Genomic DNA, 55,720 nt, shown 5'->3' with positions numbered 1-55,720 from the left:
CCATTTCTTCATTTGACGCATTTTTTTATCTGACGAACTGTCCGTCAAGTGAGCAAACCTACTTATGGGACAGCCCCACTGTGTCCATCCCTGCAAGACAAACTTATAAAAATATCCGAGTAGACATTACTGCAAGATGCTGGGGTTAGCCAATTAGCAAGGCGAACCCACGCACACCTTTCGACGCCCAATAGATTTTGAGTCAGTCCCTTTCAACCTCATGGCCTAAGTTGCAATCGTCCCCTTATACACAACCTCCGCCGGCCCTGTCATGTACACGTGATTGTCGGTTTCGTCCCACTCGATAATCAAATCTCCGCCTGCCAGGGAAATCGTTGCACAGCGCTCGGTCAAACCATTCAGCACGGAGGATACCAATGTGGCACAGGCTCCGGTACCGCAGGCCAGTGTTGGCCCAGCTCCGCGTTCCCATACCCGCATATCCATATGAATACGCGAATTCACCTTTACAAACTCCACATTGGTCTTGCGAGGGAAGAGGGGATACGCCTCCAGCTTAGGTCCCCATGCCAGGAGATCCAAGCGATCCACGTCATCCACATAAATGACGCAATGCGGATTGCCCATGGACAATGCCGTGATGCGAAATTCCCGTCCATCCACTATAATAGGCTGATTTACAATCGAATCGAGTTCCATCGTCGTAGGCACGCTCAAGCCGTCTAATACAGGCTCCCCCATATCTACCCGCACCTTGCATACATGTCCATCCTGTACCATCAAGTGCAGTTTCTGTACTCCGGCGCCTATCGTTTCTATCGTAATCTCCTCTCGGCCTATATAACCGTTGTCATATACATATTTCGCGATGCAGCGGATGGCGTTGCCGCACTGTTCGGCTTCAGAGCCATCCGAATTGATAATCCGCATCATGAAATCAGCCTTAGCGGAAGGCAAAATATAAACAAGTCCGTCCGCTCCGATACCGAAATATCGGTTGCACAATTTTACAGCAAGCGCGGATGCGTCCGCAGGTATTTCCGGCTCCCCGTATATGACAATAAAGTCGTTGCCAAGGCCATGTACTTTTGTGAATTCCATAGTAAAACCCATCTCCTCTGCAGTTGCTTCGCTTGTGCTTAGCATATCGGAGAGTCGATGGGCCATCCATTCATTTCAGGCTGAAATATTTGCACTATTCGTTATCATTGTGCGACGGTTCCGGTGTCTATTCCTTCTGCCACCCCATACGCTTCCGATTCCCATTAAGAACGTAGGAATGCCTGCAGCAACAAGGACCAACGCCCACTCTTTCAAGCTTAATGGCATAGTTTTGAAGATTGGCTGGAACAACTCAATGTACATGACACCAAGCATTAATACGACCGAGGATAACACAGCCAGGACCAACGCTTTGTTCTGCAGCGGATTGCGGTGGAAAATCGATCGTGAGCTGCGGCAGTCAAACACATGAATCAACTGGGCCATGACAAGCGTCGCAAAGGCAACAGATTGTGCTTTAGTCAGCTGACCCGGATCATTCGGTGCGATGCGCAGCGTAATCCAGAATGCCCCAAGTGTACATAGGCCGATCAGAATACCGCGGCTGATGATTTTCCAGCCAAGCCGTCTGGCAAAAATATTCTCTCTGGCTCCGCGGGGTTTATGCTCCATCAGATCTTTTTCCGGCTGGTCCACTCCAAGCGCCATAGCCGGTAGCCCGTCCGTGACGAGATTTACCCACAGAATCTGGATTGGAACGAGCGGCAGCGGCAGACCCATCATCATCGCAAAAAACATCGTAAGAATTTCACCGACATTGGAAGCAAGTAAGTAACGGATAAATTTGCGGATATTCTCATAGATGCTCCGTCCCTCCTCGATCGCGGAAACGATGGTGGAAAAATTATCATCGCTGAGCACCAGCGACGAGGCTTCTTTGGTCACATCCGTCCCCGTGATGCCCATGGCAATCCCGATATCGGATGCCTTGATTGCTGGCGCATCGTTCACGCCGTCTCCGGTCATGGCAACCACATGCCCTTTTCGCTGAAGCGATTTGACTATCCGGAGTTTATGCTCAGGCGATACACGGGCATAGACATAGGTCTGATCGACCCGAGCATCCAGTTCCTTGTCATCCATCCCGGACAATTCCTGACCCGATAACGACAGACCATTCCTTGGCAGGATCCCAAGCTGGGTGGCAATCGCTTCTGCGGTTGTCCGGTGGTCGCCCGTGATCATAACAGTCTTGATTCCCGCGCGTCGGCATGTTGCAATCGCATCGCGCACTTCGCGTCGCGGCGGATCGATCATTCCGGCCAATCCGACAAAAATAAGCTGGCTCTCGGCTTCTCGTTCCGTATCTGGCTTGTCATAGGGACGCAGATCCCGATAAGCCAAACCAAGTACGCGCAGCGCTTCGGAGGCCATGCCTTCATTGGCGGCAAGCACTTTCTGGCGAAGCGTAGCGGTAAGCGGAACAACGTTTCCGTCCCACATGATGTAGGTACAGGCATCCAGCAGGACATCAGGCGCACCTTTCGTGCAGAGCAAGCGGCCTCCCTGATGGCTGACAATTACAGACATCAGCTTCCGCTCCGAATCAAACGGAAACTCTCTGTCTCTTTGATAGATCGTATTCAAACTGCTCCGGTTAAGTCCCATTTTAGAGGATAATGTCAGTAACGCGCCCTCTGTCGGATCTCCCTTCAACTCCCAAGCAGCAGTCAGCGGTTCTTCCTTGGCCTTACGCTTGTTTCGCTTCTCTTCTTGTACGATCTCATAGATCTCGGCATTATTGCACAGCCCGCTGATTTGGAGTAATCTGCGCAGCCCCTGATCGGAGCGCAGCTCGACAGGTTTACCATGATAGAGAATTTGTCCAGTTGGATCATACCCCTGGCCAGTAACCTCCAGAGAACGCCCTCCTAACCAGACCTTTGTTACCGTCATTTTGTTCTGGGTGAGGGTGCCGGTTTTATCAGAACAGATGACCGAGGCACACCCGAGCGTCTCCACAGATGGCAGTTTGCGTACGATCGCCTTCCGTTTAATCATACGCTGCACGCCAAGCGCGAGGGCAATCGTAACGATGGCCGGAAGCCCTTCGGGAATTGCTGCAACCGCGAGACTGACACCCGCCAGAAACATACCGGTAGCAGGCTGTCCATGCAGAATGCCTGCAATGACCACCAATATCGTAAGTCCCAGTGAAACGGCGATCAGAATTTTACCAAGCTGTTCCAAGCGATGCTGCAGCGGGGTCTCCTGGGACTCCGTATTCTGGATCAAATCGGCAATCTTGCCCATCTCCGTATCCATTCCGGTGCGGATGATAACTCCCTTCGCCGTGCCGCGAGTCACCATGGTGCCCATAAACCCGATGTTCTTCCTGTCTCCCAGCGGAACATCCGCATCGAGGATAGGCTCGGCATGTTTGTTAACCGGCAGAGATTCACCGGTCAAAGCCGACTCTTCAACACTGCAGCTGTTCACCTCAAACCAGCGAACGTCTGCCGGGATTCGGTCTCCACTCTCAACGAGCACGACATCGCCAGGTACGAGTTCCCTGGCCGCAACCTGTAGCACTTTACCGTCCCGGATGACCCTGGACATCGGCGCGGACAGCTGCTTCAAAGCACGAAGCGACCGTTCCGCCTTGAATTCCTGAACGAAACCAAGGATCCCGTTGATCAGAATGATGGCCACGATGGTGACAGCATCCAGATATTCACCCAGCAATCCAGACACCAAGGTAGCCCCAAGAAGCACTAACACCATGAAGTCCTTAAATTGATTCAAGAACAGTACAAGTGGAGAAATCTTAACGCCCTCGGAGAGCTCATTATAGCCACTTTTTTTCCGCCTCTCCCCGGCTTCCTCTTCCGTGAGGCCCTGCTGCGGATGCGTATGCAGTTCATGCTGCAGTTCATCCGTATTCATCTGATGCCATTGCTTTTGTTCCATGCTCCCTTTCCCTCCCGGTTGTTTTGCAAGTTCCGGCGGATGACAGCTTTTCCACCCTTTCTACGTAAATGTATTCGGACATGTCCTGAATTATCACAGAAGGGGCCTTAAGTTTTTAAGAGAAATATGGCATCATAGAGAAGTACGATTTAGGAAGGGTTACAGACAGATAGGAGAATGAAGGATGGCATTAGACGGCATTGTCACACGTGCAATCGTGCATGAGCTTCAATCATGCCGCGGCGCCCGGATCAATAAAATATATCAACCGAACGACAGAGACATCGTATTTCATCTACGTACCCAGCAAGGAAATGCCAAGCTGCTGTTATCGGCCAATCCCACGTATCCCAGGGTACATCTAACTCAGGAAACGTTTCTGAATCCCGCCGAAGCCCCTATGTTTTGCATGATTCTGCGCAAGCATTGCGAAAGCGGCATTATCGAGGACATACAGCAAGTCGGTATGGAGCGCATTATTCATATTACGATTCGTCAGCGGGATGAACTCGGGGATATTTCCTCTAAAAAAGTTATTGTGGAACTCATGGGCAGGCACAGCAATATCATTCTGCTCGATCCCGCAAACGGAACGATTCTGGACGGCATCCACCATGTGACACCCGCCATTAGCAGCTACCGTGTCATCATGCCGGGGTTCTCTTACACCAATCCCCCGGAACAGCACAAGCGGAGCACGCTCGAAACCGGACAGGAAGACTTCCGGGAAGCTTGCCTGATGAATGAAGAGCAGGCTGTATCTTGGCTGGTAGGCACGTTTAGCGGTCTAAGCCCGCTAGCTGCCCAGGAGATCGCTTACCGTGCAGGCGGAAGTAGAATCGAGGAGCTTGAAGAGGAAAAGGACTGCGGCAGCCTGTGGAATGCGTTCGAAGAAATAACGGAGCTCGTCCGCAATCATCAATACACGCCCGTCTCAGGCATCAATGCCAAGGGAAAGTCGGTGTTCTCCGTCATTCCATTAACCCTGTTGAAGGATGAAGTAAGGACCTACGATTCCGTCAGCCAATGCTTGGAAGATTATTATGGGGATAAAGCACAGCGGGATACCGTCAAGCAGAAGGTCAGCGACCTTCTTCGATTCCTCCAGAATGAACGGACCAAGAACCTCAAGAAGCTGGACAATCTGAATAAGGATTTGGAAGAAGCCGGCGATGCTGATCGGTATCGGATCTTTGGCGAGCTGCTCTTCGCCTCGCTGCATCAGATTCAGAAGGGTGACCGGGAAGCCAAGCTGATCAATTTTTACGATGAAGACCAGGCAAGCGTCACCATTCCCCTGGACCCGCTCCTGACACCATCGGATAATGCGCAGCGATATTTTAAAAAATATAACAAGTACAAGAACAGCCTCGCGGTGATCGATGAGCAGTTGATCAAAACCCATGAAGAGATCAGCTACATCGAGAATCTTCTGCAGCAGCTGTCACATGCCTCCTTGAATGATATCGATGAAATCAGGGATGAACTGATTCAACAGGGGTATTTAAGAGACCGCAGCCGCAAAACGAAGAAAAAGAAGAAAAACGACAAACCGACACTTCACGTCTATACTTCTTCGGAAGGCATCGAGCTCTACGTGGGTAAAAATAATCTTCAAAACGAATACGTGACCAACCGTCTCGCTTCCTCAAACGATACATGGCTGCACACCAAGGATATTCCAGGCTCCCATGTGGTCATCCGCAGCAGTGAATACGGAGACGCAACGCTGCAAGAAGCGGCACAGCTGGCCGCTTATTACAGCCAGGCCAAAGAGTCCAGCAGCGTGCCTGTTGACTACACGCTCATTCGCCATGTACGCAAGCCGAATGGAGCCAAGCCTGGATTTGTCATCTATGACAACCAGAAGACGCTGTTCGTTACGCCAGATGAGCAAATGATCAAGGCTATGCCGAATACGGTGAAAAATAACCGCAATTAGGATAAAAAAAGACATCGATCTATCTTGATCATTCAATAACAAAAACGGGTACCCTGAAAGGTCGCATGACCAGTCGGAGTACCCGTTTTTTTCACATTGCATATGTCTATCTATCTTATGGTCTCACGCGCCTGTTGAAGCTGGTTAAGCACCTCAACAGGTACTTGGCGGCTGCCGATCTCCCCATGAAATACCTGACCCTGCCTCTGGCCGTGATAATCCGATCCGGCAGTTACGATAAGGCCGTACTCCTCGGCCATCGCCGAATAGCGTTCCTCTTCCGGCTTCCCATGGTCCGAGTGGAAGACTTCAATTCCTTTGAAAGCCCCTTCTTCAATGATGGTCCTGACCAGCTTGTCATTGCCATAGAGTCCCGGGTGCGCAAGCACAGCGACGCCGCCTGCTTCCCGTATCCATTCACAGGCTTTCGTGGGATGAATCCGCGGCTGCGGGACATAAGCAGCTGCGCCCTGCGCGAGATACCGGTCGAAGGCATCCCTTAGATCAAGGGCATGTCCTTTAAGGACGAGCACATCAGCAATATGCGGACGCCCGATGCTCTCGTCTGGTCCCAGTGGGCGCCCCAACCCCTCGATAACTTCTTCCATCGTAACCTCGATACCCAGCTCGCGAAGTTTTTGCAGAATCTTCGTATTACGCTGCTCCCTCGTCCGACGCAGCTCAGCCAGACGCTCCAGAAACACGGAATCATGATAGTCCACATAATAACCGAGGACATGAATATCCGTCCCACCTGTCATCGTGCTGATTTCTACGCCCGGAACCACCGTGATATTCAGCCGTTTTCCTGCTTGCAGTGCTTCTTCAACACCGGCTACCGTATCATGATCCGTGATGGCCAGCGCTGCTAATCCCCGTTCGGCAGCCATCTGCACATTTTCCGAGGGTGTATTCATACCGTCCGAAGCCTGGGTGTGGGAATGGAGGTCACAGCCCGTCCGATTCACGAATGTATTCATCTTCTACAGCTCCTTTTTTCGTTGAGTCTCATATTCTCTAGCGTGAGTGCTCCTTTAAATAGTCCAGAAACTTCATCGCCGCCATCGGTAATAAACTTGATCTCAGCTGTATGGAGTAATAATTTCGTTTAAAAGACGCATCTGCAATATCGATCATTTTCACTAACCCAAGCGCAATTTCGTGTTTAACTGTTGAGGTCGAAAGCATCGTAATGCCAAGTCCCTCTTCCACCGCAGATTTCACTGCGCCAGTGCTTCCAAGCTCCATCACTGTCTGGATGGTTTCAGGGTCGTATCCCCGTTCCAAGAGTACATCCTCCATCACCTTCCGGGTTCCCGATCCCTTCTCACGAAGTACGAACGGATACTTCAGCATATCCTCCAGATAAACGGCTCCCTCCCTCGCTGCCAATGGATGGCCTATCGGGACGATCAGCTTTAACTCATCCTCCATTACTGCATTCAGTACCATATCAGGATGCTCAACAGGCGCTTCAATCAGTCCAAAGTTCATTTGATGGTTTGCGATTTCTTCGAGAATCTGCGTTGTATTCATAACTTTTAGCATAATGGATATGTCGGGGTACTCCCGGCCGAACGGTCCGAGCAATCGTGGGAGCACATACTCCCCGATGGTCAGACTTGCCCCCAGCTGCAATCTTCCAAGCAGGTTACGTGAGAAAGACGCCATCGCTGCATCCGTCTCCTGCGATAATTCCAGGCTCCTACGGGCGTAAGGAAGCAGCGTCTTACCGGCCTCGGACAATTCCATCCGTTTCGTGGAACGAATAAGCAGCTTTGTTCCATAGTGTTCCTCAAGCGCCTGAACCTGCATAGTCACGGCCGGCTGACTCATATGAAGCGCCTGAGCGGCAGCAGAGAAACTCCCCCGCTCGGCTACCGTAAAAAAAATATGGAGCTGATGAAAATTCATATTGCCGGTTCCCCCTCCCGCTGCTGCTCTTGATTTATCATTGTAAACAATGATGGCAGAGCATGCAAAAAAAGACATCCGCGCTGACGCTCGCATGCCACATCACAATTCTATATTCTATTTACGCTTGCGGCTGTTCTTGATCAGTGTCATGCGACGTGAATGACGAAGCCATGAGTAATAAGACTTCAGGTCACGAAGTTCAATGGTTTCCGACATGCGTCCCAAAAAAGTCACGATAATCATCCGATGAAGCGGATTACCGATCAGGTCACGTTCGTGCTCCAGCTCCGAAAACTCCGCAACAACTACCAGGTCGTCATCAATCAGATAGACATCCTGTTCATTCCGATAATAAGGCACGATGCGATCCTGCTTCAAGCATTCCCACATCCAGGTCCCAATCACTTCATGGGAAGTGTCACTGTCTTCAACCCGGTCTGTGTAACGACTCTTAGCATGATTGGTTATGACGATATCGGCTACCTTCTTATCATTTAAAGTTATATAAAACGGTTCATAGGTGCTCCACCGCTCAGTCCCTTTATCGCGCATGGAATATCACTCTCCACCAAATGGGTCTTTATATCTATGTATATATACCCAACATATTACATCATTCCACTCCTATTCACAAGATTGAAACAACGTATCTTGTGAACAATTACCGAAAAATTAGAAATATTTCTAATTGCATACCGTGTGGATGGACTTACTTATACTATATTATCAAACAAGTATTCAATTTATGCCAATCCAAACTATAAAGTCATTTTACATTTTACTCTTTATTCAAAGTTCACCATATATTTCTGACCAGTCCGATTACTATACTAAACTATAACCGTAAAAAAAGCAGCCCCGAGAGGCTGCTTTACGATCTTTCATTTGCTGCTACTGTAGCGCCTATCACGCCATCAAACAGCTCAGCATGCTAGGGACCGTAGAACTTTGCTTTATCCGGCCCTTTGCTGTCATACTCCGTCTTAATCTCATTCCGGTAGGAGCGTTCAATCTTCCGAACGTAAGACAATCTCCGGATATTCTTCATTGTCTCTTCGGAACGGTCAGCATTAACATACATCACAACGTAATGCATACGACGTGAAATATAATGCACACTTCCATACTTCTCCAGGTTTCTTGCTGCCTTCACATCGCTGACCCATATTATATAACCGGTCCGTTCAGCTAACATCCTTGGCTCCTCACCTCACTTTCATCTCGAATCTCAAGAGTCTTCCCTTTAGCCGCACTGGCAGGAACCGCCGCTGCCGCAACCCTTAGTTGGTAGAGGGTCATTGCCCGGAACCTTAATGCTCTCCGATACCGAAAAGGCAATCCGCTCCGACATCGTGTGCAGCAGGTCGTCCAGATTCTTCTCGGCCTGCTTGAAGCGAGCCACAGGTTCTATGGCTTCCAGCTCCGCTTCCACCTTGGCTACTTCCTCCATGGCCGAATGGTAATTCGGGTGAAAGTGACCGAACCGCTGAGTCTCTTCGAACAGTTCTTTCTTCGAGTCCAGCTTCTTAATTAAAGACTGGATCAGGAGGTCACGTTCAACCGCCTGCTTCCAATATAAATAATCCGCCACTTCGACGGAAGCATTAATCATGTCGCCTAATTCATAGGCGTAGGTGAGCACCTCGGCCATATCGACCGTGTTTAATTCCGATACGCTCATGAACTCATCCCACTTTTCTATTGGTTTTGTCCACATCTTATTTTCGTGGACTCTTTCATCATAGCATAATGCTCGTGCCATAAGAAGAGGATTTTCACAAGCTTTTACGGAATTACAAGTCGCATTTCCTGCCATTCTCCTTCGCCCAAGGTCACTATGACCTCCGTCTGTTCTGACTTTGGATCGTATAATGCTCCCGAAACTTTCCACGGCTGACGCTCAAGCTGCAAGGGTATAAATTCCATGCGGCTGTCTCCGATTGCCAGCTCTAGCTTGGCTGAACACTCAAATGCCTGCTCCATCATTTGCTTCGCTGTTGAACGGTGATAAACTCGCCATTCTCTTGTCCACATCACCGGGATATGATTCAGAGCAGGAGGAGACAAGAATAGATCAGGAAGTGCGTCATTCACTGCAAACGCAAGCTCGCTGCGCGCTGGGCGGATCAAACCGGATGACAGGGAGGTCATTGAACATGGAATAGCGTAACGATGATTCTCTTTCTGATTGTTGCCAGTCCGGCAGATTTCCAGCTCTTCTCCCGATGCTCCATGACGGCTCATGTCCGATCGTTTAATCTCCTTCCCCCACTGAACCAATGCAGTGAGCACGTTCTCCGGTACTCCTGCAGCTGCATGTTCCTTTAAAAATGCCGCGATCTTCTCAGGGCCCATTCCTGTCTCCGCAGCCTGGGTCACGGATTCCCTTGTCAGCCGGTAAATCGTCATTCGATCATCCGAGACACGCTCCGTGCACCTTGCTGCCGTAAACTTAACCGTATTTGGCACATCAGGCGGAATCAAAATTTCAAAATCCGCCTGGACAAACAGTTTCCCCGCTCTGACATCATCCACGCTGCCATCGCTGTACAACGAGCATGGGGGTCTACGCCACCGGAACATTAAATCACCCTCATCTTCGACACCCAGGTCGGTATACCCGCAGCCTGTCAAAAATTGAAGCCATGGTATAGCAGCTGCTGAAGTGAATTTTTGATGATTAAGCTCCTCTCTTGAGCCCTCACCCACGACATTCGGCAGTTTTTGTTCCACAACATGCCACTGTCCTCCTGTGAGTGATGAATGGCATATCCGGAATACATAATGCTGATACTCGGCCGAAACAGGAACATAGCGTTCCATCATATAGCGTAAAATGATTCGGTCCATTGCCTCGTGCGGCAGCTGGAGCCATTCCCTCAGCACGTCCAAATTCAGCTTCAACTCCCCTTGCTCGGGGCTGACAAGCTCCAGTGCGAGGAGAAGATCCAGTACGATTGCAATATGGGAAGGGTAGACATCAGCGTGAATGTATTGAAGGCCAAGCCCATCCACATCGGATGGGCTTAAGTTTACTATTCGTTCCAGCTTCTGAATGATTTTCTTATGCAGAACCCCTTTTGCTGTTATAGCCATACGATTTTTGGTCATATACACGGCAATATTGAAGATATCAACCGTTATGCCGCTCCTGCCCTCTTGCTGAAGCTTTACATGTCCTTGATGTTTGTAATGGGCCTTCAGGTGTCCAAAGCCCTCCTGCAATATTTGAAGCTTATTAAAAGGAATATAATACAGCCTGTCCCCCCATCCCTGTTTCACCGCTTGCAGCCATCCTTGTTGAAGCAGGGAAACGAAAGCAAGCTGCACTTCCATGCCGCTCAGGCGCTGCACGTACAATGAGCGCAGCTTGCCGTCATCAAAGCATTGCCCGGCATATCGGCTCCAGATGTGCTGAAGAACCGAGCGCTCCTTTGGAAGGAGAGCCATGAGGCTTTGAGTCTGCGTTGTGTCCCGGGGGTTCTGCATCACCGCGCAGCCTCCCTCTCTTCTTCCAGGACAAAGCCGGGTATAGTTGACTTTGACAGAAGATCGAATGATTCCTGGAGCTTTGCTTGTATCACTCGATATTCATATCCCTGCTCAATCAGAAACAACTGCCGCCGATTTGCAAAGCTTTCCTCGCGGCTGTCTTCCGATACCAATGCATAGAAAAATGCACGGTTCGCTCCTTGCTTGGGCCGCAGCAATCGACCAAGACGCTGTGCCTCCTCCTGCCGTGATCCATAACTGCCCGAAACTTCGATGGCAACCGAAGCATCAGGCAAATCCACCGCAAAGTTCGCTACTTTCGATACGACGAGCACGCGTACCTCCCCTTCCCGAAATGCCCTGTACCATTCATTACGGCGATCCTGACTCATTTGGCCTGTGATGAGTGGGGCCTGCAGCTCCTTGGCCATGAGATGAAGCTGATCCAGGTACTGGCCAATGATCAGTGTCTGTGCATCCTTGTGGAGATCTACAAGCTGCCGTACGATTTGCAGCTTGGACGGATTCTCGGCAGCAAGGCGATACTGCTCTCTTTTGCCAGCCGACATGGAGGCTTCTCTTGTCTCCTCCTGCATCGGCACCTTAATCTCTGTGCAGGCCACCGTTGCGATCCAGCCTTGTTCCTCCAGCCTTTTCCAGGGCATATCGTATCGCTTGGGTCCGATCAAGGAGAAAACATCATGCTCTCTGCCATCCTCACGGACCAAAGTCGCCGTCAGTCCCAATCTGCGCGTTGCTTGGATGTCGGCCGTCGCACGGAATACGGGAGCCGGGAGAAGATGAACTTCGTCATAAATGATCAAGCCCCAAGGGCGTTCGTTAAACAGCTTCATATGCTCCTGCTCTTTGCCCTTTCCAGGACGGTGGGTAAGAATTTGATATGTGGCAACCGTCACAGGACGTACCTCTTTTCGCTGACCGGAGTATTCACCGACTTCTTCCAGGGACAGCGTCGTTTTCTGTAACAACTCCTCGATCCACTGCCTTACAGAGGTCGTATTGGATGTAAGAATTAAGGTCTCGCATTGAAGATCACGCATAGCAGCTATACCAATCATCGTTTTGCCGGCTCCACAAGGAAGAACAAGAACACCATTCCCCCCCATACCGCCGGCATCCTGGAAACAATCTGCCGCTTTTTGCTGATAATCACGAAGCTTGATACCTTGATCGCTTGGATGCTTGTCTGTATAAAGCTCGGATTCATTCGATGGCACGCCGTTAGGTTTTTCACTATTCTCTGTTACCGAGGTTTCTCCCCGCCAAAGGATGTTCAAATATTGCCCATCGAGATATCCGGCATGATCCAGCACCGGGTAGCCGAGGCGGGTCAGCTCCTGCTTGATCACACCACGGCGGTCTGCTGGCACCTCCGCTTCCATTTCCGCAACCATGCGAACCCCCATAGAGGAAAGTGTGGGGGCTATCTCCTGCATTAAAGCGGCGTGCTTTAACCGAAGCAGCAGTAGACGTTCCTGCGTCGGATGGGGAAGCAGAGACAACTGCCCGTAACGTTCTACGAGCTGGAGAATTTCTCCCAGCAGAGCCTCCGGCACATCCCAGCGCGACAAAGACTGGAGACTTGAACAAATCTCTGCGGCGCTCATCCCACTGGCAGCAGCATTCCATAGAGACAATGGTGTCAATCGATATGTATGAAAAGACGAAGGGCTTTTAATCAAATCAGCATACTGTGCCAGTTGTTCTCGTGCTGTTTCAAAATCCGCATGGGCGGTCTCAAGAAGTATGGTTCGATCCCGCTGGACGATGCAGGGTTTATTGTTCATCTTTTATCCTCCTCATAGGCTGTCGTTCGCTATTTTCATAGCCCGGGTTAAAAAAAGAAGTTCTTATCCATCGTAATGGATAAGAACTTCCCCTATGATCTATAGGATTTCCAAAATGCGGGAGTTCATGCGCTGACATCTCGATTGCCGTTATTCTTCATTCTGACAGCTCGCCACCATCTCAATTAGGAGCTTCGCTCCGTAACGCATCGCCTCTTCATCAAAATCGAACATCGGGTGATGGTGCGGGTAGATCGCAGCTTTGTCCGGATTGCCGGCTCCAACAAACATGAAGCAGCCTGGAATCTCTTTCAGGTAGTAGGCGAAGTCCTCGGCCGGCATCAGTTTCGGCGATACCTTCACCTGATCCGCTGCGACAACCTTGGGAGCTGTGCGGAAAAACCGTTCCGTTTCAGCTTCGTCGTTCACCACAGGGGGATAACCAACCAGGTAACGGACCGTTGACTTCGTGCCATAGGTATCGGATATGGTCCGGGTCATATGCTCGATTCGCTCCCGGATCAGCGTCCGCGTAGGTTCGTCGAATGTGCGCACCGTGCCCGTGATCCGGCAAGAGGAAGCGATCACGTTCTGCGCATTCCCAGCTTGCATCGTTCCTACCGTGACCACTGCAGGCTGAAGCGGATCCACGCTCCGGCTGACAATCGTCTGAAGCTGCATCACGAGCGCAGCCCCCGCTACCAGAGCATCGGCCGTCACATGCGGCATACCGCCATGGCCTCCGCGCCCGGTAATGTCGATGAAGAACTCATCTGCTGCCGCCATCAACGGGCCCGGAGCACTCGCAACCATTCCTACTGGTAACGGTGTCCACAGATGCAGACCATATACAACATCGGCTCCATCAAGCGCTCCATCCTTGATCATCGCTACCGCTCCGCCTGGGCATACTTCCTCCGCAGGCTGGAACATAAAGCGAATCTCACCCTGAACTTCTTCTGGATACGTACTGTAGTATGCCGCGGCTCCAAGCAGAATGGAGGTATGTCCGTCATGTCCACAAGCGTGCATAACCCCTTGGTTTTGTGATTTATACTCGCAGCTCTTGCCGTCCTCTATCGGCAGCGCATCCATGTCAGAGCGCAGCACAACCGTTTTGCCGGGTTTGTCTCCTTTAAGAATCCCTATCACGCCGTACCCGCCGACATTGGTCTTGACCTCCAGGCCAAGCTCTTGAAGACGGGTTGCAATAAATGCTGAAGTCTCCTTCTCCTGGAACGAAAGTTCCGGGTTCATATGTAAATAACGCCGCCACTTTACCATCTGCGGATACCATTGTTCCCAAAATGCTTGCTTCATCAAGTTCCATCATCCTCCCCCGCTGTTTGCGGCTCAATCCAACGCTAGAAAGCCGTGGAGTTTGCTTAACAGCAGACCATGTCCAACCATGGCATCCATGCGGCCGCCTTCCTTGATCTTGCGATACACATCCCGAAGCGGGACCCACACAGCTGTTACCCCTTCATCATCTTCATCTTGGAGATTCGACTCCTGACTCCCGGACACCTTCAAATCGTCGGTAAAATAATAATAAACATTCCGGTTAGCGAGCGATGCCATCGGGTACGCGCAGCCCATATAGGACATGTCCTTGCACAGCACCCCAGCTTCCTCCTCCAGCTCCCGCCTTACGGCAAGGGCAGGCTCTTCACCGGGTTTCACCGTTCCGCCTGGAAGCTCCCACGTGACCTCATTTACCGCTTCCCGATGCTGAAATACCAGAAGCAGGCACCCTTGGTGAACGGCTACAACCGCTGCGGATTCCGGTATCTGATCGATCACAACAATTTCCTGGTTCTCGTTTTCTTCCACAGCATAATAGTCCGTACGGTAAACGATGCGATTCATCAGCCATGTCCACCCTTCCATCTTTGAATTCATATCCTATGAATATATAACCAACTGGATGGAAAGCGTACATTTTACAGCGTTTTCAGTTTCATTTATTTTAACAGAAAAGAGAATTGCCTGTCGTTATCAAATTCTCAGCCGTAATAATGAGCATGAATGAAGCGTGACGGGCGGTACAGGCTTGCAGAAGTTCTTGAAACATACTATCATATTAAAGAACTTTGCATGGACTATTAAGGGGGTTGCGACCACATGATTTTCGAAAATACAGGCTTGGACGGATTACACAGCGATTTAGCTTATCTTGATGAATGTGCCGAGAAGGTAGGCTTCATTCGTTGGCAGTGGGAATACCATCGCGCTACATATGACTTAAAAATCGAAGATAATAAAAATCAGGCAGAATATTTCCTGCGCATTAACACGCGTGCGGTTGAAGGCAAGCTGGAAAAGCCGGACACCATTCTCAAAATCGAAGCGGTATACCTGGGTAAAGCTACGTTTCCGCACGGACTTGAGTATGAATCCGTAGCTCCTCAACCCGTTATGAACGTAGCCACCAAGAAACTTCAAGAGCTTAAAGCTCTTCTGGAAGCGTAAGGTTGAACACGATGAATACGACCAAACCTCAGCCGAAGAGAGGAACGCCTGATTTTCAACTGCTGATTCTCACCTTGCTCTTGGTGGGATTCGGACTGGTTATGGTGTTCAGTTCCAGCTCCAGCTTGGCCGTTTTCAAATTTAATGATCCTTTGTACTTTACAAAGCGGCAAGTCGCTTTTTCGATTCTCGGCATTTTTGTCATGTTCGTTGCTATGAACATCAACTATAAGAAGTACAAGAAGCTATTTATACCGGTCTTTTTTCTCACGCTGCTTTTACTGATTCTTGTGGTTATTATCGGTTCTGCAACCAATGGCGCCACAAGCTGGTTCAACTTAGGCAAGCTTGGCATACAGCCGACCGAACTGGCCAAAATTGCGACCATTGTTTATCTCGCAGCGCTGATTACCAAGAAAGGGGAACGAATCCGCCAATGGAAGGGTGGTTTCTTCCCCGTCCTTATTATTGTGGGGATCGTAGCCGGGCTTATCATGCTGCAGCCAGACTTCGGCTCCTGCTTCATCCTCGTGGCGACCAGCGGTCTGTTGATCTACGCAGGCGGAGCGAGCCTTAAGCATATCCTCGGCTGTATCTCGCTGGTTGCTTTAGGCTTGGTGCTTACCCTTGGTGTTGGCTCGCTCTTCAGCTCCGGCGGCGGCGATCAGGAGCAGGCTTCCAAGGACTACAAAATGGGCCGCATCGAAGCTTTCATGGACCCTTTCCATGATGAGTCGGACACCGGCTACAATCTGGTTCAATCGCTCATCGCCATTGGGCAGGGCGGTGTCACCGGGGCTGGATACGGGGAGAGTGTACAGAAGCTGCACTATCTGCCAAACCCATATAACGACTTTATCTTTTCCGTTATCGGTGAGGAATTCGGTTTTATCGGAACCGCGATATTCCTTCTGCTCTATTTATACTTTATTCTGCGTGGGATCATCGTGTCGCTTCGCTGCTCGGATCCGTTCGGAACTCTGACCGGCGTCGGCATTATGGGACTGATCGCCATCCAGGCCTTCATCAATATCGGCGGGGTTACCAATACCATCCCGATAACTGGCGTTACCCTCCCGTTCATCAGTTATGGCGGCTCCTCGCTCCTGGTCATGATGTTGAGTATGGGGATCGTGCTTAGCATATCGAGGGACAGCAACCGTCCGATGAAAGAGGAACAGGTTAAATCTGTAATTAAAAAAGACTACCGGGCTACCGTGTAGTCTTTTTTTCTTATTATCTTTTTTCATTGTAAGCCAGGAGGTGTGCCCGGGGCATCCTATTTGGCTCGAAGCTGAACATCGTCGATTTCATCGTCTTTAAACGCTACGCCTTCGACCTTCACGTTGACCTCAACCACACGAAGCCCTGTCATGCTCTCTACCGCTTCGCGGACATTCTGTTGAAGCATGCGGCACACTTCATGTATAGGTGTCTCATAGAGCACGATAATTCGCAGATCCACCGCTGCTTCCAGCTGCCCTACTTCTACTGTTACACCCTTCTGTACATTCTTGCCGCTCAGTCGCTTAGCCCATCCTTCAGACAATCCGCCGGACATTGCTGCAATACCAGGGGTTTCCAAGGCAGCCAATCCGGCAATCTTCGAGACGACATCATCCGATATTCGAATTAAACCGTTATCCAGTTGAAGTTGTTCCGTCATGCCATATCCTCCTTCACCTCATTATCCGTTATTGTAAATGGTAACTGACCCAAAAAGCAAATGCTCCTTTTATAAATGCCGATAATTTTCCGAAAAAATTGGGTATATTGTAAAAAGTGATACGAGAATCGTCGTTTGGACTCGTATGAACTTATCAGTACATAAACCATAAGGCAGGTGCAGGTAATGAAAAAATGGCTAAATCCCTCACTTCTCATCTTTACCTTTTTGCTTAGCGCTCTCGGGCACTTTGCTAACTGGAACTTCACGCTTCAGTTCATTCTGTCCGCCATCTCGGTTATTTTCGTAGCCGGATTTCTCGGCAGGGCTACGGAAAGTGTTGCCCATTATGCCGGCCAACGGCTCGGGGGATTCCTGAATGCCACCTTCGGTAACGCTGCCGAATTGATCATCGCCATCCTTCTGATCAAGGAAGGTCTGTATGATATGGTAAAGGCAAGTATTACCGGCTCGATCATCGGCAACCTGCTGCTCGTGCTCGGTCTCAGCCTGTTCGCCGGTGGACTCAAGTTTAAGATTCAAAAATTCAACATGACGCTGGCGGGTCTGAACGGATCGCTAATGACGCTGGCCATTATCGCCTTGTTCATCCCGGCTGTCTTTCTGAACACCCATTCCATTACGGAAGGGGAGACCAAGACTCTCAGTCTCATTGTGGCAGGAATTCTGATTGTAGCTTACATTGCATGGCTCGGGTTCTCCATGATCACTCACAAGGAATATTTGGCGGATGTCAGCGATGAACGGGATCAGGATGCACTACCGCATGAGCATGGCCCGAATTGGTCCAAGAAACGGTCCATTATATACCTTGTTGTCGCTACGGTGATGGTAGCATTGGTCAGTGAATGGCTTGTTGGGGTGCTAGAGCCTATAAGCCATGAATATGGCCTTAGCGAGCTCTTCATCGGTGCCATCCTTGTGGCTATCATTGGGAACGCGGCAGAACACAGTGCCGCCATTATGCTCGCGATGAAGAACAAAATCGGTGCTGCCGTTGAAATCGCTGTAGGCAGCAGCTTGCAGATCGCCTTGTTTGTCGCTCCTGTGCTTGTGTTCATCAGCTTTTTCCTCGGGGATACGATGGATCTCGTATTTACTACGATCGAGCTGGTTGCGATCGGGGTGTCCGTATTCATTGCCAGATCCATTACACAAGACGGCGCTTCTAACTGGTATGAGGGGCTCCTGCTGCTCGCTGTATACATCATACTAGGCGTCTCCTTCTTCCTTGTATAATCTCTATAGGAAGTGAAAGGTACGGAGATCACCAACTCCAGTTGCAAGCAAGAAAAAAACGCATGACGCTTAAAAAGCGACATGCGTTTTCTCTATGTATGCGCCTGTACAAGTACAGGCTATTTGGATTGATTCATGGCTTCGTACAGGACCGCCAGATTGCGTTCAAGCTTGCTGATTAGCTGCTTTCCCGTACTTTCCGGAAGGAGCCCGGCACGCACCGCGAAATCAACCTCTTTAGAGAACCCGTACATTTGGGTGTCCAGCACTTCCTCATAGAGAGGGCAGTAACGGGTCGCCAGATTCTCCATCTGCACTTCAATAAGCTTCAAGATTTTATCTGCATCTTCATGAAGAAGACTGATCGCTTTTAAATTCAGCTGTTCCTGTAAATCAGATGAAGTCATGATCTTCCCCCCTATGTCAAAAATCACAGCATAAGTTACTACCTTTAATATTAGTCGAAATTGTTTCTCAATACAAGGACCTGGACAAAATAGACTCCCACTCTACGAAAAAACACCCTTCCATTCCATGGAGGGTGTTTTTGGCAACAATTATTCAGCCACGACGGTTACATTCAAGCCGTGCTTGGTGAATACGTCGATCATCGCTTTTTTGGCTTCATCCGCATCGGGTCCATGAACATGCAATTCATAGCTTTGGTTGCTGACAAGCGTAGTGAACAGACCCAAGATGCTTTTAACATCAATGTACTTGTTCTCGGCTTGCAAAACGATAGAGGATGAGAACTGGCTAGCGGTTTGCGAAATTTCTACGATAGCTTGATTGTTATTCGACATACGAATCCCTCCGTAACTTTAGGAACTAGTAATACATATCACTGCACCTTCATGATACATTGAATCCGTTTTCTTATGCAACATCTTTTCCAATCTATTTAAGATTTTCCGGATTTAAAGCTTCCAGCTCGGGTACAACAAAAATACCATCCTTGCGGATCAGACGATCATCAAAGTAGATTTCACCACCACCGTATTCGGGGCGCTGAATCAGAACCAGATCCCAATGGATGGAAGAACGGTTGCCGTTGTCTGTTACATCATATGCTTGACCTGGAGTAAAATGCAGGCTGCCGGCAATTTTCTCGTCAAACAGGATATCTTTCATCGGGGTCAGAATATAAGGGTTGAAGCCAATCGCGAACTCACCGATGTATCTCGCACCTTCATCCGAATCCAAAATCTCGTTCAGCCGGTTGGTGTCGCTGCCAGTGGCCTCGACAATTTTGCCGTTTTCAAAGCGGAATTTAATATTTTCAAAAGTTACGCCATTATAGAGAGTCGGCGTATTATATGCAATGGTCCCGTTAACCGAGTCGCGAACAGGCGCTGTATACACTTCGCCATCGGGAATATTCTTCTGGCCGGAGCATTTCTCGGCACCGATGTTTTTGATCGAGAAGCGAAGATCCGTGCCTGGTCCAACGATGCGAACCTTGTCGGTGTTTCTCATCAGCTCGGCCAGAGGGTCTTGAGCGCGGTCCATTTTGGAGTAATCCAGATTGCAAACATCGAAGTAGAAGTCTTCAAATGCCTCCGTACTTGTGTTGGCAAGCTGCGCCATGCTCGCGTTCGGATAGCGGAGAACGACCCATTTCGTACGTTTAACACGCTCTTCACTATGTACAGGATGCGAGTATAGCGCATTGAACATCTTCATGTTTTCCTCAGGCACATCAGCCATATCGTTGACGTTCTCGCCGGCACGGATCCCAATGTAGCAATCCATTTGCTTCATGCGCTCAAGATCAAGCTCAGCCCATAATTCAAGCTGATCCTTGTTTGCATTCATGAGCATGGCTCGTTGAACTGTGCGATCCGTTAATTGTACGAACGGACGGCCGCCCCCTTTTGCGACTTCTTCTATGATCGCATTCAGCAGATCACGCTCGGAGCCAATCATTTCAATCAGGACGTTTTCGCCTGGCTGCATATCCACTGAATAGTTTACGAGATTTTGAGCCAGCTTTTGAATTCTGGGGTCACGCATATATCTGTATCCTCCTTATGATGACTGTTCTCTTACTGAAATGAATTGAACAGCGGTAAATTTATTCCTTATTGTAGCACGCCAAGGGCTGTTCGTCAGCGTTTTCCCTGGTATATCTTTTCAGGAGTGCCTCTTCAATAGCCTTTAAACGTAACATCAGACAGCAAAGTTTCTGTACGTGCTTGCCCTTGTCCATCCACGAAAGATAAGGTACGCTCCATGCTCACTCTTGTTGGTAGATGGCTTTTTTTGTTAATCGTCATATGAAATACCGAAGCGGCATCCGCTTGATTCAACATTTTTTGCATATCAGTATAGTCCCGCTCCCACAGAGCTTTCAATTGTTTGCGAACCTTCGGACTTTCACTGTATAAGGGGTCACCGGCGCGGTCAATGCGTTCCGCCAATGCTTTCATCTGCTCCTCTAGCGATTCACGGGCCATATCCGCTGCCGCCTCGGGAGACAATTCGATTCGAAGCATCTTGGTTCCTCTTGCCGCTCCCAGTTCCCGAGTTACTGTCTTCTCTGATTTACCCACATACTCCAGTAATTCAAGCGGATTTAACCGGGTCATCCACATCTCTTCTGCATGTTTCGAAGAGAGCGTGCTCCACTTGCCCCCCTTCCGCTTAAGTTCCACGGTAACTCCATCCTGTGTGTTATCCGATTCGGCAGCTACCTTGTTGTTACGTAATTTTTCAAACGTATTCCTGGATGATAACGTTAAATCCGTATGATGCTGCAGCTTCCCTTCAAAAGCCAGACTTTGCAAAAATGGACCGTTCTGTTCGCCCCGTATCGCCGCTTCTCCTTTAAACGAGAAATTGTCCACGCCGGACAGCCCCGCTAGCGCACGATTAAACGTTTCCTCAGCTGACTGCCCATCCTGCCAACCACACCCAGCCAAACAACAACAAACGAAGAGAACCACTCCAAAAACGCTATAGCATTTGCTCGCTCTCATATCCATCAGCCTCTCATTGTTCTTGCTCCTTAGGCTATCCGGGGTCCTTCACATTATGCAGACTACAGAAAAAACCCTGCAGCCTCTCGCAGCTGCAGGGTATCTCAATCCGACCTGATTTCCGTTTTCTCTGCCATAATTCGATTGCGGCCGCCATGCTTCGCTTCGTAGAGGGCCATGTCCGCCCGATAAAAAAGTGACTCTACGCTGATCTTGTCATTCGTCCAATTCCACTCCGAGATTCCGCAGGACACCGTCACTCGCGGGTCGGTTTCCTCTGCTACTCTTAAGCGAATCCGTTCAGCGACCTGCATGGCCTGCCGAACCCCAAGTCCGGGCAAATACACGGCCAGCTCTTCGCCGCCCCAACGTGCAGGAATATCGCTGTGACGAATGGTTGTTTTTACGATATTGCTGACCTGCTTCAGAATTTTGTCTCCTCGCTGATGACCGAACGTATCATTCACTTGTTTGAATTCATCAATATCCACAACAATGAGCGAGCCGCAAAAATCCCGTTTCTGACACTCATGGATCATTTCGTCGAGATAATGACGCGCGTACAACTCAGTCAACATATCCCGGTTCGCCATTCTTCTCACTTCGGCATGCAAAAAGGCATTGCCAATGGCAAGCCCAACATGGCTTGTCAACGCTTGCAGCAGCCGGTAGCTGTTATACGAAAAATAATGCCGCTTCGCATGAGTCAGAAGCACAACGCCGCGTACATCCCCATTCACCGTTAACGGGGTAGCAATCATTGAACTGGACTGCGTGCTCTCCATCAGTTTGGATTCTGCAGGACGCTCCTGCTGATAATCGGACAGGATCATCGGTTCCTTCGAATGATAGACCAGACCGCCCAAGCCGTAATCCTTCTCAAAAATCTCCTTGGCAAGCCCCTCGGCATTGCACGACACGACTTCAAGCCCGCCTAACTCTTCGTTATATATTAAAATGCAGCAATAATCCGCCTTTAGGATCTTCAGCAGCTCCTGGTTTGCAAACTGAAAAATCTCTGCTAAGTGCAGGCTTTTGTTCAAGCGCTGGGTCAATTCGTTAATCATCCGGAGCTCATGAATCATCAGATTGGACTGCTCATACAATTTTGCATTCTCAAATGCATTGCCCGCCGCATCGGCCATCATCCCCAGCAGCTCCAGATCCATCTCAGGCAGCTCCGACTTGTCCACTTCAACATGGATGACGCCATAAACACCCTGCTTGCCTCCCATGGGGATTCCGATCTCTACGGTCGTGTCGGGGTCTTTATGTTCATGAATCGTCAATGAACCTTCCATAAATGTACGAACATAGACCTCTTCCTGCCAGTGGTGAATCAGCAGAGGACGTACCAGTGGATGACCACTCTCATGGTCTTGGGACATAAATAATTCAACCTTGGCTTTCGGATAGAGGGCCAAGACGCTGTCTATAGCTTCAACCAGCACGCAATCCACATTGTTCTGTACATGCATCCGTTTCACATACTGGAACAGAATCGAACGCCTGTGCACTTCAGACTCAGCCTGAGAGTGAACTTTGTCCAAATCCTCAGCAAATATGTCGTCCAGTTTGCGATAAAAGCAGGCACGGTATAATAGAGCATACGTTTCAGTCAACATCAGCGATTGCTCCGCCTCCATCGGATTCAAGGAAACACCGACCCATATCGCAAACACATCGCCATGAACACGGGTGAGCAGCGGAACAGCGCATACCGCTCTTCCCTCAAAAGATCCCTTCCCTACAAATTGGGCAACTTTTTGGGAATTTAAAGTGCGCAATATCTTCTGAACTTCGCTTTCAACGAAATATTCCATTAATTCAGGCGCTCCTGTCAGCCAAGCTCCCTCATGAGAAAGAAGGGCCCAGCTGATTTTCTTCATCGCCTGCGTGCCTGCGCTTTCTCGTAGCCACTCCTGATAGCTGTCTGAGAAGAGGGGCTGAAGATAAGGGAAATCATGAGGTGTAATATCCAAGCTCTGATGCAAAAGACAAGACCCGTTTCCTCGAAAATGCCCGGAATCATTGAGCATAATGGCGGAAGCAGGAGAGCTCTCATACACTTTCCGTTGTTCTTCTGACATATTGGGCGCTCCTTTGCACCGTTATAAAAGGTCTATCTATCATGGGAGTTTGAGTTCATATTGTAAGAGACCGCTTGCTGCCGCTTGAATGGTGTTTACCCTACTGTTCAACATTTGGAGACATGGCAACCACCATAATCTTTACGTTATGTACTAGATAATTACGACTACTTCATATACTATCATATTACTCTTTTCTACCCATCTTTGCATTATAATTTATGCATTTTCTACAATATTCTTAGGTCCTGAGTCCTATCGACAAAATTAGACATGAACCAAGATTTATAAAGTTGAAGGTTGAACTTGACTTTATCTCATTACTTCATATAATATTTATTGTTGAGTAAGAATGCAATGCATTCGATGAATTTGGGCGGGTTGTGTCACCCTCACGTTATTTGTTACTGACAGGACAGCGGCTGAACTTTCCTATCAGATCTTCCGGAAGAATACGTTAGAGCAAACAAATACGGCGCAAATAGAGCCCTGATGAAATTTCAATTAAAAAGGAGTCTATATAATATGGCACGTTACACCGGTCCTAAATTTAAATTAAGCCGTCGTCTGGGAATCTCCCTGAGCGGTACAGGTAAAGAATTGGCTAAGCGCCCTTTCCCTCCAGGTCAGCATGGTTCTAACCAACGGAGAAAAATTAGTAACTATGGTATGCAGCTTCAAGAAAAGCAGAAGCTTCGTCATATGTACGGCTTGGGCGAGAAGCAATTTAAAACCCTGTTTAACAAAGCAACCGGCATGAAAGGGATCGCAGGTGAGAACTTCATGATCCTGCTTGAGAGCCGCTTGGACAACCTGGTTTACCGTCTTGGCTTCAGCAATAGCCGTGCGGGTGCTCGCCAGTTGGTATCTCACGGTCACGTGACTGTGAACGGCAAGAAAGTCGATATCGCTTCTTACGCTGTAAGCACTGGCGATGTCATCGGTCTTCGTGAAAGAAGCCGCAGCCTCTCTTCCATCAAGGAAGCTTTGGCTAACCGCGTTCATCTGCCAGCGTACGTTGAGTTTGAAGAAGCCGCTATGGAAGGAAAGTATATTCGTCTTCCAGAGCGTTCCGAACTTTCCCAAGATATCGATGAGAAGCAAATCGTCGAATTCTACAACCGTTAAGATTAACTCGGAACCCAAAAAACCTGAAGGCCCTGGCCTTCAGGTTTTTTTTTTATTGAGAAGGACTCTTCCCTGATATTAGAATATTGCAGGAAAGGCAACAGCTAAGCGAAATCTGTCCTTATCTAGAATATGCCTTGCTAGACATATCTGTTGCCCTGCCAATCTGTACTGTCCCACGTTTATCATCTTAAGAAAGTGCTAATCTGGCAAATTTACGCTTGCCCACTTGGACGACATCCCCGTTCTCAGGAACGAATTCACCGTAGATATCGCTGCACTTCTCTCCATTCCATTTAACAGCTCCTTGCTGGATACTGCGCCTGGCCTCGCCGTTGGAAGCAGCAAAACCGAGCAGCGTCAACAGTTTGACAAGCGAAATCTTACCATCCTCCAATTCTTCTTCAAGTATCATATATTCCGTAAGGTCTTCAGGAAGGGCCTTCTGCTGGAACACGGTCACAAAATGCTGCTGGGCGGCATCCGCAGCCTCCCTCCCATGATACATACGAACGAGATTGTGCCCCAGGCTCATCTTGGCATCCCGGGGATGAATGCTCCCATCCCGAAGCCCGTCCTCCAATCTGGTAATCTCCTCACTGGCCAAATCCGTAGCCAAGCGGAAGTATTTGAGCATCAGCTCATCCGGCACAGACATCGATTTACCATATATCTCATTTGGTTCTTCATCAATACCGATGTAATTGCCCAAGCTCTTGCTCATCTTCTGTACACCGTCAAGTCCTTCAATCAGCGGCATCGTAATCGCAACCTGAGTCTCTATCACATACTCCTTCTGCAGAGTACGCCCTATCAGCAAGTTAAACTTCTGATCCGTCCCTCCAAGCTCGACATCGGTTTTAAGCGCCACCGAGTCCATCCCCTGCATCAGTGGGTAAAAAAACTCGTGAATGCTGATCGGGAGTCCTCTCTGATAACGTTTTGTAAAATCATCGCGCTCCAGCATCCGCGCCACCGTAACTTTTGCCGATAAACTTACCACTTCGGCAAAAGTCATCGGTGCAAGCCACTCAGAATTGTAATATACCTTCGTTTTCTCCGGGTCGAGCATCTTATATATTTGTTTCTGGTACGTTTCCGCATGCCGTCTCACATCTTCTTCAGACAACTGTTTGCGTGTTTCAGATTTGCCTGTTGGATCTCCGATCCTGCCCGTAAAGTCCCCGATGATAAGCTGTACTTCATGTCCGAGTTCCTGAAACTGACGCAGCTTCTGCAGTACGACGGTATGTCCGAGGTGAAGATCGGGTGCCGACGGGTCCATACCCAGCTTGACGCGTAGCGGCTCGCCGGTTACGACAGATCTCATTACCTTCTGCCTCATCTCCTCCTCCGGAATAATCTCTACCGCTCCACGGGAGATCACCTCCATCTGCCGCTTGACCTCCTGCTGCTGAACATTCGATAAACCATCCCATTCCATGTTTCGTACGCCTCCCTTTTATAGTATGAACGCAAAAAAGCTCCTGCTCATCCCAAGGGACGAGTAGGAGCGCTCGCGTTACCACCCTAATTAAAATCCGTTCTGATGGAAGCGGACTTTCACTTCATTTCCATAACGGGAGTGTCATCCCGGAACCGGACTACTTCAGGCAGCCAAAAGATGCTGCTTTTTCCCCCGGTCAGCTCCAGACGGTAATTCAAAGGGGTTCGTTATCGGTTTGCAGCTGCCACCGACTCTCTGGAAACGAATACTCCACCTTCTACTGATGTCCTTCCATGCTTTTCTCGATATGAACTTTGCATTAATTTGTAACATAAGCTTCCCAAAAAAGTCAATCTTCTTCTAAAAAAGGACACGCTAAAGGGGGTTATGTGATTCAAAACCTTCGATTTATGCTATAATAGGTGCGGTAAAAGGAGGAGTATACATTCATGGTTGAGGAGAAAAAACAAGAGCCTGAAAAACAGAAAAAACCACGTAAACGGTCCTTTCTGCGGGTGCTGGGATCCATAATCGGATGGCTCTTTGTAATAGGTCTGGCGGGGATTTTGTTCGCCGGGGGGGCTGTAGCCGGCTATGTAACCTCTATTGTCGAGAATGAGCCTGTACGTTCACGAGCGCTCATTGAGAACACAATGAACGATAACGCCATCACTGGCTTCGCCTACTTTGCGGATGGCTCACCAATTGGGCAGTTGAGAACCGAAGAAGACAGACGGCCCGTGGAGTTCAAGGATATTCCCCAGCTTGTTAAGGATGCCGTTGTATCCATAGAAGACAACCGATTTTATACACATAAGGGTGTTGACATAAAAGGTACCGCTCGGGCTGTGAAGGAACGTGTGTTGAATGAGCCGGTTCAGACCGGGGGCAGCACACTGACGCAGCAGCTGGCCAGGTTAACCTTTTTAAGTCGCGATAAAACCGATAACCGTAAAGTAAAAGAAATGCTGCTTGCCATGCGTATGGAACGTTTTTTGAGTAAAGATCAAATATTAACAGCTTACTTGAACAAGGTTCCCTACGGCAATGGTTCCAGCGGATATCAACTGTTCGGAATCAAGGCTGCGGCAAGAGGAATTTTTAACATCAACAATTTGAATGATCTGAATGTGGCACAGGCTGCCTATTTGGCTGGTCTTCCGCAGCTTCCATCTTCTTACTCTGCCTTCAACGGCAAGGGCGAATTTGATGAGAAAGCATTCGGTCGAGCCGTAAATCGTCAACAGCGCGTGCTGGCAAGCATGCTGGAAGAAGGGAAAATAACAGAAGCCGAGTATCAAGAGGCCAAGGCATTTGATATCAAGGCATCCCTGGCGCCTCGTACACAGAAAGCTTATGTAACTTATCCTTATCTCATGATGGAAGTTGAACGCCAAGCATCTAATATCCTGTTGGAGCTGAGTCAGAAAGCAGGCGAGAACGTAAAAGGCACGCAAGCAAACTCTGATCTGCTGGATGCTTCACGTGCTCAATTGAGTACCGGCGGATACCGTGTCTATACCACCATCGATCGGACATTATACAAGACCATGCGTTCCATTGCGGAGGATGATAGCAATTTCTTCGCTGACAGTCCGGAAAAAGGGATGGAGCAAACGGCCGCCATGATGATCGATAACAAGACCGGAGCCATATTAGGCATGATCGAAGGCCGTGATTTCAATCACGAGCAAATGAACCACGCTACCCAGATGATCCGGCAGCCTGGTTCTGCCATGAAACCTATTGCAGCCTATTTACCGGCACTTGATTCAGGAGCAATTCAGCCTGCCAGCATTTTGGACGATTCGCCGATCATATTGAAGGACTACAGCAAAGTATTCCACATCCCGAAAAACTCGTACAGCGGGTACAGAGGACTAATGACGGCAAGACAGGCACTTAACGATTCGACCAATACCGTGGCGCTCAAGCTATTTAATAACACTGTCGGCATTGAGCATGCTTGGGATTTCTCGAAAAAGCTGGGCATCACAACCCTCGAGGACAGGGACTATTCCGCTGCCACGGGTGTACTGGGTGGTCTGGGACACGGTGTTACCGTTGAGGAGCTCACCAATGCATACAGTGCTATCGGCAATCACGGTAAATTTAACGATGCGTTTATGATTGATAAAATCGTGGATTCCAAAGGCAATATTGTCTATAGGCATGAAGTTAAGCCGGAGCAGGTATTCTCTGAACAGACCGCGTATCTTATGACAGATATGCTCCGTACCGTAGTGTCAAACGGAACCGGCAGCAAGGTTAGAGATACCTACAAGAAGTTCAACGAGATTCCGATCGTCGGCAAAACAGGTTCTACACAGAACTACGGAGACGTCTGGTTCATGGGATATTCGCCTGATGTGACCCTCGGAGTATGGGTTGGCTACAGAGAGCAAGTCAATACGCTCGTTGGCGACCAACGTAAACATGCACAGAGCATTTGGGCAAGAATCATGAACGAAGTAACGGATGTTAAGCCAGAGCTGTTCCCTACAAAGACGTTCGAAAAGCCTGAAGGTATAACCTCCAAGACAGTTTCCGCGTACAGCGGTAAGCTCCCTACGGCTTTGACGGACAAATTCGTTACAGATATTTTTAATGTAAAATTCGTGCCTACCGAAAGCGATGACGGTATTGCAAAAGCAAAATATATCACCTATCGAGGTGTAAATTACATTCCACAGGAAGCGACGCCTCTGGATATGCTGAGAGAACAAGTCGTATTTAAGCGTGAAAAGCCGCTTGACGAGCTCATTGTAGAATTGCAGAATGCCCTGAAAGTCATGAAGGGAGATAAAAAACCACTAGAAGCATATCTTCCACAAGACGCTAAGAAGGGAATGCCAAGCAAAGTCGATCCGAGAACGGATGACGGCAAAGCTCCTACCCCGCCAAAGAACGTACATTACTCGACGGGCAGTGGCTCCATTAGCTTTAATGCCAGCGGATCGCCGGATGTCGTCGGATACCGACTGTTCAAATCGGTGAACGGCAGTCCTTATACCCATCAAGGGCAAGTCGTGCTTGGTGACGAAAGTCTTGTCTTCTCGGGCCTGGGCGCGGATAGCATGTTTACCACTTATTATGTAGTTGCCGTAGACGTTGCTGGAAAAGTATCGGAGCCAAGCGCCATCGTAGGCGGTACAGCCCTTGGTTTCCCGGTTCCGGGTGAGACGGAAACCAACCCTGATGATGTTATCGATATTCCGGATGATGAAGACCTTACAGAGGAAGAGCCTGATACCGATTTGGAGCTCGGGAATGATGAAGGTGCTGCAACAGTACCTTCATCACCAGGTCAGCCGTCTCTTGTGGCCACTCCAGAGGGGTTCAAAGCCACTTGGAGCGGCAATGCTCCCGAGGAGGAAGTAATGGTCTACAATATCTACATCAGTCCAAATAGTGATGGCAATTACCAGATCCTAGGTTCTAGCAGAAGTACGGATTTCTATTATACCTCCGGGAACCCAATCGGCGGTACCTTCAGAATAACGGCTGTAAACCCGATCGGAGAATCACCTGCCTCCCCGACGGTATATTTTGAGAAGAAATAGATAGAAGCAAAAAACCAGCCCCTCCCTACAGAGATCCTCTGTTGGAGGGGCTGGTTTTAATTATGGGCTCAAGCCGACAGTTTATATGTTCATCATGGGGAAAAAAGGGCTGACAATGAAAATGGCTTATCACCATAATCATTGTCAGCCCCATTGTTAATGCGGTCTAGTCTTCAATCGTGGACAGATCGCCTGTAGGAAGATCCAATTCCCATGCTTTCAGAACACGACGCATAATTTTACCGGACCGTGTCTTCGGAAGCTTATCTTTAAACTCAATTTCCCGCGGAGCGGCATGAGCTGAGAGTCCTTCCTTAACAAAACGGTAGATTTCATCCTTGAGCTCCTGAGAAGGCGTGTATCCCTCGCGTAAGGAGATAAAGGCCTTGATGATCTCACCCCGGGTGACATCCGGCTTGCCGATTACGCCTGCTTCTGCAACGGCTGGGTGTTCAATCAGCTTGCTTTCCACTTCGAACGGTCCGATTCGCTCACCGGAGGAATTGATAACATCATCAATTCTGCCTTGGAACCAGAAGTACCCTTCTTCGTCCATATATGCCGAGTCACCGGAGATATACCATCCTGGAATACGGAAGTATTCCTCATACTTCTCCTGATTATTCCAAATGGCTCTCATCATGGCTGGCCAAGGTGACTTAATTGCCAGGTTCCCCATCGTGTATGGCGCTACTTCTTTGCCTTGATCATCCAAGATCGCGGCTGTAATACCCGGCAGCGGACGTCCCATCGATCCCGGCTTGATCGCCATGCTCGGATAGTTACAGATGAGCTGTGCCCCGGTCTCTGTCATCCACCACGTATCATGGATACGGTGGTTGTAAGCCTTGTGCCCCCAGCGAACGACTTCAGGATTCAGAGGCTCGCCGACAGACAACACATGTCTCAAATTACTCAAGTCATATTGGTCGATGAGTTCCGAACCTGCGCCCATTAACATGCGGAATGCAGTCGGAGCGCTGTACCATACCGTAACCTTGTTTTTTGCTAATGTATTGTACCAATCCTGCGGGCTGAAACGACCACCCCGGATTACATTGGTAACTCCATGGAGCCACGGTGCGAATATTCCGTACGCCGTGCCGGTTACCCAGCCTGGATCCGCGGTACACCAGTATATATCGTCTTCCTTTAAATCCAATACGACTTTCGCTGAGTAATATTGCTGGATCATCGCATTCTGCACATGATATACACCCTTCGGTTTCCCGGTAGAGCCTGATGTATAGTGCATAATCAACCCATCTTCACGTTCAAGCCATTCGATTTCCAGCTCGTTCGACGCCGCTTCCAGCTCTTCAAAATAGTTTACTAACTGCGGATGCTCTTCCTCTACTTCACCAACTACAAAAATATGCTTCAGTTCAGGTAACTCGTCTCGTTTAACACGTGCCAGTAGTGCAGGGGTTGTAATTAGAGCCACAGCCCCGCTGTCCTCCAAGCGGTCTTTTACCGCCGTTTCCATGAAAGCTTCGAACAACGGTCCAACGACGGCCCCTACCTTCAGAATACCCAGCAGGCCTACATAGAGTTCCGGACTGCGCGGCATAAAGATAAATACCCGGTCGCCTTTGCCCACACCATGTTTACGCAATGCATTTCCGAACTTGTCGGATTTCTCTTTCAATTGCGCATAAGTATAAGACTCGTCCCTGCTTGCGTCACTGTACAAGAGAGCAACCTTATCTCCCCGGCCTTCTGCCACGTGACGGTCAATAGCTTCATATGCCATATTCACTTTACCCGTCTCATACCAAGTAAAATGTCTCTCGATTTCGTCCCATGAAAACTCGGAGCGTGCTTGCTCGTAACTCTTCATATTGGAATGTGAAACTTCACTTGGCAGTATTTCGCTATGCGTTTGATTCATGATTACATCCTCCTCATTCTCAAATCGATCTCCTCGTAGTGGACAGCGCTTACAAAATGATTAAAATGATACATAGACATTACACATTGCGGTGGGTCTTCACGTTGTCACAGTCATCGAGTCATTAACCCTTGGAATTCGCAAGGAACCTATCATTAACGCTACATTTGTGAATAATTTATGTCGAAAAGATTATATCATAGCTATTGTTTACCTGTCATTGCTTTTCATTTTTTTATTTTTTTGCTATAAGTAGGGTATGGAATCGAAAGGAGCGTAACGGATGGAACACTGCAAAGTTTACCAGTCTCATGTTTTGTTCCCTGAAGACCGCCGCCTAATCATCGAAGGACCTGTGCCTCCCGAGCAATTATCCGAACTCACCATGCACCCTGATCTCAATGCTTTTCGTCGACCTGTGGAGCAGCATGAGGCTCTGGTGGAAATTGCAGGTCTGCCTGAAGGTAGAATCATCATCACGAGAGACCGGGATATGATCGTAGGATATGTCACTTTTCATTACCCGGATGAACAGGAACGCTGGTCTGAGGGCAATATGGAAGATTTGATTGAGCTTGGTGCCATTGAAGTAGCCAATGACTACCGTTCCCTTGGACTCGGGCAGCATATGATCAAAACCGCATTTGAAGAAGAACAGCTGGAGCGTTACATTGTATTTACGACCGAGTATTACTGGCATTGGGATCTGAAAGGAAGCGGCTTAAACGTATGGGATTATCGCAAAATGATGGAGCGTTTAATGAAAATTGTGGACATGGAGTGGTATGCAACCGATGATCCTGAAATCTGCTCCCATCCTGCCAACTGCCTCATGGTCAAAATCGGACGGTACGTTCCGCTTTCATCGCAAGAGCAATTCGATCGGATCCGTTTCAGACAACGGTTTATGTATTAATTTTAAACAAAAACTCCCCCGAGGTACCTCGGGGGAGTTTTATTTGTATGATGCGCATCAATATGCCCGCTTGGCAGGACTATGACTTGCTGAATTGTCGGTACTAGAGCTTACCTAGCATATAGCTCACAATTTCATGCGATAGCTTTGAAGCTTTTACAGTAAACTCGGGAAAATTAACGTGGGCAGAACCGTCGGCTTTATCCGACATCGATCGGATCACGACATAAGGCACGCTGTTCATATAACATACCTGGGCAACTGCGGAGCCTTCCATCTCTGCACAAGCCCCGCCTAGATCCTCGTGGAGCGTTTGGACGGTCTCACGGCTTGCAATAAACTGATCTCCAGATAATACCTTTCCGATGATAAAATGCCCCGCCGCCTGTTTCTTGCAGGCCTCTTCTGCCAATTCTATCAAATGCTGATCTGCAGGAAAATCGGAAACTTCCTGATACGGAATCATCCCACGCGCAAAGCCTAGCGGTGTCACATCCATATCATGCTGCATGCATGAGGATGAGATAACGATATCGCCAATGTTCAGCTCAGGGTGCAGCGCACCTGCAACGCCGGTAAACAATACCTTTGAAACTCCAAAAGAATCGATCAGAATTTGCGTGGTCACCGCAGCATTAACCTTGCCTACCCCGCTCTTGCATACAACTACCCGCTTGCCATGAATCGTTCCGGCAGCATAAGTTACCCCTGCTTTGACCGTCGTTTCTTTATTTTCCAGCTGAGCCAATAATAGCTCAACTTCTTCGTCCATGGCCCCGATAAGGCCGATAACTTGTGCTGTCATAGCAATGCCCTCCATTTTCACAATCAAAAGATTTCCAAGCAGAAAAAAGCCCCTCACATCTCAGGAGCTTTTTCCAATAACAGGGTGGTAATTAACAAGCTTATCATGGCCTTTTACTCGTTCACATGGCTAACCGACAGCCGAAGAATCGTTTCATGTGGCAGAATCACGCGAGGATTTTCCACATTCTCCTTCTTCATCAGCTTGGTAAGCAGACGCATTGCTACAGCCCCCAGGTCATACATCGGCTGAGCTACCGTCGTCAGCTGTGGACGAACCATCGAAGCCATCCGGATATTATCTACGCTGATTATAGAGAAGTCATCAGGTACTTTATAGCCTTCATCCTGAATACTATGTATGGCCCCAATCGCCATCTCATCCGTAGCAGCAAAAATAGCCGTTGGTTTCTTCTTGAGTCCAAGGAAATATTTCATTGCCTCAACACCGGACTCATAACGATAATTACCGATCCGTACCAAGTCTTCTTGATATTCAATGCCAGCAGCTTCCAGTGCTTTCTTGTAACCTTGGAAACGTGCATAACCATTGGCTGGATCCTGAAGCGTACCGCTGATCATGGCGATCTCGCGATGTCCGTGTCTGATCAATGTATTTACCGCATCAAATGCAGCCTGTTCATGATCAATATCGACGGAAGGATAAGAACATCGCTCATCACTGGTTGCACAGAGAACAATCGGCACAGACGATGTCTGAAATGCTTGAATATGCTCATCCGTCACCGTTCCGCCCATGAACAAGAGCCCGTCCACTTGTTTCTCAAGCAAGGTGTTGATGACACGGATCTCTTTTTCCTTCCGTTTGTCGGCATTACATAGAATTATATTATAATGGTACATGTTAGCAATATCCTCGATACCGCGGGCAATTTCCGCAAAAATCGAGTTCGAAATGTCCGGGATCACAACGCCAACGGTTGTGGTCTTCTTGCTGGCCAGACCTCTGGCTACCGCATTCGGACGATACCCTAAACGTTCAATCGCTTCGTATACTTTTTTCCGGGTCTGAGGCTTAACGTTCGGGTTATTGTTGACAACCCGGGATACCGTCGCCATGGAAACGCCTGCTTCGCGCGCAACATCGTAAATGGTTACCGTCAAATTCCTTCTCTCCATTGCCAATAGATTTTCATTCGTTCAATACCATTTGAATTTATGATACGACAAAATACTGCTTTGTGCAACGACACGGCTTTATATGCCGGCCAGTTGAGTCTTCAGCGCTTCAGCCGTAATATGAGAATGGGATGTATGCCAGACTGGCGCTCCTGCTTTTACAAGAATAACTTGTGGCGATTCGTGCTTTACGCTCAAAGTTTCTGCCGCTTGATTCGACACTTGGCGATCCGCTATGACATCAATCAGTACATAATGAACCTGTTCATTCGGGTCGTTCTGAAGATAAGCTTGCACTTCCCTGTAAGCTCCCGTACTAATTGGGCATCTGGTACTATGTTTGAACAATAGCAATGGCTTCAACTCTGATGATTCAAGCATGCTGTGCAGCTCTTCTATAGTATTCATTTTCGTCAACGTCGCCATAGGATATACATCCCTTCATGTATTGAAGTTCCTATCTTCTATCCTAACAAAAAGTTCGTGAAAAATCCAACAACATCCGCGAAAATTTTCTGAAAATCACCTTGAATAATTGCCGGAGTTTTCAGGGATTAGCGATTTGATGCTGCTTAGCTGCTCAAGTCTTCCCTCAATTTGTCGCATCCAGTCGTCATCGCCCAAGTTCTGAGCATAAGAAAACAGATCAAGCAGCATGTTAACCCGCTCGTCAAAGACTTTCATGCAGCGAGCCTGCAGTTCTGCCACCGAGTCTCCCTCATATGTACGAAATGCTTCCCGAAGAACATAAGCAGACTCATTGATATCGGCAAAAGAAACTCGTGTTCTTCTGGGTTCCTGGCCAGGCGATGATAAATAGCGAAGTAATTCCGATTTAATTAGAGGCAAAAGCTCATACTTCTTGCAAGCCTGACAGGCATAAACGGGAACATGGCATATTCGTGTCTTTCTTTCATGAATCAACTTTCTTAATTCCAACTTCATCATCTGTCCACAGTCGCAGGTTTTGAACAAATTGCCCACCCCAAATCTAATACATAATCTAATTCTCTTGTCACAATTCCGCCATTAAAGTAGTTCTATTCGACTATCATACCAAAGAATCCTCCTTATTTGTGATAATGCTTTATTTACCAAATCTGTATCCAAATGTTGTTTATTTCCCCTTCCATGAAACTCTCTTCCGTATTTGTTACAATGAAGATAGTTTGAATAGGCATATGCATCATGTTATGGATACCCATTACAGGTGATGAAAGGAGAAGATCTATATCATGAGATTGACAGGAAAAAAAGTGATAGCGCTGGTAGATGAAGAATTTGAAGATTTGGAGTTATGGTATCCGGTTTACCGGGTTCGTGAGGAAGGTGCGGAGGTTCATCTGGCCGGACTGGAAAAAGGAAAAACCTATACCGGCAAATATGGTGTTCCAGCTCTGGCCGAGTATGCTTTTGATGAGCTGAACAGCAAGGATTATGATGGCATTCTTGTGCCTGGTGGATGGGCGCCTGACAAGCTCCGCCGTTATAATAAAGTGCTTCAACTGGTTAGGGAAATGAACGAGGACAAAAAGCCGATTGGCCAGATCTGCCATGCCGGTTGGGTGCTAATATCAGCTAAAATTCTGGATGGACGGACCGTAACATCGACGCCAGGGATTCGGGACGATATGGAAAATGCCGGCTCGATATGGAAGGATGAAGCCGTTGTAGTCGACGGTCATATTATATCCGCTCGCCGTCCTCCGGATTTGCCCCCATATGGCAAAGCCTTTTGTGACGCTTTGGCACAGGAGCGCTAGTCAACCTTCAGTTTAATATAAAAGTACAGCCGTCAACTTTTACTGGATCAGATCCAGTAAAAGTTGACGGCTGTTTGATGTTGAGGATAAATATAGCTTGTCCTTTTTAAAAAAACTGCTATCAAAGTCTGCTCCGCCTCTAAGCTTTAAGAGGCCGTACTATCGGTGCCTTTGGTTGCTTTCGCACTGCTGCCCCGTTCGGGAAATGCGCTAAGCCGTTCCTCGATCGCAGACACGGTACTTAACTTGAAGCAAGCCGCAGCCTCTGCTTTCGCTTCAGCTGCGTTCGTGTTCAGAATACGATGCTTCACGCGAAGCAAGGATTGCGGTGACATACTAAGATCCTTAATACCGAGCTCCAGCCAGATTGGAATCGCCCGTTCGTCCCCGGCCAACTCACCGCAAACACTGACCGGAATACCTGCCTTGTGCGCAGCATCTACCGTCATTCGGAGCATGCGTAGGATAGCAGGATGAAACGGACGATACATATGGGCAATCTGCTCATTCATCCGGTCCACCGCCAGAACGTACTGGACGAGATCATTCGTTCCGATGCTGAAAAAATCGGCTTCTTCTGCCAACAGATCCGCGATAGTCACCGCCGCAGGCACCTCAATCATAATGCCAACCTTGATGTCCGGGTTGTAGGCTATGCCGCGTCGGTCCAAATCCTCCATGGCTTGCCGTAATATCGCATTCGCCTGTTTAAGCTCCTCAACGGAGGATATCATCGGATACATGATTTTTACATTACCGTATACGCTTGCTCTAAGAATGGCAGACAGTTGGGTCTGAAACAGCTCCACATTATCCAGACAGATGCGGATCGCCCGGTAACCAAGGAAGGGGTTCTCCTCTTCAGCGAGAGGGAGATAATCCAGCGGTTTATCGCCGCCGATATCGAGAGTGCGAATCACTGCAGAGCCATCACCCACGTTCTCCGCAACCAGCTTATACACCTCAAATTGCTCATCCTCCGTCGGCAAGCTGTGGCGGTCCATATATAAAAATTCAGTGCGGAACAAACCGACTCCGAAGGCGCCATGCTTCAGAGCAATATCCAGCTCTTTAATGGAACTCATATTCGCGGCCAGGTTAAGGGTGACCCCATCCTTGGTAATAGGCTCCACCGTGGCCAGAAGCTGGAGCTGCTCCTTCTTCTTCTGCTGCTGATCACGAATCTCTTCGTAATGTTCCAAGATTATGGCGTCAGGCTCCACATACAGCAAGCCTGTGTCCCCATCCACAACCAAATACTCGCCGGTCTGAATCGGCTCTTCCAGCTTGTTCTCAATACCTGATACAAGAGGTATGCCAATCGCCCGGGCCATGATCGCTGAATGAGAGGTAATGCCGCCTGTCATCGTCACAATGCCAAGAACATGGGAAGGGTTGAGATGCACCAGCTGAGACGGAGAGAGCTCTTTCGCCACCAATATATAGGGCTGGGTATCAGCCGGGAGCTTGACTTCAGGAGCACCTAGAAGATGCTTGAGCAGTCGGTTTCCGACATCTTTGATGTCCAGTGCCCGCTCCTTCATATATTCGTCATCCAGCAGATCAAACATAGAGACAAAATGATCGATCGCCTCCTTGACCGCCACTTCAGCAGCCTTGTATTGACGCTCGATAATCCCCTGTATCTCGTTCATGAACACAGGGTCCTCCAGTATGGCCAGGTGCGCATCAAAGATCTGAGACTCCTCGGGTCCCACCATTTCCTTGAACTCATTCTTGATATATTCAATTTCATTCTTGGAGGTTCGTATGCCTTCATATAAGCGCTCGAACTCTTTGGCTAAATCGACAGCATCCATTTCGGAGTCCGGAAGATCCAGCTCCCAATGCGGCAGTACGAAAGCCTTACCGATTGCTACACCTGTTGCTGCGCCAATGCCTTGTATCATGATCCTCTACCCCCAGCATTACTCTCATTTAATACCACGGACATGACAGATGACTGTCCTCTCTTAACAGACTTGAACGGAGCGTAGCTCCAGGATCTGACTTTGTCAGGATTCGTGATTACCATAGGCGTTGCCAGTGATGCGGCGTGTGTCTTCAGATACGCCAAATCAAACTTAACCAGCAATTGCCCCGGCTCCACAATATCCCCTTCACTAACCACAGCTGTAAACGGTCCTTTCAGCTGTGAAGTATCAATCCCGATATGAATCAAAACCTCAAGTCCATCCGGTGTTGATATTCCGATTGCATGCATCGTCGGATAGACATGCATCACGGTTCCATACACCGGCGAAACGAGTTCTCCCTTTTCCGGTATGAATGCCACACCATTGCCGACAAGCTTGGCGGCAAAAATATCGTCCGGCACTTTATCAATCGGCAGCATGCGTCCCTGGACAGGCGCGCTGAACAGAACTCGCGGTAAATCCTGTTGCATCAACTTGTTGATCTCTTCACGGATGAGCTCGGAATAAGTTCCGAACACTACCTGCATATTGCCTCCGCCCAGCTTGATAATGCCAGCAGAACCGAGCAATTTTAGGGCATCCGAATCAATCTGGCGATCATTATAAACAGTCAATCGCAGACGCGTCATGCAGGACTGCACCTGAACGATGTTGTCTTTGCCTCCAAGCGCCTCCAGAATAAGCGGAGCCTGATAAGGAATATCTCCGGCCCGGCCTTCCAGGGCTGATCCTTCCTCACGTCCCGGTGTCGGAATCTCAAAGGTGCGAATTGCCCATCGGAACAGAAAATAATAGACGAGGGCATACACGACGCCGATCGGGATGATAAGCCAGGCATTTTGTGACAAATGGAAATTCAGCACATAATCAATAAATCCGGCCGAGTATGAAAAGCCGTGATGGATATTCAATGCATAGGTAAGCACCATCGCAAAACCGGCCATCAGCGCATGAATAATGTACAGGTAAGGAGAAGCAAATAAAAATGCAAATTCGATCTGCTCCGATACTCCAGTCAAGAAGCAGACCAGAGCCGAGCGCATGAAAGTTTTTTTCACTTTCGGCTTTAGATCTTCACGTGCTTCTTGAATAATAGCAAACGCAATCGCCGGCAGGGCAAACATCATAATCGGGAACAATCCCGCCATAAAGTCGCCCGCTGTCGGATCCCCCGCAAAAAAGCGCGGCAAGTCCCCTTGGACAATATTTCCATCCTCCGTCTGGTACGACCCCAGCTGAAACCAATAAATATTGTTCAATAAATGGTGCAGTCCGAAAGCCGTCAGGACACGATACAGAATGCCATATAAAAACAAGCCGAAAGCTCCCATATGCACAGTCAGCTCATAGAAGGAATCCAATCCACGCTGCACAAGGGGAGCCGTGCCCAGCATGAGCCATGCAAACAGGGTCGAGAACAATCCCATGAATAACAGCACGAAGCGTGAGCCTCCAAAAAACTGTATGGCTTCGGGCAGTTTAATATGTTTAAACCGATTGTAAACATAACCGGACATGATCCCAAACACAATACCTATCAAAGTCGAGGGCTGTATGCTCCCGTCTCCCAGACGAGAGATCACCTGGTCATAGATGAACATGCCCGCCAGAGCAGCAAGCCCTGCGGGCCCTCCCTGGTTTGAGAGCCCCCATGCCACACCCACGGCGAATAAATAGGGCATGTAATAGAACACGCCATGCCCGGCTGCTTGGGCAATTTCACCCAAGGTTTGAAAACCCCATGCCGACCACGGCAGACTCCCTACACTAAGCAGGAGAGCCGCCGCAGGAAGCGCCATTGTAGGGAGCATGACTGCTCTGCCAAGCTGTTGCAATGATCCCAACCAATTCAAGGCGAGCCCTCCTTTCTATTCTTGATGGTACGCGCTGCATCTGTTTTTGTCAAAAGAAAAAGGGGGATGCGCCACATAGAAAAGCAAGCCTCACCGAAGAACAGTGGGAAAGACCAGACTATTCGTGCCCAGTCTAAAAACCCGCTGCCTTCCATGTAAGACTTGCTTTAACCTTCATTCCTAAATATTCTCTTAGCGGCCGCCGAGCGCAATGGAATCCTCCACTTTGATGCAGCGGTCCATAATCGCAATCATGCCGGCATTCTTAGCGATGTCCGCAGCTTCTTCACTGACGATTCCCTGCTGCAGCCATAACACCTTGGCACCAATCTCAGCCGCTTCCCGGGCCACATCGGCACAGTATTCACTACGACGAAACACGTTGACGATATCGACCGACTCCGGTATGTCCTTCAAAGAAGAATAACACTTCTCGCCGAGTATTTCGGTTGCTCCCGGATTCACCGGGATAATCCGGTACCCGCGCGTTTGCATCGCTGCCGAGACCATATAGGAAGTACGATCCGGCCGGTCAGACAGACCCACTACGGCGATGTTGCCGGCATTACGTAAAAGATCAGCGATTTCTTCACGTGATGGATTTTCAAATGCCATGGTTCATGACCACCTTTCCTTTCATTATCGATGAGCGGCTGGTCTACCCCATTATTTTACCCATTCCACCTGGGCCCCAAGCGTTTTCATATGATCAAAATATTGCGGGTAGGACTTCGCCACATGATGGGCGTCTTTAATCCGAATCGGCTGCTGCGCGCGCAGCCCGACCACGGTCAAAGCCATGATTACCCGGTGATCATAATGGGCATTGATCTCCACGCCGCCTTCGACTCCTTCTGGACGGCCGTGAACAATGATTTCGGCTTGGCGCTCTTCCACGTTGGCTCCTGCTTTTCTCAGCTCCGTCAAATAATCCGTAATCCGGTCGCATTCCTTATACCGAAGATTCTGGACATTATAGAACCTGGAAGTGCCTTCTGCAAACACGGCTGCAGCCACCATCGCAAGCACCGCGTCTGTCGCGGCATCTCCATCGAATTCCAGCGCTTTAAGAGTAGAGTTGCCTTTCACATGAACATTACCATTCTCGTGCGTAAGAGGAACCTCCATCATGCGCAGAACATCAATAATGGCGCGCTCTCCCTGCTTGCTGTCCTCCGATAGATTGCGGATGGTCACATCCGATTGTGTAACGGCAGCCGCTGCCAGAACGGCAGCAGAGCCCGGATAATCGCCTTGAACTGTATACGTTTTTGCTTCGTAGGATTGACCACCTGGAACACGGAAGAACGTATAATCGTCCGCAGCATGAATTATAATCCCTGCTTGCTCCAGAACTTCCAGTGTCTGCCCTACAACTACTTTGGACTTCAAATCGCCTGTAACGGTGATTTCACTGTCTTCAGCAAGGAGCGGAGTTAAGAATAATAGCGCACTTAAGTACTGCGAGCTCACTTCACCTGATACGGTAAGCTTTCCACCCTTTGGCTTGCCGCCGCGAATCGTGATTGGCAGTCTGCCATCGTTATGCTCTACTTCCACACCCAATTGACCCAGCGTTTCAATGAGATCATCATGAGGACGCTTGCCTAGTGATTCTGGATAAGCATTGATGAAGGTAACTTCTTTCGACAAAGCTGTAACGCCCATCAAGAATCGCAATACGGCACCCGCATTTCCCACATTCAGTTCCTTCACATCCCGGGGCGACTTGCCAAAACCTGTAATGACCGCCTTCTCGTCATCCTCTTCGATTACAGCCCCCAAATCAATAATACAGCGTCTCATAGCGTCGCTATCCTCGCTGTGAGCAGGGTAATAAATTGTGCTTGTTCCTTCTGCCAGCGCAGCTACCAGCAGGTAGCGGGTTGTATAGTTCTTGGAGGACAGTGCCCCAATCTCTCCATTTAGTGATGGTGTAGGCCTGACGATGACATCCATTGTATGTATCTCTCCTTCGTATAGATATATATTGGGATGATTCAAGCCGGCATTCCAAGCATAAATTGACAGGGAATTATCGGCTTGGTTATCATAGTGCATATGAACAGAAAACTTCAGATTGTTCCAATATGAGTCTTACTATTTCAGAAAAGAGGTCTATATAATGAAACCTATCCCTCAAATGGAAACGACAGAGCTGAGAAGCCGGCTTCAAGATGGCGAAACAGTCTACATGATTGACGTCCGCGAGGATGAAGAGGTTGCTGCTGGCATGATCAGTGGTGCCAAGCATATTCCGATGGGCGAAATTCCGAATCGACTGGATGAAATTCCGCGCAATCAAGAGGTTGTCATCATCTGTCGCAGCGGTGGACGCAGCCAACATGTATGCGAATTTTTGACTCACCAAGGCTTGGATAATGTAATCAACATGAAGGGCGGCATGCTGCAGTGGCATGACGATGAAGAATAGATATGCCAAGAAGCAGGTGCGGGATTATGATGATCCCCGCCTTTTTTTGGTGTTTTGGTAAACACAAGAACTTCTTGAAATTCTCATCGATCATACTAACAACTCTGCTGCCATAGGTAACAAACATGATCAATGAGAAATGCGTGTGCCTTACTTGTAATCTTAGCCGCGGTAATGCGCTAAAATATGAGCCGCCACTTCATCGGCAGAGCGGCCAACGGTATCTACCATGACATCGGCAAATAGATACTTGTCCTTTCGCTCCTCCAGAATCTGCCGAACCTTCTCTTCAACATCACCCGCCAGCAGTGGCCGATTGGCATCCCCACGTACCCGCTCCACGATACTGGCAGCATCCGCAGTGAGTGCAGCAACCCAACCTCCACGTTTCATCGCTTCACAATTGTCCGCACGCAGGACAGCGCCCCCGCCTGAGGCCAGAACTACTCCTCTTTGGTGCAAAACACTGTTTAATGCAGCAGATTCAGCTTCACGAAAATAATGCTCCCCGGCTGTTTCAAACATCTCGGGAATGGTCTTGCCTTCCAATCTCTCAATTTCGGCATCCAGATCAATTAACGTGTAACCGAGCTCATCTGCGATCAGACGACCGACCGTTGACTTTCCTGTTCCCATCATTCCAATCAGAATAATATTTCTACCCTGGTTATCCAAGTACCACACCCCATTTGCTGTGCTTATATGTATAGGTTCCCCATATCATACCACAGCCCCAAATCTTTCGACAATGCACCCTTATCTCGGAATGGTTCATCTATGAAGGAGAAAAAAGACCCTATCGGATCCAGTCTATCTTGTTCCGTAATATCATATACTGATTGCAAGAGTACAAGATTCGAAGAAATGGAGTGAACCCTGTCCATGTCTAATTATCCAACCAATCTCTCATCCGCAGCCCGTCGGATCCGCCGAATATCCGATCCTTCCTACCCTCTGTGCCGCGAGGATATTATCTGGGTGCTTCATTATGTCCAAAAAAAAGTGGCTTCAAAAGACCCTAACTTGCTGGATCTTTCAAAGCCACGATTACTGAGAAACTTCAGCAGCTACTGCGAAGCTGCGCTGCTCTTGCATAGTAGCGGAAACCACTTTCATGCGAAGAACGATGATGTTCGCACCTGTCTCTTAAATGCCATGTATGGACTTCCCGAGCTCGCAGATGCCCTCTCGCCTATTCAAGACCATACGATTGATTAATCCATCCAGGGAGGAAGGCATTAATACTGGCGTAAAAATTCCAGGATTAATCCATCCAGTTGAAGTGGAAGGTTCCTTCTTTATCTACGCGTTTAAACGTGTGCGCTCCGAAATAGTCGCGCTGAGCTTGGAGCAGGTTCGCTGGCAAGTTCGCCGAACGGTAGCTGTCGTAGTATGCAAGTGCACTGGAGAAGCCAGGCACTGGAATGCCGAGCGATACCGCGGAAGCTACCACTTTACGCCATGCATCTTGATAATTTTCGATAATTTCAGTAAAGAACGGATCGAGGAGCAGGTTTTTCAGCTCTGGATTGTTCTCATAAGCGTCCGTGATGTTCTGCAGGAAACGGGAACGGATAATGCAGCCACCGCGCCAGATTTTAGCAAGATTGCCGTATTTCAGATCCCAGCCATATTCATCGGAAGCTACGCGAAGCTGTGCGAAGCCTTGTGCGTAAGATACGATCTTACTTGCAAACAGCGCTTTACGTACATTTTCGATGAATTCCGCTTTGTCACCGTCAAATGCAGTTGCTTTCGGTCCGTTCAGAATCTTGCTTGCTGCTACGCGCTCTTCTTTCATCGCAGACAGGAAGCGGGAGAATACGGACTCAGTGATCATGGACAGTGGTACACCCAGGTCCAGGGAGCTTTGGCTTGTCCATTTGCCTGTTCCTTTTTGGCCTGCCGTATCCAAGATAACGTCAACCATTGGTTTGCCGGTTTCTTCGTCATATTTGGAGAAAATGTCTGCCGTAATTTCGATCAGGTAGCTGTCAAGCTCCCCTTTGTTCCATTCCGTGAAGATTCCATGCAGGTCCTTCGCATCAAGGCCGAGCACGTCCTTCAGCAATTGGTATGCTTCACAAATAAGCTGCATATCGCCATATTCGATACCGTTGTGGACCATTTTCACATAATGGCCGGCACCATCCGGTCCGATGTATGTACAGCAAGGCTCATCGTTGATCTTGGCAGAGATAGCCGTCAGAATAGGTTCAACCAGCTTGTAGGCACTCTCTTGTCCGCCAGGCATGATGGATGGGCCTTTCAGCGCGCCTTCTTCACCGCCGGAAACACCTGCACCGATGAAGTTGAAGCCCTTCTCAGCCAGTTCTTTGCTGCGGCGCTGTGTATCAGGGAAATAAGCGTTACCGCCATCGATAATAATATCGCCTTTATCCAAATGTGGAATAAGCTGCTCAATCGTAGCATCTGTAGCTTGTCCCGCTTGTACCATGATCAGGATCTTGCGAGGAGTTTCAAGGGAATCTACAAATTCCTCGATCGAGAACGTCCCTTTTACTTGCTTGCCTTCGGTTTCCTTCAGCATATCTTCCGTTTTTTGCGGAGAGCGGTTATATACGGAAACGGTGAAACCTTTGCTTTCAATGTTCAGGGCCAGGTTTTTACCCATTACAGCAAGTCCGATGACGCCGATTTGTTGTTTTGACATCTGGTTCTCCATCCTTTTCTCCAATATATTTTTAATATGTCTAACCAGCACATCCCTATCCGAGATGATTTGCAATAATATTATATTAACGTTTTTCATTTGACAAGTGAACCCCTGTCACAAAATCAGAACACGCGCGAAAACACCCCTATCGTTTCGGAGTGTTGTTCGTGCTCTAAACTTGTATCTTTTTTGAAGTTATGTTTTACCACTCCAGCCTCAGCAGCTCCAAGGAAAGCTCGCGAAGTCTTTGCTTGCAAGCTGCGATTCGGTCCTGATCCCCCTCCAGCAGTGCTTCGTGAAGCCTCTCTAGCTCATCGTCAGTTTCCAGTCTGCACAGCAGCAGCCGCTGTTCTCCCTCATCTGATTCAAACAATCTAAGCATTTCCTGCTCGGTCATCGGTGTTCCCTTCTGAAACAGGACCCTTTGCCGATAACCGGATATCTCCACGAGCCTAATCACCTCACCGAACAAAATGCTCTCGATCAGAATTTGCCTGTCCTTGAACCGTTTGACGACAGCGTGGCCACGGGTATTCTCAATTAATTTCTCCATCCATTCGGAAAGCTTGGGATCACGAATCATATAATCGCCAACCAGCTTAAAACCGCTTCCTGTACGTTGGAACCGCAGTTTTACGAGCTTACGCCCTGTACGGATTGAAATGACGAACTGCGTATCATTCTCACTCCAGTAAAGAGAATATCCTTCTTGGATCAATTCCTTGATCAAGTCCTGGATATGCCGGCGATCAAACCGGAGCTCCAGGTTGCAATACTCCACTTCCTCGCTCTTATTCACGGCACTCCCTCCTCCGGTTTACTACCGATCACTAAAAGACGGTGAAGAATTCCCCCATGGCTGCTTTTAATGTTGTCTTATCTATATCTTATACTCCATCTTATGTAACGGTAACTTGGTTTATTGACTATTTTTCCCCCTGATGAAAATACGGTGAAGCTTTTCCGGCTTATGCATGATGACACTTGCCTTATGGTATAATGAGTTAATTCAAAACGCTGGTTTGAAAAAGATCATCACCAATAGGAGGCCACTGCATCCATGACGGTTCATGCATTTACAGATCAAGATTTCGACGTATTCTCTGTACCCGGGCTTGAGGCCCGTATGGAGGTTCTCATAGAACGTGTAAGACCCAAGCTAGAGATGCTTGGTGCCGAGCTGGCACCTTATATATCCGCACTGGTTGGAGAAGAGATGTTCGTGCATGTGGCCAAGCATGCAAGACGGACCGTTAATCCTCCCATCGACACGTGGGTCGCTTGGGCTGCCAATAAACGCGGCTACAAAGCACTTCCTCACTTTGAAGTGGGCATGTTTGGAACACATCTCTTTGTCATTTTTGCTATTATTTATGAAAGTCCCAACAAAACTGTGTTTGCTAACCATTTGGAAGCCCAGCTGAAGAAGACCGCGAAGGCTGTGCCAAACAATTTTTATTGGTCCATGGATCATATGAATCCGGAGGGTACAACTCATCAGAGTATGAGCGAGCAGGATTTTGCACGTTTGATTGAGAAGCTGAAGCAGGTTAAGAAAGCTGAAGTCATGTGCGGTTTGCGCATTCCGCGAGAGGAAGCCGTCAAGTTAACAGGAGACGAGCTGATTCACACCGTCCAAGAGACGTTTGAGAAGCTGCTGCCGCTGTATAAGATGGCATTTTAGATATGCCTAACATGTTAGAAGGAGGGGCTGCGGGTGCAGCTCTTTTTTTATGAGTGATAGTCTAATGAAGGAACGATGAATGCAGCATCTTCAATATTCATGGAAACAATGGTTTGATGCCCTGCTGAGCCAAGCGAAAAAAAGCCGGACAATCTTCTTGCATTCCCCCCCTATTTTGCTATACTCAATTTTGTTTATATAAAAACAGAAATCAACAAATCATAAGAAAATAAACATAGGGAAAGGTTGTGACAACGTCCATGGACCACAGTCGTACACCGCTCTTCACCGCACTTAAAGAACATGCGGCCAAAAACCCCGTGCAATTTCACATTCCGGGACATAAGAAGGGCCTCGGCACCGATGCCGAATTTCGGGAATTTATAGGGGATAACGCCTTTTCTATAGATTTGATCAATATTGCGCCGCTGGATGATTTACATCAACCTACAGGCGTCATCGAGGAAGCCCAAAAGCTGGCCGCCGATGCATTCGGTGCCGATCACACCTACTTCAGTGTCCAAGGAACAAGTGGAGCGATCATGACTATGATCATGTCGGTATGTTCGCCTGGCGATAAAATCATCATACCGCGCAATGTCCATAAATCCGTGCTTTCCGCCATCATTTTTACCGGGGCCAAGCCTGTATTCGTATCGCCTGCCCAGGATGCCAATGTGGGAATCGATCACGGCATCACCATCAGCTCGGTCCGGAAAGCATTAAAACGTCACCCTGACGCCAAAGCCGTATTGGTCATTAACCCGACATACTTCGGCGTAAGCGCCAATCTGAAGGAAATCGTGGATTTGGCTCACAGCTACAACGTACCCGTTCTCGTGGATGAGGCGCACGGCGTATTGATCCATTTTCATGAAGATCTTCCGATGTCGGCAATGGAAGCCGGGGCCGATATGGCTGCGACCAGCGTGCACAAACTCGGCGGCTCGATGACGCAGAGCTCCGTACTGAACGTGAATACCAAGAACGGATACATCAATCCTTATCGCGTACAGACAATCATCAGCATGCTGACCACAACCTCCACCTCCTACATCCTGCTGGCATCGCTTGATACTTCACGCCGCAGTTTGGCGCTGCATGGACGAGAAATGGCAGCAAGGACAATTGAGTTAGCGCAATATGCACGTCAGGAAGTCAATAAAATCGAAGGTTTGTACAGCTTCGGTGAAGAAATATTAGGCGGAGAAGCAACATACTCTTATGATCCGACCAAATTGACGATCCATGTACGCCATCTCGGCATTACAGGATATGAAACCGAGAACTGGCTGCGGGATCACTACAATATAGAGGTTGAGCTCAGTGATATGTACAATATTCTGTGCCTCATTACACCGGGAGACAATCAGGAGGCCATCGATATTTTGCTGACAGCGCTCCGCGAGCTTTCGAATCAGTACATGCATGTGAATGAGATTAACGAGTTAGTTGTGAAAACACCAGAAATTCCGCAGTTGTCGCTTATCCCTCGCGATGCATTTTACGGAGATACTGAGGTAGTGCCATTCAAGGAATCGGCAGGGAGAATTATCGCTGAATTCATCTACGTATATCCGCCAGGGATACCGATCTTGCTTCCGGGTGAAGTTATTTCCCAGGAAAACATCGATTACATTATCGATCATGTCGATGTAGGTCTTCCTGTCAAAGGTCCGGAGGATCGGAGCATTCAGAATGTGAAGGTCATCGTAGAAACCGATCCGATATTCTAATTCTTCACGAAAAACAAAAACCCCGGTGCGATTAATTCGCACCGGGGTTTTCATTGGGAGAAGTCTTATTCCTGGTTTGCAGCAGCGACCAGTTCGTTATAAACCGCCTCTACTTCATTCCATTCGTCTTCGTCCTCAATATTGTAAAGAACCATTTCCTCGTTCTCTTCTTCCATACGTAGAATGACGCCGTCCGCTTCCGGATTCTCGCGTTCAAGCAAAAGTGCGTAAAGTTTCTCGCCGACATCAAATGTCTCCACAAGAACCATCTCTACTTCTTTTCCTTCTTCATCCGTCAATGTAAGCACAAACTCTTCATGTTCATGGTCGTGGTCATGATCCTGACCGCAGCCGCAAGCATCTCCGTGTTCATGTTTGTGTTCGCTCATTGAAAAAACCTCACTTCGGTTAAATTATCATACGATCGTATCGTATCATGGATCGCTTATTCAGGTCAATTTTTCCAAGGTACTCCATGAATTAAAGCGCAGTAATCACTTTCTCTGCAACTTTAACAAACCCGTCTTCCGGTTTGACTTTCACATAAAAACCAACCGAGTATTTGCCTGTCGTTTTAAAGTCATATGTGAAATCGTAGGTGCGGAACCAGAAATTATCTTTGCGGTCCTTCACTTCCTGGGATTGAATATCCTTAACATTGCCTGCAGGATCCTCGATTGCAACTTTTACGGCATGGATATCATTGTTCAAGCTGTCTACCTGGCTAAAAACATTGAACTTCAGTTTGCCCTTGTTCACATTTCCGAATACAGTATCTCCTTTAAACAGAAAAATATGCACATTCGGTTTAATCACCTGAACTTGTCCATTGCTTGAATTCCAATCTACAGCCCCATCAAACTCCCGAACCGGTACATAGGTCTTGCCATCAATTAAGTATCCCCCATCCTTCAATTCATGCCCGTTCATCCAGACACGGACACGCTCATTGACGGAATCAGCAAATAATAAGGTGCTGCCACCCATTAACGAAAGCACTAGCATACATGCCATCACTTTTTTCCACTTCATATTATAATTTCCCTCCATTGGCTCATCTTGTTGTTATATGTGTATACTACATGTCAAAAAACAAGTTGCGGACAATTTTGCACTTTGTGGTAAAATTTTTTTCTTATAAGCTCGTCCATAACTTTTATTACATAATCATGATTAATTCACCCCGGATTCCGTGTAAAAATATCCAAAGTTCGATAAGATATACATTAGCTACTGGCCTATACATCATTTCATCAGGAGGTTTCAACATTGACATTGAAACTGCAAATGCTTGGCACTGGCAGTGCGTTTGCCAAGAACTACTACAACAACAACGCACTGATCCAAGACGAAAATTTCACACTTCTTATCGATTGCGGCGTCACCGCTCCCCTGGCACTTCATCAGCTGGATAAGACTTTTAACGATGTGAATGCCCTGCTCATCACGCATATTCATGCGGACCATGTCGGCGGCATGGAAGAGCTGGCCTTCATGATGAAAATGAAGTTTAATCGTAAACTTCCCCTCTACATTGCTGAAGCTTTAGTAGAACCGATATGGGAGCACACACTGAAGGGTGGATTATATCAGCAAGGACATATCTCTTCCCTTCAAGATGTATTTGATGTCTATCCTCTCAAACCGGGAGTAAAAACGGATATCTCACCAGGAATCTCGGTAGAACTGATACCGACGCAGCATATACCTGGCAAGGACAGCTATTCGCTCTATTTGAATGATCGGATTTTTTACAGTGCAGATATGGTATTCGATCCTCAACTACTCAATGAATTGGTTAATGAGCGGGATTGCGAGGTCATTCTGCACGAATGCCAGCTGCAAGGACCCGGCGAGGTTCATACCACCCTTGATGAATTGCTCAGTCTGCCTGAGAACATTCAAGAGCGTACCTACCTCATGCATTACAGCGATGACGTGGAAGCATTCATTGGCAAGACCGGGATCATGGAGTTTGTAGAGCAGCAGCGGGTCTACGAATTGTAATTTCATTTTGTCGTTCATTATATATAGATGAATAGATTATGAGGTTCCCTGGGAACACTAAACCCGGGAGGCGATCATATGGACAATGGACAACAACAAGAAGTCGTAGGCGTTCGCAAGAATGGCGATGGCGACATCATCGAACTTAAGCTGGATAACGGCAGCATCGTCGATTACAAAACTGCGCAGCAGATGGCCAAGAATAAAGAAATCAAAAACCTGAACGTATTTCGTGGCCGTGATGGCGACGAGCATCTGCGTTCCAATGCGGATGGCGATCCCAGCAACAACTTGGACAATCTGCCAACTTTCTAAATGATGCACAAAAGACCCCGAGACATTTCTCGGGGTCTTTCCTTTATGCCTGACAATATATCTTATGAGTTACAGTTCTTTTTTCATACGGACATGAGGAATTCCTGCATCATCAAACGGCTCGTCTGAAATCGTCTCATACCCAAGCTTTTGATAAAATGCTTCGGCCTGCACCTGAGCATCCAGCACAGAATATTGCAGCTTCAATTCACGTGCCTGAGCTTCCAGTGCCATCATCAATACACGGCCAATCCCCTTCGAACGAAATGGTTTGCGCACCGCAATACGCTGCATTTTGGCGGAATCCTTATTGTAATAGATGATACGTCCCGTAGCTGCGTACTGTCCCTCCGACTTGATCAACACATGATGTGCTTCCGAATCCAATCGATCGTAGTCATCGATTTCCAAGTCAATCGGCACTTTTTGTTCCAGTACAAAAACATCCTTGCGAATATCCATCGCCTGCTGCAACTGCTCTTCTGTTGTTACATTTATGATTTCTGCTGCCATGTCAACACCTCTTTATGTAATTTCTCGTGCTATTGCAGATCGGAATATTATACAAAATAATCGTTTTCCTGTATAGTATAAACTAATGTGCCGCGAAAGGAGCATTGCCTTTATGGGTATGGGAGCTACGATATTTTGGTCCATCGTCATTGCCGTTCTGGTCATCTATCCAACCTTCTGGACAATCAAAAAAGGGTATTCCCGTAAATGGGATGAGGAATAGCATAGAGAACCACCATTCTCATGCGCAACTCTACGGATTGAGATCGTGCAAGGTATCTACCGAATCCATGGGGGATACCGGTTCCAACAAACCGTCCCCCTGCTGGGAATATACGTCCCTCTGTATCGAGCGGCTGTAAACATCCAGCATGACAGGCGCTGTGGGAGCTTGCAGCGGTTCCAGCTGCACAGACGTTCTCGCCGGGATACTGCAGCCACTGCCAACAATCGATCCTGCCAACAGGATAAGCACCACTCCAGCCCGTCGATTACCCTGAGATTTCTCTACTGCCATTCCTATTCTCCTCCTATAATGCCAAATCACGCTGTAACTAGTCTGAACCGGAATGGAGCTTTTTATAACGCGAGAAAATGATTGACAGACAGATGGTCTGCTGGTAATATATGAATTACCTTTTTAAATATTTCATGATCTGTTAGCTCAGCTGGGAGAGCACTATCTTGACAGGGTAGGGGTCAGTGGTTCGAGCCCACTACAGATCATCACTAAGAGCCCTTGCGTAGCAAGGGCTTTTTTCATTTACACTTTTCTCGTTGATCTTATCTAATTACGCAAAATGGACGCATGATAATCGGCTCTGTATATAATGGTCCAGTCTGAGTATCATGAGAGGAAAAATACAAGTCTATTTGACATTTCCAATTAAATCTCTAGCCTTTTTTGCCTGTTCGGAAGAAGGAAATTGATCAATTAACACCAGTAGATAAGACTTAGCTTTTTCACGATCTTTATCTGCATACTGTTTAGCGACGTTATAAAGAACTTCGGGTGATAAATTTTCCATTGCCTGCTTTAACTCTTCTTCTAAATAAGCTCTTTGGTCTTCGAGATCGGAGATTCTGTTTGTTAAGTTCTTTTTTTCGATAGCATATTTCTCCAATTGCTGCTTTGAATTACCGCAGCCACTAATCAATAAAAGTAACAATAAACATGTCAAGAATATCATTGTCTTGCCTTTCATAAAAACCACCTTTCTTATTCCTTTATTTCACATAATATTATTACTATAATTTCCTTTAAATAGTTTTAGAAATACGAAATGTACAGAACAATTAGGATAGAAATAGAAAACTTATATGACACCGTAAGGCTGCACAACCCGTGTTATAATCCGGAATGAGCATGGGTGATGATTGGACATATAATGAAGTCAAACATTAGAGCCAATGATCAGAATGAAACGCCTGCCGGGAACTATATAAAAAAACGGTACCTAAAAAGGTACCGATCATTTATTCTATTCACTAACCCTCTATCTTCTCCTCCATCCCCACTCAAACCCACCGCTCTTCTGACTCACCGAATCAAATGCTATTTCAAAAGTTCTTCCGGTGTCTCTCCGCTATACACGAATACGGGGCTTGCTGTATTGACTACAAATACGGCAACCAGCGTCAGTGCAGTTGCAAGATACGTATACAGCTGATGTCTAATTTTATGAATCCATAACATGAGCTTGTCCTCCTCTCCAGCGTAATAAACTAACAGCCTGGATCAAAAATACGACAGCTAATGTGGGTGACTGAAATCCAAAATTAGTTAAAACAATCAAACAGCTGAGTATGCGTAGCTTAAAATAATGCTTCCTCGGAATACGAGATTGTTTCTCGATTCGGCTTGGAGCGAAATTCATAACCAATAACAGACTGATCGCATTCATCAGAAATACACCGGTAGACTCCATCTCTACATAAGATACCAAAGTAAACAATACGGTTGTGAAAACAATGCAGCCTGCCCCCGTCTTTAGATGAAGCCCTCCGGAGCACTGCCTGAGTAAGGCAAAGCCGATTAAGGCAATAACCGCCTGTTTCAGGTTATCCGTAATTAACGAAATCAGCAGCGTGAAGATCACGATAAGACCAACGTTTATTAGGATGATGATCGCATGCTTTAATACTGGAATAGAAGATTTATGGTCGGGAACCTGGCGCTTGATCTCTGCCGCCATCCGGCCCGCTAATCTTTCCACGATCAAAAGTATCCCGCTCCTCCGTATGAATCGCATAATACAAGAAAATTCCGAATGTTATGCCAAAGAAGAGAAGATCAAGCCACAACCGATTGAGGTAAAACAATATAGCTATTAATACCAATACCACAACGATTAAAGCAATCAATAATATGTGTTCAAATCTGAAGCGCAGCTTCTCTAGATCGTATCTAAACCCGATCCCTAGTTTGTACATAATCCAAGATAGCAGCAGTCCTGTCCCTGCTGACAGTATCTGAAGGATATAGCCATGGGAAGGCACATTCTGAATAGAATCTATTGAGCCGAATATCGTTGTCAGATAAACAGTTTGAATCAGTGCATACAGCATGTAACCGATGATGGTGCAAATCGCTGACCAGATGACAGGAATCTTGATAATAGCAGCAAATAAAAAAACAAAGATAAGCACGGTTAAAAGAGGGGCAAGAAAATCCATATGAAGTTCATTGCGCATGATGAAACTCTGAATATTGGCAAGGATCATGACGACTAGCGCCTGCCATATGTACGCTGTTGTTTTATATCTAAGCAGGGTCATGATTAATGAGTAAATGGCCAGTGTTTCAAATGTTGAAAACACCATAAACCAAATTGCGTTCATTCGAAGACTTCCTCCCTACACCATAAGAAATGGTTACTATCTACTACGCCACTTCCCCGAGAGATGCTGAGGCTTCGGTATCAAGTCCAAAAATGAACGATATACCGATTGAGTCTCAGCGTCTATCGGGTCGTCTGAAGGATGCATGTTCGTGAGGTCAAATCCGATGGCGCTTGCCACTTCCTATATGTCTGGGAACTCTGATGAAATTACAAAACACATATAATATCCGGAGATAAAAACACAAATATCCACGACTGTATGTACATAACCGAGTCAGAATGGCTTTCTAATCTAATCGTTAATCTATATTTTTATTATACAGGAACCTACGTTCCCCTTCAAGAGATTGTTGTGTAAGCAAGCCCTGATGAAAAGCAATTTCACGTTACTTATACAGCTTGGTCCAGGCTAGGCCATTCGTAATGCACAACACAACAATATACGCTACCATGCCATAAGAGGCCAGGCTGCTTGCATAATGTAAACCGCCTAATCCGCCAATCACGAAGAAGAACAACAGCACCCACCATCCATCTTTCTGTTGAGTGGCGCTAAACGATTGAGAGAACGGCGGTTGTCTCAGTACTGCTTTGGCTGTTAACGGAATTAACAATAAGCCGGTAAGCAAGATGACAAGAATGTCTGGCAAAATCCGTATGCCGAAGATGAAGAGAAATACGATCGCATTGATGCTGAACAGGGGGACGAACATTTTGACCGCAAAAGCTTTTAATGCCCCTCTAAATAAAGGTGCCATGCTTGTTAACGGGGCTGAGCCAAATAACCAGAATGCCTTTGGCTTGCCTGAGAATTTTAACATCATCACAACGGTAACAATCATAACTAACATGCCATGCAGCACGTAATACGATGATCCTGTGCCGATTTCCGATAAGGAGGTTGTGCGGATCATGGAGAAAAAAAACAAATAAGGCAGCAGTACCGACAAACCGAGCGTAGGATATACCTTAAGCTTAAATTCCCTCTCATTCTTTAGCATGCTGGCAGATAACCGGAAACACGCCTGCTCCTGTTGTGAACGGCACACCAGTCGGGCTACAAATCGATCGAACCGTCCTCGTTCCCGTCCTTTTCCTGCTTCATTGTGAGCCAGCTTCTCTAAGTGCTGTTCAAAGGAAGGAATAAAGCGAAAATAGACTGTTATAAGCAAAATCGGGACAAGCACAGCGATTAACGAAAGAACAGTCAACCAACCGCTCCCCTCGCCAAACAACCACTCGTATGGAGCCGCATACCACACGGGTGGAAGCAGAATCTGCCACCATGCTGGCGTAAACACCAACTTGAAATCAATCAGATCAAAGGAACGAATAACAAATTGATAACCAATCGCCAGCGTTGCGGATAGGCCAATCTGTACATAATTGATCAAATCCTTCAGCTTCTCGCCATCCCAATATTTGAGCAGCACCAGATAAATCAAGGATGTACTCACCAAAATTAGCATATTCATCAGAATCAACTCAATGACATAGATCAGGAAGAACAA

The 55,720-nt window shown here is 47.8% G+C and carries 53 protein-coding genes, 1 tRNA gene and 1 other annotated feature (1 of these 55 only partly in view); of the genes, 15 read left to right on the top strand and 39 right to left on the bottom strand.

From position 1 onward, the window contains the following. Positions 1-225: 225 nt before the first annotated feature. Complete coding sequence (dapF, locus tag AM231_RS04780; RefSeq protein ID WP_054401522.1) at positions 226-1,062, bottom strand: diaminopimelate epimerase; 837 nt, start codon at positions 1,060-1,062, stop codon at positions 226-228. Between the two features lie 75 nt (positions 1,063-1,137). Then, positions 1,138-3,933 (bottom strand): calcium-translocating P-type ATPase, SERCA-type, encoded by a 2,796-nt coding sequence (locus tag AM231_RS04775; RefSeq protein WP_054401521.1) that lies wholly within the window; start codon positions 3,931-3,933, stop codon positions 1,138-1,140. A gap of 184 nt (positions 3,934-4,117) precedes the next feature. On the opposite strand from AM231_RS04775, the gene AM231_RS04770 reads away from it, so the two are divergent. Further along, complete coding sequence (locus AM231_RS04770) at positions 4,118-5,875, top strand: Rqc2 family fibronectin-binding protein (protein ID WP_054401520.1); 1,758 nt, start codon at positions 4,118-4,120, stop codon at positions 5,873-5,875. Positions 5,876-5,985: 110 nt separating this feature from the next. Here AM231_RS04770 and AM231_RS04765 read toward each other — a convergent pair whose 3' ends face one another. From AM231_RS04765 to AM231_RS04725, 9 genes are all read right to left on the bottom strand, one after another. Then, entirely contained in the window at positions 5,986-6,855 is an 870-nt protein-coding gene (locus AM231_RS04765) for a PHP domain-containing protein (RefSeq protein ID WP_054401519.1), read from the bottom strand. A gap of 37 nt (positions 6,856-6,892) precedes the next feature. After that, positions 6,893-7,789: a selenium metabolism-associated LysR family transcriptional regulator gene (locus tag AM231_RS04760; RefSeq protein ID WP_054401518.1), complete on the bottom strand. Its 897-nt coding sequence runs from the start codon at positions 7,787-7,789 to the stop codon at positions 6,893-6,895. A gap of 117 nt (positions 7,790-7,906) precedes the next feature. Next, a complete protein-coding gene (locus AM231_RS04755) occupies positions 7,907-8,344 on the bottom strand; it encodes a hypothetical protein (protein WP_053488977.1) in 438 nt (145 codons plus the stop codon). A gap of 379 nt (positions 8,345-8,723) precedes the next feature. Continuing rightward, positions 8,724-8,987: a YlbG family protein gene (locus AM231_RS04750; RefSeq protein WP_053488978.1), complete on the bottom strand. Its 264-nt coding sequence runs from the start codon at positions 8,985-8,987 to the stop codon at positions 8,724-8,726. Between the two features lie 48 nt (positions 8,988-9,035). Further along, entirely contained in the window at positions 9,036-9,473 is a 438-nt protein-coding gene (locus AM231_RS04745; protein ID WP_054401517.1) for a YlbF/YmcA family competence regulator, read from the bottom strand. A gap of 104 nt (positions 9,474-9,577) precedes the next feature. Beyond that, the gene (locus AM231_RS04740) at positions 9,578-11,281 is read right to left on the bottom strand and encodes a helicase-associated domain-containing protein (RefSeq protein WP_054401516.1); all 1,704 of its coding nucleotides are present in this window, start codon (positions 11,279-11,281) and stop codon (positions 9,578-9,580) included. Then, entirely contained in the window at positions 11,281-13,092 is a 1,812-nt protein-coding gene (locus AM231_RS04735) for a DNA repair helicase XPB (protein WP_054401515.1), read from the bottom strand. Before AM231_RS04735 ends, AM231_RS04740 begins: the two co-directional genes overlap by 1 nt. Before the next feature lie 150 nt (positions 13,093-13,242). After that, complete coding sequence (locus tag AM231_RS04730) at positions 13,243-14,412, bottom strand: M20 family metallopeptidase (RefSeq protein ID WP_106406047.1); 1,170 nt, start codon at positions 14,410-14,412, stop codon at positions 13,243-13,245. A gap of 33 nt (positions 14,413-14,445) precedes the next feature. Further along, a complete protein-coding gene (locus AM231_RS04725) occupies positions 14,446-14,961 on the bottom strand; it encodes an NUDIX hydrolase (RefSeq protein ID WP_054403533.1) in 516 nt (171 codons plus the stop codon). 255 nt (positions 14,962-15,216) lie between these two features. Between AM231_RS04725 and AM231_RS04720 the strand changes: the two genes are divergently transcribed. Both AM231_RS04720 and ftsW read left to right on the top strand, forming a co-directional pair. After that, positions 15,217-15,564: a YugN family protein gene (locus AM231_RS04720; protein WP_053488982.1), complete on the top strand. Its 348-nt coding sequence runs from the start codon at positions 15,217-15,219 to the stop codon at positions 15,562-15,564. A gap of 11 nt (positions 15,565-15,575) precedes the next feature. Further along, positions 15,576-16,787 (top strand): putative lipid II flippase FtsW, encoded by a 1,212-nt coding sequence (ftsW, locus tag AM231_RS04715; RefSeq protein ID WP_054403532.1) that lies wholly within the window; start codon positions 15,576-15,578, stop codon positions 16,785-16,787. A gap of 56 nt (positions 16,788-16,843) precedes the next feature. Here the strand turns inward: ftsW and AM231_RS04710 are convergent, their stop codons facing one another. Further along, positions 16,844-17,230, bottom strand: coding sequence for an Asp23/Gls24 family envelope stress response protein (locus AM231_RS04710; RefSeq protein WP_053488983.1), 387 nt, complete (start codon positions 17,228-17,230; stop codon positions 16,844-16,846). A 186-nt stretch (positions 17,231-17,416) separates the two neighbouring features. Here AM231_RS04710 and cax point away from each other — a divergent pair, with 186 nt between their 5' ends. Further along, a complete protein-coding gene (cax, locus tag AM231_RS04705) occupies positions 17,417-18,490 on the top strand; it encodes a calcium/proton exchanger (RefSeq protein WP_054401513.1) in 1,074 nt (357 codons plus the stop codon). A gap of 119 nt (positions 18,491-18,609) precedes the next feature. On the opposite strand, the gene AM231_RS04700 is transcribed toward cax, so the two are convergent. From AM231_RS04700 to AM231_RS04680, 5 genes are all read right to left on the bottom strand, one after another. Beyond that, positions 18,610-18,897 (bottom strand): Fpa/YlaN family protein, encoded by a 288-nt coding sequence (locus AM231_RS04700; RefSeq protein WP_009589686.1) that lies wholly within the window; start codon positions 18,895-18,897, stop codon positions 18,610-18,612. A gap of 150 nt (positions 18,898-19,047) precedes the next feature. Further along, entirely contained in the window at positions 19,048-19,293 is a 246-nt protein-coding gene (locus AM231_RS04695; protein WP_053488985.1) for an HPr family phosphocarrier protein, read from the bottom strand. Between the two features lie 94 nt (positions 19,294-19,387). Further along, positions 19,388-20,503 (bottom strand): aminopeptidase, encoded by a 1,116-nt coding sequence (locus tag AM231_RS04690; RefSeq protein WP_054401512.1) that lies wholly within the window; start codon positions 20,501-20,503, stop codon positions 19,388-19,390. 134 nt (positions 20,504-20,637) lie between these two features. After that, on the bottom strand, positions 20,638-21,468 hold the full coding sequence (locus AM231_RS04685) for a hypothetical protein (RefSeq protein WP_053488987.1): 831 nt from the start codon (positions 21,466-21,468) through the stop codon (positions 20,638-20,640). A gap of 104 nt (positions 21,469-21,572) precedes the next feature. Further along, entirely contained in the window at positions 21,573-23,558 is a 1,986-nt protein-coding gene (locus AM231_RS04680) for a sensor domain-containing diguanylate cyclase (RefSeq protein WP_054401511.1), read from the bottom strand. 525 nt (positions 23,559-24,083) lie between these two features. Between AM231_RS04680 and rpsD the strand changes: the two genes are divergently transcribed. Next, positions 24,084-24,686, top strand: a complete 603-nt coding sequence (rpsD, locus tag AM231_RS04675) for a 30S ribosomal protein S4 (RefSeq protein ID WP_053488989.1) — start codon at positions 24,084-24,086, stop codon at positions 24,684-24,686. Between the two features lie 190 nt (positions 24,687-24,876). On the opposite strand, the gene tyrS is transcribed toward rpsD, so the two are convergent. Continuing rightward, a complete protein-coding gene (gene tyrS, locus AM231_RS04670) occupies positions 24,877-26,130 on the bottom strand; it encodes a tyrosine--tRNA ligase (protein WP_054401510.1) in 1,254 nt (417 codons plus the stop codon). A 52-nt stretch (positions 26,131-26,182) separates the two neighbouring features. Then, positions 26,183-26,436, bottom strand: a binding site (T-box leader). A 146-nt stretch (positions 26,437-26,582) separates the two neighbouring features. On the opposite strand from tyrS, the gene AM231_RS04665 reads away from it, so the two are divergent. After that, a complete protein-coding gene (locus AM231_RS04665) occupies positions 26,583-29,696 on the top strand; it encodes a penicillin-binding protein 1A (RefSeq protein ID WP_054401509.1) in 3,114 nt (1,037 codons plus the stop codon). A gap of 166 nt (positions 29,697-29,862) precedes the next feature. On the opposite strand, the gene acsA is transcribed toward AM231_RS04665, so the two are convergent. Continuing rightward, positions 29,863-31,587 (bottom strand): acetate--CoA ligase, encoded by a 1,725-nt coding sequence (acsA, locus tag AM231_RS04660; protein ID WP_053488992.1) that lies wholly within the window; start codon positions 31,585-31,587, stop codon positions 29,863-29,865. Between the two features lie 283 nt (positions 31,588-31,870). Here acsA and AM231_RS04655 point away from each other — a divergent pair, with 283 nt between their 5' ends. After that, positions 31,871-32,503, top strand: a complete 633-nt coding sequence (locus tag AM231_RS04655) for a GNAT family N-acetyltransferase (RefSeq protein WP_054401508.1) — start codon at positions 31,871-31,873, stop codon at positions 32,501-32,503. A gap of 103 nt (positions 32,504-32,606) precedes the next feature. Here the strand turns inward: AM231_RS04655 and AM231_RS04650 are convergent, their stop codons facing one another. The 4 genes from AM231_RS04650 to AM231_RS04635 form a co-directional block, all read right to left on the bottom strand. Further along, positions 32,607-33,308 (bottom strand): 5'-methylthioadenosine/adenosylhomocysteine nucleosidase, encoded by a 702-nt coding sequence (locus tag AM231_RS04650; protein WP_054401507.1) that lies wholly within the window; start codon positions 33,306-33,308, stop codon positions 32,607-32,609. Between the two features lie 113 nt (positions 33,309-33,421). Further along, positions 33,422-34,432, bottom strand: a complete 1,011-nt coding sequence (gene ccpA / locus AM231_RS04645; RefSeq protein WP_054401506.1) for a catabolite control protein A — start codon at positions 34,430-34,432, stop codon at positions 33,422-33,424. Positions 34,433-34,525: 93 nt separating this feature from the next. Beyond that, entirely contained in the window at positions 34,526-34,873 is a 348-nt protein-coding gene (gene ytxJ, locus AM231_RS04640; protein WP_053488996.1) for a bacillithiol system redox-active protein YtxJ, read from the bottom strand. A 96-nt stretch (positions 34,874-34,969) separates the two neighbouring features. Beyond that, a complete protein-coding gene (locus tag AM231_RS04635; RefSeq protein ID WP_242615070.1) occupies positions 34,970-35,371 on the bottom strand; it encodes a hypothetical protein in 402 nt (133 codons plus the stop codon). A gap of 311 nt (positions 35,372-35,682) precedes the next feature. Here AM231_RS04635 and AM231_RS04630 point away from each other — a divergent pair, with 311 nt between their 5' ends. Then, on the top strand, positions 35,683-36,210 hold the full coding sequence (locus AM231_RS04630; RefSeq protein ID WP_054401504.1) for a type 1 glutamine amidotransferase domain-containing protein: 528 nt from the start codon (positions 35,683-35,685) through the stop codon (positions 36,208-36,210). Positions 36,211-36,356: 146 nt separating this feature from the next. Here AM231_RS04630 and ptsP read toward each other — a convergent pair whose 3' ends face one another. From ptsP to aroA, 4 genes are all read right to left on the bottom strand, one after another. Beyond that, positions 36,357-38,120 carry a phosphoenolpyruvate--protein phosphotransferase gene (ptsP, locus tag AM231_RS04625; protein WP_054401503.1) on the bottom strand — a complete coding sequence of 588 codons (1,764 nt, stop codon included), beginning with the start codon at positions 38,118-38,120 and terminating at the stop codon, positions 36,357-36,359. Beyond that, positions 38,117-40,000: a glucose PTS transporter subunit IIA gene (locus AM231_RS04620; RefSeq protein ID WP_054401502.1), complete on the bottom strand. Its 1,884-nt coding sequence runs from the start codon at positions 39,998-40,000 to the stop codon at positions 38,117-38,119. Before AM231_RS04620 ends, ptsP begins: the two co-directional genes overlap by 4 nt. Positions 40,001-40,192: 192 nt before the next feature. Further along, positions 40,193-40,615: a CoA-binding protein gene (locus AM231_RS04615; protein WP_054401501.1), complete on the bottom strand. Its 423-nt coding sequence runs from the start codon at positions 40,613-40,615 to the stop codon at positions 40,193-40,195. A gap of 51 nt (positions 40,616-40,666) precedes the next feature. Then, entirely contained in the window at positions 40,667-41,959 is a 1,293-nt protein-coding gene (gene aroA, locus AM231_RS04610) for a 3-phosphoshikimate 1-carboxyvinyltransferase (RefSeq protein WP_054401500.1), read from the bottom strand. Positions 41,960-42,125: 166 nt separating this feature from the next. Between aroA and AM231_RS04605 the strand changes: the two genes are divergently transcribed. After that, positions 42,126-42,434: a rhodanese-like domain-containing protein gene (locus AM231_RS04605; protein WP_054401499.1), complete on the top strand. Its 309-nt coding sequence runs from the start codon at positions 42,126-42,128 to the stop codon at positions 42,432-42,434. Positions 42,435-42,596: 162 nt separating this feature from the next. On the opposite strand, the gene AM231_RS04600 is transcribed toward AM231_RS04605, so the two are convergent. Continuing rightward, entirely contained in the window at positions 42,597-43,109 is a 513-nt protein-coding gene (locus AM231_RS04600; protein WP_278044604.1) for a shikimate kinase, read from the bottom strand. Positions 43,110-43,316: 207 nt separating this feature from the next. On the opposite strand from AM231_RS04600, the gene AM231_RS04590 reads away from it, so the two are divergent. Continuing rightward, positions 43,317-43,652: a hypothetical protein gene (locus AM231_RS04590; RefSeq protein ID WP_054401497.1), complete on the top strand. Its 336-nt coding sequence runs from the start codon at positions 43,317-43,319 to the stop codon at positions 43,650-43,652. A gap of 46 nt (positions 43,653-43,698) precedes the next feature. Here the strand turns inward: AM231_RS04590 and gndA are convergent, their stop codons facing one another. Together gndA and AM231_RS04580 are read right to left on the bottom strand one after the other, a co-directional pair. Beyond that, a complete protein-coding gene (gndA, locus tag AM231_RS04585; protein WP_207383527.1) occupies positions 43,699-45,108 on the bottom strand; it encodes an NADP-dependent phosphogluconate dehydrogenase in 1,410 nt (469 codons plus the stop codon). Between the two features lie 205 nt (positions 45,109-45,313). After that, entirely contained in the window at positions 45,314-45,910 is a 597-nt protein-coding gene (locus AM231_RS04580) for a hypothetical protein (protein ID WP_053489006.1), read from the bottom strand. 261 nt (positions 45,911-46,171) lie between these two features. On the opposite strand from AM231_RS04580, the gene AM231_RS04575 reads away from it, so the two are divergent. Both AM231_RS04575 and AM231_RS04570 read left to right on the top strand, forming a co-directional pair. Further along, positions 46,172-46,795 (top strand): DUF1054 domain-containing protein, encoded by a 624-nt coding sequence (locus AM231_RS04575; RefSeq protein WP_054401496.1) that lies wholly within the window; start codon positions 46,172-46,174, stop codon positions 46,793-46,795. 260 nt (positions 46,796-47,055) lie between these two features. Further along, the gene (locus AM231_RS04570; protein WP_054401495.1) at positions 47,056-48,531 is read left to right on the top strand and encodes an aminotransferase class I/II-fold pyridoxal phosphate-dependent enzyme; all 1,476 of its coding nucleotides are present in this window, start codon (positions 47,056-47,058) and stop codon (positions 48,529-48,531) included. A 65-nt stretch (positions 48,532-48,596) separates the two neighbouring features. Here the strand turns inward: AM231_RS04570 and AM231_RS04565 are convergent, their stop codons facing one another. Together AM231_RS04565 and AM231_RS04560 are read right to left on the bottom strand one after the other, a co-directional pair. Next, a complete protein-coding gene (locus AM231_RS04565; protein ID WP_054401494.1) occupies positions 48,597-48,920 on the bottom strand; it encodes a DUF1292 domain-containing protein in 324 nt (107 codons plus the stop codon). A gap of 91 nt (positions 48,921-49,011) precedes the next feature. Next, positions 49,012-49,563, bottom strand: coding sequence for a copper amine oxidase (locus AM231_RS04560; protein ID WP_053489009.1), 552 nt, complete (start codon positions 49,561-49,563; stop codon positions 49,012-49,014). Between the two features lie 237 nt (positions 49,564-49,800). Between AM231_RS04560 and AM231_RS04555 the strand changes: the two genes are divergently transcribed. Beyond that, positions 49,801-50,538: an MBL fold metallo-hydrolase gene (locus AM231_RS04555; protein WP_054401493.1), complete on the top strand. Its 738-nt coding sequence runs from the start codon at positions 49,801-49,803 to the stop codon at positions 50,536-50,538. A 78-nt stretch (positions 50,539-50,616) separates the two neighbouring features. After that, positions 50,617-50,853 carry a DUF3892 domain-containing protein gene (locus AM231_RS04550; RefSeq protein WP_053489011.1) on the top strand — a complete coding sequence of 79 codons (237 nt, stop codon included), beginning with the start codon at positions 50,617-50,619 and terminating at the stop codon, positions 50,851-50,853. Positions 50,854-50,922: 69 nt separating this feature from the next. Here AM231_RS04550 and AM231_RS04545 read toward each other — a convergent pair whose 3' ends face one another. Together AM231_RS04545 and AM231_RS04540 are read right to left on the bottom strand one after the other, a co-directional pair. Then, positions 50,923-51,366, bottom strand: a complete 444-nt coding sequence (locus tag AM231_RS04545) for a GNAT family N-acetyltransferase (protein WP_054401492.1) — start codon at positions 51,364-51,366, stop codon at positions 50,923-50,925. A 253-nt stretch (positions 51,367-51,619) separates the two neighbouring features. After that, a complete protein-coding gene (locus AM231_RS04540) occupies positions 51,620-51,883 on the bottom strand; it encodes a hypothetical protein (RefSeq protein ID WP_054401491.1) in 264 nt (87 codons plus the stop codon). Positions 51,884-52,019: 136 nt separating this feature from the next. Between AM231_RS04540 and AM231_RS04535 the strand changes: the two genes are divergently transcribed. Beyond that, positions 52,020-52,092 (top strand) — tRNA-Val (locus AM231_RS04535). Between the two features lie 143 nt (positions 52,093-52,235). Here the strand turns inward: AM231_RS04535 and AM231_RS04530 are convergent. The 5 genes from AM231_RS04530 to AM231_RS04515 all read right to left on the bottom strand — a co-directional run. Continuing rightward, the gene (locus AM231_RS04530) at positions 52,236-52,571 is read right to left on the bottom strand and encodes a tetratricopeptide repeat protein (protein WP_054401490.1); all 336 of its coding nucleotides are present in this window, start codon (positions 52,569-52,571) and stop codon (positions 52,236-52,238) included. 350 nt (positions 52,572-52,921) lie between these two features. After that, complete coding sequence (locus tag AM231_RS27975; RefSeq protein ID WP_082341538.1) at positions 52,922-53,062, bottom strand: cyclic lactone autoinducer peptide; 141 nt, start codon at positions 53,060-53,062, stop codon at positions 52,922-52,924. Beyond that, entirely contained in the window at positions 53,046-53,582 is a 537-nt protein-coding gene (locus AM231_RS04525; protein ID WP_242615069.1) for an accessory gene regulator ArgB-like protein, read from the bottom strand. The genes AM231_RS27975 and AM231_RS04525 overlap by 17 nt, the downstream gene beginning before the upstream one ends. Further along, positions 53,524-54,207, bottom strand: coding sequence for a hypothetical protein (locus tag AM231_RS04520; RefSeq protein WP_054401488.1), 684 nt, complete (start codon positions 54,205-54,207; stop codon positions 53,524-53,526). Before AM231_RS04520 ends, AM231_RS04525 begins: the two co-directional genes overlap by 59 nt. A gap of 388 nt (positions 54,208-54,595) precedes the next feature. Then, positions 54,596-55,720, bottom strand: partial view of a hypothetical protein gene (locus AM231_RS04515; protein WP_054401487.1) — the 3' portion only. 495 nt of this gene lie beyond the right edge of the window; only the last 1,125 of its 1,620 coding nucleotides appear in the window; its start codon lies off the right edge, out of view; it ends in the stop codon at positions 54,596-54,598.

It is taken from the genome of Paenibacillus solani, assembly GCF_001277345.1.
GTDB lineage: Bacteria > Bacillota > Bacilli > Paenibacillales > Paenibacillaceae > Paenibacillus_AQ > Paenibacillus_AQ solani.
This window is presented reverse-complemented; position numbering and strand designations above follow the sequence as displayed.

Coding starts and splice junctions, on each gene's coding strand:
- AM231_RS04700 (WP_009589686.1), bottom strand. CDS start 18,897: ATGACTTCATCTGATTTACAGGAACAGCTGAATTTAAAAGCGATCAGT.
- AM231_RS04665 (WP_054401509.1), top strand. CDS start 26,583: ATGGTTGAGGAGAAAAAACAAGAGCCTGAAAAACAGAAAAAACCACGT.
- AM231_RS04750 (WP_053488978.1), bottom strand. CDS start 8,987: ATGTTAGCTGAACGGACCGGTTATATAATATGGGTCAGCGATGTGAAG.
- AM231_RS04710 (WP_053488983.1), bottom strand. CDS start 17,230: ATGACGGAACAACTTCAACTGGATAACGGTTTAATTCGAATATCGGAT.
- ytxJ (WP_053488996.1), bottom strand. CDS start 34,873: ATGGCGACGTTGACGAAAATGAATACTATAGAAGAGCTGCACAGCATG.
- AM231_RS04740 (WP_054401516.1), bottom strand. CDS start 11,281: ATGCAGAACCCCCGGGACACAACGCAGACTCAAAGCCTCATGGCTCTC.
- AM231_RS04650 (WP_054401507.1), bottom strand. CDS start 33,308: ATGACAGCACAAGTTATCGGCCTTATCGGGGCCATGGACGAAGAAGTT.
- AM231_RS04540 (WP_054401491.1), bottom strand. CDS start 51,883: ATGGCAGTAGAGAAATCTCAGGGTAATCGACGGGCTGGAGTGGTGCTT.
- dapF (WP_054401522.1), bottom strand. CDS start 1,062: ATGGAATTCACAAAAGTACATGGCCTTGGCAACGACTTTATTGTCATA.
- AM231_RS04570 (WP_054401495.1), top strand. CDS start 47,056: ATGGACCACAGTCGTACACCGCTCTTCACCGCACTTAAAGAACATGCG.
- AM231_RS04565 (WP_054401494.1), bottom strand. CDS start 48,920: ATGAGCGAACACAAACATGAACACGGAGATGCTTGCGGCTGCGGTCAG.
- AM231_RS04730 (WP_106406047.1), bottom strand. CDS start 14,412: ATGAAGCAAGCATTTTGGGAACAATGGTATCCGCAGATGGTAAAGTGG.
- AM231_RS04690 (WP_054401512.1), bottom strand. CDS start 20,503: ATGCGTGACCCCAGAATTCAAAAGCTGGCTCAAAATCTCGTAAACTAT.
- AM231_RS04765 (WP_054401519.1), bottom strand. CDS start 6,855: ATGAATACATTCGTGAATCGGACGGGCTGTGACCTCCATTCCCACACC.
- acsA (WP_053488992.1), bottom strand. CDS start 31,587: ATGAATCAAACGCATAGCGAAATACTGCCAAGTGAAGTTTCACATTCC.
- AM231_RS04725 (WP_054403533.1), bottom strand. CDS start 14,961: ATGAATCGCATCGTTTACCGTACGGACTATTATGCTGTGGAAGAAAAC.
- rpsD (WP_053488989.1), top strand. CDS start 24,084: ATGGCACGTTACACCGGTCCTAAATTTAAATTAAGCCGTCGTCTGGGA.
- AM231_RS04745 (WP_054401517.1), bottom strand. CDS start 9,473: ATGAGCGTATCGGAATTAAACACGGTCGATATGGCCGAGGTGCTCACC.
- AM231_RS04615 (WP_054401501.1), bottom strand. CDS start 40,615: ATGGCATTTGAAAATCCATCACGTGAAGAAATCGCTGATCTTTTACGT.
- ptsP (WP_054401503.1), bottom strand. CDS start 38,120: ATGATACAAGGCATTGGCGCAGCAACAGGTGTAGCAATCGGTAAGGCT.
- AM231_RS04530 (WP_054401490.1), bottom strand. CDS start 52,571: ATGAAAGGCAAGACAATGATATTCTTGACATGTTTATTGTTACTTTTA.
- AM231_RS04775 (WP_054401521.1), bottom strand. CDS start 3,933: ATGGAACAAAAGCAATGGCATCAGATGAATACGGATGAACTGCAGCAT.
- tyrS (WP_054401510.1), bottom strand. CDS start 26,130: ATGGAATGGGATGGTTTATCGAATGTTCAGCAGCAGGAGGTCAAGCGG.
- AM231_RS04770 (WP_054401520.1), top strand. CDS start 4,118: ATGGCATTAGACGGCATTGTCACACGTGCAATCGTGCATGAGCTTCAA.
- AM231_RS04695 (WP_053488985.1), bottom strand. CDS start 19,293: ATGTCGAATAACAATCAAGCTATCGTAGAAATTTCGCAAACCGCTAGC.
- AM231_RS04575 (WP_054401496.1), top strand. CDS start 46,172: ATGACGGTTCATGCATTTACAGATCAAGATTTCGACGTATTCTCTGTA.
- cax (WP_054401513.1), top strand. CDS start 17,417: ATGAAAAAATGGCTAAATCCCTCACTTCTCATCTTTACCTTTTTGCTT.
- AM231_RS04655 (WP_054401508.1), top strand. CDS start 31,871: ATGGAACACTGCAAAGTTTACCAGTCTCATGTTTTGTTCCCTGAAGAC.
- AM231_RS04560 (WP_053489009.1), bottom strand. CDS start 49,563: ATGAAGTGGAAAAAAGTGATGGCATGTATGCTAGTGCTTTCGTTAATG.
- AM231_RS04630 (WP_054401504.1), top strand. CDS start 35,683: ATGAGATTGACAGGAAAAAAAGTGATAGCGCTGGTAGATGAAGAATTT.
- AM231_RS04550 (WP_053489011.1), top strand. CDS start 50,617: ATGGACAATGGACAACAACAAGAAGTCGTAGGCGTTCGCAAGAATGGC.
- AM231_RS04520 (WP_054401488.1), bottom strand. CDS start 54,207: ATGAACGCAATTTGGTTTATGGTGTTTTCAACATTTGAAACACTGGCC.
- AM231_RS04755 (WP_053488977.1), bottom strand. CDS start 8,344: ATGCGCGATAAAGGGACTGAGCGGTGGAGCACCTATGAACCGTTTTAT.
- aroA (WP_054401500.1), bottom strand. CDS start 41,959: ATGGATGTCATCGTCAGGCCTACACCATCACTAAATGGAGAGATTGGG.
- AM231_RS27975 (WP_082341538.1), bottom strand. CDS start 53,062: ATGTTATGGATTCATAAAATTAGACATCAGCTGTATACGTATCTTGCA.
- AM231_RS04735 (WP_054401515.1), bottom strand. CDS start 13,092: ATGAACAATAAACCCTGCATCGTCCAGCGGGATCGAACCATACTTCTT.
- AM231_RS04685 (WP_053488987.1), bottom strand. CDS start 21,468: ATGAGAGCGAGCAAATGCTATAGCGTTTTTGGAGTGGTTCTCTTCGTT.
- AM231_RS04545 (WP_054401492.1), bottom strand. CDS start 51,366: ATGGCAGCAGAAATCATAAATGTAACAACAGAAGAGCAGTTGCAGCAG.
- AM231_RS04590 (WP_054401497.1), top strand. CDS start 43,317: ATGTCTAATTATCCAACCAATCTCTCATCCGCAGCCCGTCGGATCCGC.
- AM231_RS04760 (WP_054401518.1), bottom strand. CDS start 7,789: ATGAATTTTCATCAGCTCCATATTTTTTTTACGGTAGCCGAGCGGGGG.
- AM231_RS04680 (WP_054401511.1), bottom strand. CDS start 23,558: ATGTCAGAAGAACAACGGAAAGTGTATGAGAGCTCTCCTGCTTCCGCC.
- ftsW (WP_054403532.1), top strand. CDS start 15,576: ATGAATACGACCAAACCTCAGCCGAAGAGAGGAACGCCTGATTTTCAA.
- gndA (WP_207383527.1), bottom strand. CDS start 45,108: ATGTCAAAACAACAAATCGGCGTCATCGGACTTGCTGTAATGGGTAAA.
- AM231_RS04720 (WP_053488982.1), top strand. CDS start 15,217: ATGATTTTCGAAAATACAGGCTTGGACGGATTACACAGCGATTTAGCT.
- AM231_RS04605 (WP_054401499.1), top strand. CDS start 42,126: ATGAAACCTATCCCTCAAATGGAAACGACAGAGCTGAGAAGCCGGCTT.